The following is a 57,671-nucleotide window of genomic DNA, read 5'->3' as shown; positions in this document are numbered from 1 at the left end:
ATCACTGCAAACATGATCGTTCTATCCTTTTGTCCGATCCGTCCGATACCGCGGGATCATCCTGATCCTGTTGGCCGGCGGGTCCTTTTTCTTCACCCCGTATGCCCGGAGCGTTGTTCATGAATTATGGGCCCGCGACGGCAGGCCGCGCGAGCAGGAGCGGGCGTTATACGCATGCCCGCTTGAGAGTCAATCAAGTCTGCTTCACGGAATCCAGCGACGCTGGCCCCGTTACTCGCCCGGGCCGCCGAACTCGGCCGGGCGAGCGTCGCCGCGATCTCCGTTGCGGACAGCATCGACACCCTGGCGGACACGCTCCTGATAGGCCTCCCACTCGGCTTCGGTATAGCAGATGCGCTCCCGCTGCCGTGTTCCGGTAACCTGGATGCGTCGGCAGGTGAAGCGATCCCCGTCGCTTGTGAGGCCGTGATCGGGAAGGGCTTCGGCCACTTCATCGTCAGCGGTGGTGGCACAGCCCGCAACCGCCGTGAGCGTTGCGACGGCAAGCAGGCCTGCAAATGTCTTGATGTTGAACCTGGTCATTATGATCGTGAACCCCGTTAGTGTGTTGTTGGCGATGAGCTTAGTAGGAGACTGGGAGGTTGGCAAAAGCAGGTTTTGCTGTGCCCGCAAGCGCAGCGACCGCATCCGCCTCTTGATTTTGTCTCACCAGTCAGTCAAAACCCCGCTTCCCCGCGGAGAGGTGCCGGAGTGGTCGATCGGGGCGGTCTCGAAAACCGTTGAGCGCGCAAGCGTTCCGAGGGTTCGAATCCCTCTCTCTCCGCCACATATCTTCTTGAAATAATTAGATAAAATGGCGCCGCGCATTTCCCGCTGTGGTTCCGGGCCTTCGCGGAATTTTCCTTGCATGGAGACTTGGGTGTCTCGGCGATCCGGGCGCGATATGGCCCACCGGGGCAGTGTCAGAGGAGAATCGCTTGAGCGCCGAGTCCCTGTTTCGTAGCGTTCTCCGATGCGTAATCCGTTCCGGTACTTCAAGACTTCGCCCGAAATCATCCGCCTGGCGGTGATGATGTATATCCGTTCCCCGCTCTCGCTTCGGAACGTGGAAGATTTGCTCCACGAGCGCGGTATCGACATCACGCACGAGACGGTTCGCTGCTGGTGGAACCGCTTCGGACCGCTGTTTGCGAAATCGATCCGCAAGCGCCGCGTTCAGAATGGGCACTACTCAAATTGGACTTGGCATCTGGATGAGGTTTTCGTTCGGATCAACGGCGAGCTCCGCTACCTCTGGCGGGCCGTCGATCACGAAGGTGAGGTGCTGAAGACGTATGTCACCAAGCATCGTGATCGCAAGGCAGCGCTGAAATTTCTGCGCAAGGCGATGAAGCGATATGGCCGCCCGGAAGTGGTGGTCACCGACAAGTTGCGCAGCTACAAATCAGCGCTTCGGGAGCTGGGGGTTGTGGGCCGCCAGGAGACCGGGAGGTGGCGCAACAACCGGGCCGAAAACTCGCACCAGCCCCTACGGCGCCGAGAGAAAACCATGGGCAAGTTCAGGCGCCCGAAAAGCCTCCAGAAGTTCGCCACCGTCCAATCGTCCATCCACAATCACTTCAGCCTCGAGCGCCACCTCTACTCGCGACCCGACTTCAAGGAAAACCGCTCCGTCGCCTTGGCCGAATGGCGCCAACTCGTGGCCTGAGTCAGGGGCAAAGAATGTCTTTCGAGACCAGTCCGGTTTAGTCTGACAGCACCAATTTATGGGTACAGAACCTAGTCGAATGGCGCCAGCTCGCGGCCAAAAGTAGGGTCAGACCCGGTCATGCGAGATCGACCCGTTTTTGTCTGACATCTCCCGGGTAATAGTTCCCGCTCAGGCCCGATTTGGCTTTGTTCTTTCAGGCTTTAGTTGTACCGTGAATCAGCTTCGTTGGCGGGGGTGTTCCAATCCGTCTGGGGTAAGTGGGAGTTAGGCGCACTGTTGGCGCGTCTGCACGGGGGAAAATATGCGCGATATCTTGGGTTTTGTTTCGATCTTTGGCCGTTCTGAGTTTCCGTCGCGGGGAGCCGGTCAGGCAAAATCCAGTATAGCGATACCCAGAATTGCGCCCGTGCGCTTGGCGGCTCTTCTTGCGGCCGGCCTGGCGGGTGGCGCCCTGGCGGCCTCCGATGCGTCAGCGCAGTTTTTCGTGACTGCCTCGAGCGCTACTTACGAGACCGGCGATGAGCCGCGGATCGACCCGGGTGAAAATGCATTCATCAGCCACACTATTTGGGGGAACGGATCAGAGACCCTTACAGGCTTCACATTTACCGTGGATTACGGCGCGGTATTGGCGGGTGCGCGTCTCGATCTCGGGTCGATTTCCACCTTTAACTGCGGGACTCCAGAGGTCTCGTCCAACGGTTTGGGGCTGGTTTCTGTGTCCAGCGTCGACCCGGTTGGCCAATGCCTCATCCGCTATTCGGTTTCGATCCCCGCGTCGACGCCTGCGTCGAGCGCTTCGAACACCTATGTGGCGTCTCCAAGTAATATAACGGGCACCGGCTCCACTTCTGGCGCGATTGATCGCGACTGGGACGATTTCAATATCGAGGTCGGCCTCGATACTGCCGCGCCATCGCCAGTTATTACAGGGCCGGGCGGACCGGTGGATGCACCGTTCAACATTGATATCAGCTTCCTCGAGTTTGGATTGTATTCGGAGACGATTGACGGCTTCGCGGTGAGCGATCTTGTCGTCGCGAATGCAACTGTTGCCTTCGCCGACCTGGGAGGGGACGCCGCTCAAACGGGAGACGGTGTTTCCTCGGTCACAATCGAGGTGACGCCGACTGGTGCCGGTACGCCGATTACCGTTCAACTGCCTGCTGCGACCGTGGTCGACCAGTCCGGCAACGACAATACCGCTTCAAGTGTCTACAGCGTGGTCTACGATGTTGATGGTGATCCACGGGATGATGTCGACTTCACGGCAGTCTTCGTGGCGAATCCGGTCGACCCGCTTGATCAGGCGACGTTGCGTTTTACCATCACCAATAATTCTGCCGACGACCTGACGGCCGGCCAATTTGACCTCGACATTGATGCCTCGTCGAGCACCGACTTTGTCGGCGTCGCGCCCGCTGCCCTGCCTTGCGGTGCGAGTTCGACTGCGACTTTGTTTAGTGCCAACACGTTTGTTCGGTTCAGCTCGATGGAGCTTCTGTCTGGCGGCAGCTGTTCATTTGACCTGCCGATTGAGATTGATGACGCGCTTGCAGCCGGCAATTACGGTTTCAGTACGACCGCGCTGAACTACAATCTCGGCGTCGATAGCTACACGGACACGCAGGCTGCAGACGTCCTGACCGTTGATTTCGCCGAGGGAGCCGGTGGCACGATCCAGTTCACCAAAACCTTCGCGGACGACGAAGTGGCGCCGGGCGACACAATCGACGTTGAGTTTTTCATTGCAGCGACGGGTGCTTTCACAACAACGGGCATCGCGTTCACGGATGACCTCGACGCCATGTTGAGCAGTGCGACTGCCACGGGGACGCCGCTGTCGGATGTTTGCGGTGCCGGTTCGAGTCTGACCGGAACAAGTGTCCTGTCGCTGACGGGTGGAAACTTGGCATCCGAGGGCTCTTGTACCTTCACCGTCACGCTCAGCGTCCCTGCGGGCGCGGCTGATGGAACCTACACAAATACAACCGGCAATCTGACTGCGACCCGTTCCGACGATGGTGCTGTGACGATTGATCCCGCGTCTGACAGCTTTGACGTCAATGTCCCGGGCGGCACTCCGCCCAGCGTCACGATTTCAGGCGATACAGATGATCTCGGCGTAGCGTTCTCCCGTGATATCGCTGTCCGCTTCAGTGAGCCGATCACCGATCTTGTCGCCGGTGATTTCGCCCTCACCAATGCGACGTCGGACGGACTTTCCGGGTCTGGCTCTGACTGGACGCTCACCGTTTCGCCCGTAGGTACCGGCGCGGTCGCGGTTTTCCTTCCGGCGGCTGTCGTTCAGGATGCTGAGGGCGATGATAACGCCTTGTCGAACACGTTCACATTCGACGCGGTGGCCGGCGACCCGGAGATTGATATTGAAGGTAATTCGGTTTCGATTGTCGATGGGGACGTCTCGCCGAGCCTGGCGGACCATACCCAATTCGTGCCCACCGATGTGACAGCTGGTACCTCCTCGCGGACCTTCACAATTGAAAATCTGGGCACAGACACGCTGACGATCACAAACGTCGCGCTTTCGGGTGCGAATATGGCGGATTTTTCCATTACTTCAGCCCCGGCTGCCAGCGTTACGCCGGGTGCGACCACGACTTTTACAATTGGGTTTGATCCGTCTGTCGCTGCATCGCGCGCCGCGACTGTCACTGTCACCAGTGATGACGCAGATGAGGCGAGCTATGATTTTGCCATTGCTGGCGTGGGAACCGTTTTGCCGGAAATTCGCGTGGCGGGTGCTGGTAACACAATCAATATCGCCTACGCAGACGCATCGCCATCCGTTGCGGATGGAACGGATTTCGGCAGCTTGGCGGCGGACAGCGGAGCCGCGTCTGCCACCTTCACCATCAATAATGATGGCGGCGCCGCCCTCACGCTTGGCAGCGAGGCCGTCTCGATTTCAGGGTCAAATGATTTTTCGGTCACCGCTCAACCTGCCACGACCGTGGCGGCGGGCGATTCGACGACGTTCACAATTTTGTTTGATCCCGCTATAGCGGGTGCGTCAAATGCGACGGTTTCCATCGCCAATGATGATGGAGACGAGGCCCCGTTCCTGTTTGGCATCATGGGTGTCGGCACCGACAATATCGCGCCCTCCGGTCATACTGTCGCGTTCGACGCGGCGCTTTACGGGGCATCAAACTATGCGGCCGCGTCATTTACGATCGATGACCCGGAAACCCTGACCAATTACAGCTATACAATCTCGTCGGATGGCGGTGGCGCTAACGTCACCGGAACCGGCAATATCCCTATTCCCGCTGCGGGGGACCCGTCTGAATTCCAGGTCTCCGGGGTCGATGTTTCCGGTCTCAATGAAGGTACGCTGACCGTCAGTGTCGTCCTCACGGACGCCTCCGGCAATGCCGCGACAGCTGTCACCAATACAGTTGCGCTTGATCTGACCGGGCCAACACCGTCGATCTCAACCGGTTCCGCGGACCCGGTGTCCGGCGCCTTCTCGCTCACTGTCGACTTCGGTGAGGCGGTTACTGGCTTTCTGGTGGGCGATATCAGCGTCGGTAATGGGGCTCTTTCGGCCTTTTCCGATAATGGCGGCGGTGACTTCTCCGCTACTGTGACCCCTTCGGCTGACGGTTCCGTCACGGTGGATGTCGGGTCCGGCGTAGCTCAGGATGCCGCCGGCAATGACAATGTGGCTGCGACCCAATTTGTCATCGAAAATGACGAGACACCCCCAACAGTGGCCCTCTCGACCGGATCGGCTGATCCGGTCTCCGGTGCGTTTGCAATCACGGCGACGTTCTCCGAAGGCGTCAACGGTTTCGGACTGGGTGACTTCTCGGTTGGCAATGGAGCGGCGTCGAATTTCGCGGCCACGAGTGCCACAGTCTACACCGCCACGATTACGCCGGCCGCCGACGGCACGGTCACGGTCGATATATCTGGCGCTGTCGCTCAGGATGATGCGGGCAATAACAATGCTGCTGCAACGCAATTCTCGATCGAGAATGATGAAACCGTTCCGACAGTGGCGCTGACAAGTGGCGCCGCCGACCCCATTGCGGGTACATTCACAATCACGGCGACTTTCTCAGAAGATGTCACCAGCTTCGCGGCCGGGGATTTTGCGGTTGGCAATGGTGCGGTGTCGAACTTCTCGGCGACCAGTGCCACCGTCTACACGGCGACAATAACGCCGGCGGCAGATGGTACGGTGACAGTTGATGTCGCGGGCGGTGCCGCCCAGGATAGCGCTGGCAACGACAGTACGGCAGCAACGCAATTCTCGATCGAGAATGACGAGACCGTTCCGACCGTGGTGCTGACAACCGGCTCTGTGGACCCAGTGTCCGGTGCGTTCACGATCACCGCGACCTTCTCCGAAGGCGTCAACGGTTTCGGACTGGGTGACTTCTCGGTTGGCAATGGTGGGGCGTCGAATTTCGCGGCCATGAGTGTCACAGTCTACACTGCGACGATCACACCGGCCTCGGATGGTTCGGTGACGGTCGATGTGGGGGCGAATGCTGCCCAGGACGGCGCGGGCAATGGCAATGCTGCGGCGACACAGTTCTCAATAGAAAACGACGAGACGCTCCCGACTGTGGCCTTGTCCACCGGATCGGCTGATCCGGTCTCCGGTACGTTCACGATCACCGCGACCTTCTCGGAAAGTGTCACCGGCTTTGCCGTCGGCGATTTCTCGGTCGGCAACGGGTCGGCCTCGGATTTCGCGGCGACCAGCGCGACGGTATATACCGCAACGATCACACCGGCCGCTGACGGCACGGTAACGGTTGATGTGGCCGGCGCTGTCGCGCAGGACGCGGCGGGCAATGACAATTCCGCGGCAACGCAATTCTCGATCGAGAATGACGAGACGTTGTCGACTGTTACGCTGACCACCGGCTCTTCGGATCCGGTCTCCGGCGCCTTTACGATTACGGCGACTTTCTCAGAAGCCGTCACAGGCTTTGCTGTGGACGATTTCGCAGTCGGCAACGGGTCGGTGTCGAATTTCTTGGCGACCAGCACGACGGTATATACCGCCACGATCACACCGGCCACTGACGGCACGGTAACGGTCGATGTGGCGGCGGGTGCCGCTCACGATGGCGCGGGGAATGGCAATGCGGCAGCAAGCCAGTTCTCGATCGAAAACGATGAGACCGGGCCGGCAGTGGTGCTGACGACTGGCTCTGCAGATCCGGTGTCCGGTGCGTTCACGATCACAGCGACCTTCTCTGAAAGTGTGACCGGCTTCGGGCTGGGTGATCTTTCGGTTGGCAATGGTGCGGCGTCGAACTTCTCGGCGACCAGCGCCACCGCATATACGGCGACCATCACGCCGGCTGGCGACGGTTCGGTCACGATCGATGTGGCAGCAGGCGCGGCCCAGGATAGCGCCGGCAATGCCAGCCTGGCGGCGACCCAGTTCACGATCGAAAACGATGAGACAGCCCCGACCGTGGCCCTCTCAACCGGATCGGCTGATCCGGTCTCGGGAGCCTTCACGATCACGGCGACCTTCTCCGAAAACGTCACTGGCCTTGTGCTAGCTGACTTCGGGGTCGGAAACGGCACGGCGTCGGATTTCTCAGCGACCAGTGCGACCGTTTACACAGCGACCATCACGCCAGCGGCAGATGGTACGGTAACGGTCGATGTCGCCGGCGCTGTCGCGCAGGACGCGGCGGGCAATAACAATACCGCTGCACCGCAATTCTCGATCGATAATGACGAGACGGTTCCGACCGTGGCCCTGACAACAGGCTCGTCAGACCCAGTCTCTGGCGCCTTTGCAATCACAGCGACTTTCTCGGAAGCCGTCACAGGCTTTGCTGTCGATGATTTGTCTGTGGGCAATGGATCAGCCTCGAACTTCTCGGCAACCAGCACGACAGTTTACACGGCGACGATCACACCGACCATCGATGGCACGGTGACAGTTGATGTCGCGGGCGGTGCCGCTCAGGATAGCGCTGGCAACGACAGTACAGCAGCAACCCAGTTCTCGATCGAGAATGACGAAACCGGGCCGGCAGTGGTGCTGACAACTGGCTCTGCAGATCCGGTATCCGGTGCCTTCATAATCACCGCGACCTTCTCCGAAGCGGTCACTGGCTTAGCATTGGGCGACTTCTCGGTCGGAAATGGTGCTGCGTCGAGCTTCTCCGCAATCAGTGCGAACGTTTACACTGCCACGATTACGCCAGTGGCTGACGGGACGGTTACCGTCAATGTAGCCGGCAACGCCGCCCAGGATGGCGCTGGCAATGGCAATGTCGCGGCGGCGCAATTCTCGATCGAGAATGACGAAACAGCCCCGATGGTCTCCCTTGCCGGTCCGGCAATCGATCAAGTCGGGACATTCACGGTTTCTGTGGACTTCTCCGAGGACGTGACCGGCTTGGTGTTGGCCGATTTCACCGTCGGCAATGGCAGCGCCGCCAATCTGGCCGGCTCAGGCAACAGCTACACAGTCGATGTCACGCCGGCAACAAGTGGATCGGTGACGGTCAATCTGGCCGCCAATTCGGTTCAGGACGCGGCCGGAAACGCCAATGTGGCCGCTACGCAGTTCGCAGTGGATGCCGATCTGAGCTTGCCCGGGCTGGACAGCCTTGCCGTGTCGGATGCCGATCTTCGAGTCGAGGATGTGGGCCGAAGTTTCACCCTTACGGCCACGTTTAGCGAAGCCATGGATCCGGGCCAGGCGCCGGTTTTCACTTTCTCGACGGACCTTTCGGCAACATTGTCGCTTGATAGTGGCGCTTTCTCGGCGGGTGACACCGTCTACACCGCAACCTATAGCGTAACCGATGGCGGCCAGGTGGCTGCGGATGTGGATGTCACGGTTTCTGCAGCCGCGGATGCCGCGGGTAATGCCTTGCCGGACAGTCCGGTGGCCGACCTGCTCAGCGTTGAAATGCGCCGCGGCTCTTTGTTCGTTGCCGTTGCCATCACCGGGGCTACAGATGGAAGTTTCGACTTCAGTGGTGATCTTGGCGACTTCTCCGTCGCTACAGTTAGCCAGGCTGGCGTGACCAGCTTTAATGACCTGGTCGAGGGTAGCTATACCTTCACGGCGGCCGCAGTCGATGGGTTTAATCTTGATGCGATCGGCTGCACCGGCGGGACATCCGTCCTGGACTCTGCAACGGGCAGCGCGACAGTGACACTGGGGCCGACGGACTCTGTGACTTGTGAGTTCACCCAGATCGCAGAGCCGGATGTCGATGAGACCGTGATTCCTGACGTCACAATCGAGCTGCCGACGCTGACCGATGATCCGACCAGCGCCACCAGCAGTTTCGATCTGCAAAACGTCGGCGGTGAAGCCTTCTACTTCACCGCATCGACTGACCAGCCCTGGCTGGTGATCGACCCGACCTCAGGTTCAATTCCTGCGACCGGGAGCCTCGAGTTCACGGTCAGCTTTACCGCGGCCGTCCTGGACCTGGCCCCGGGCTCCTACACTGCAACGATCACGGTGGTCGAAGTCAGTCCGCCGTCTCAGCGCGGTGGGGGCAGAAAGGCCAATGCGCTGGAAACGCTCGAGATACCGGTGAACATTGCAATCGAACCGCGCTTGGGTGATCTGACGATCATAACGAGAACAACGGCCCCGGAAGAGGGGGAGGGAAGCTTCTCCTACACCTCGACACTCACGGCGCTGGACGGGCAAACCGTCCTGACGGCCGGTGGTAGTGCCAGCACTACCGTCAATGACGTTCTTCGCGGGAGCTATGTCCTGACCCAGTTGGCGTCGGAAGGCTGGGACCTCGCATCCCTGTCCTGCACCGGCGATCTGGACGGCGGCAATATCTATGATCTCGCGAGCGGTCAGGTCACGATCGACCTCGACGCCGAGGAGAACATGGTCTGTACCTTCGCCAATCGGCGGAATGAGGACTATATCCGCGGAGTGACCCTGTCTGCGATCCGTAACTTCATGGCTACGCGTGCCGATCTCATCCTGACCAATAGCCCGCGTTTAGCCGGGCGGATGCGTAGCGACCGGAGCTCGGCGACGCCGAACAGTTTTGCTGCTGATTTCCGCGACGGACGCCTGAATGCACAAATGTCGACGAGCCTGGGCGCGCTGCGTCAGGCAGCCGAGGCGAGCCAACCGCAACAGCCGGGCGCTGAGCGCTTCTCGCTGAATGGCCGGACCGGCTTGTCCAGCCTTGATGTCTGGATGCAGGCCAGTGTCGCAAGTGTCTCGGACAACCGGGCAGGCCTGGGTTCGGATGCGGATTTCTCAATCGTGCATGTCGGGACGGATATAATGGTCTCCGCGAATGTGCTCGCCGGTGTTTTGCTACAGTACGACCAGACCGACATGACGACGGGCGACTGGAATAGTGCGGTTGAAGGGAATGGCTGGATGGCCGGCCCGTATATGGTCGCGCGGATTTCGGACCGCACCTATCTCGATTTGCGTGCGGCCTGGGGGCGGTCGGACAATTCGGTCAATCCGATTGGAACCTATACCGACAGCTTCGAGACGGATCGCTGGTTGATCGAGGCCAATCTGGCCGGCGATATCCTGCACGGAGGATGGCGGGTCACGCCAGGTGTCGGCCTAGCTTACTTCCACGAAAGCCAGGACTCCTACACCGACACGCTTGGCATTTTCATTCCCGGTCAGACCATCACGATCGGGCGCCTTTCGGCCGGGCCTGAAGTGGCATATCGGTTCGAGAATGCCGCTGGCGGTTATGTCGAGCCCTACCTGAATGTGACGGCCCTCTACGATTATGATGATGCCGATGTGTTCAACGCTGCCGGTACACTGCAAACGCTCGGCCATTTGCGGGGTGACGCGCGTTTGGGTCTGACAGTGGAAATGGCAAATGGTGGCCGCATCTCGGGCGAGGTCTCGATGATCGGTCTGGGCGAAGGCGATTTTGAAGCCAATAACGCTATGATCCGGATCCGTTTGCCGCTTTCAATGCACTGACGGCCCAGGCCAGCTGCCGCGCTTCAATTTGCCAATACGCGTTCGCCTCCGCCGGGTACCTGAACTGGCGGAGGCCCTCGCCATGAACGGCTGCGCGACTTAAGCTGGAACGACATGACTCTATCGCGCGATGACATTGAACAGCTCCGGCTTGACCGACTCGTTGAGACGGGGGTCGTCAGTCCCGCCGAGGCTGCACACGCAGCGGCCTTGAAGGCCGGTGCCCGCGAGCCATTGGATATCGTCCTCACGCGAGCAGGATTGGCCAGCGAGCCGAAAATTGCAGCTTTCCTTGCTGCCGAGGCCGGACTCGATCATGCCGAAACGATCGACGATATCGGTGTTCTGGATGCCCCTCTCGATCTCTCTGAATTCAATTCAGACTTTCTGGTTTCGGAACGCGCGATTCCGCTTGGTATTCGCGGTGACGCTTGTATTGTCGGGCTCGTTGATCCCATGAACAGCGACGCGCTGGACGGAATCCGCTTTGCCAGCGGGAGGTCGCTGGTCCCGGTCGTGGTGACTCAATCCCTCTTCAGCGCCCTTTGCGCCGACCGTCTGTCAGCCAAGCCTGGTGATGAGACTGAAGAGGTCGACGGCGGTCTTGATATCAGCCTGGATGCCGAGCGGCTGCGTGACCTCGCATCCGCCGGTCCGGTTGTGCGCCGTCTCGACAATCTGGTCGCACGCGCCACGGACGCTCGCGCCTCGGATATTCACGTCGAGCTCCAGCATCGTGAAGCGCAGATACGACTGCGCGTTGATGGCGTGCTGAAGGATCATATTGCCTGGCCGACCGCTCAGGCGCTCGCCGTGATCTCGCGCGTAAAAGTCCTGGCGGAACTCGACATCGCCGAACGGCGACGGCCGCAGGATGGGCGTTTTTCCATGCCGGTTGCGGGACGCACGATCGATGTTCGCGTGTCAGTCGTTCCCGGTCAGTACGGCGAGAGCCTTGTTCTACGCCTGCTCGACCCGGAAGCGAGCCTGCGGGGCATCGAGAGTCTCGGCCTGTCCCAATCCGTCAGCGAGCCCGTCGAGGCCATGCTGAACATGCCGCACGGATTGATCCTCGTGACGGGGCCGACTGGCTCCGGAAAGACCACATCGCTTTACGCTTTCCTCCGTCGTCTCGCGAGCGGAGAGCGCAAGATCCTTACGATCGAGGACCCGATCGAGTATCGATTGGCCGGTGTGGCCCAGTCCCAGACAAATCCGGCGATCGACCTGACCTTCGCAAACGCCTTGCGGGCGTTTCTTCGTCATGATCCGGACGTGATCATGGTCGGCGAAATTCGTGACGCGGAGACGGCCAGAACCGCTATTCAGGCAGCCATGACGGGCCATCTCGTTTTGTCGACGCTTCACACGAATGACGCGCCGTCCGCGATCAGTCGCTTGCAGGATATGGGGATTGAGGATTTCCTGCTGGCCGCAACACTGGTTGGTGTCGTGGGGCAACGCCTGGTCCGCCGAACCTGCCCGACCTGTGAAGGCGCGGGATGCCAACGCTGCGAAGAATCCGGCTTTCGGGGGCGCCTGCCAGTGGCTGAGGCCTTCCGCGTCAATGAAGCTATTCGCGCGTCAATCAGGGAAGGCGCCCGTGAAACCGGTCTCGAGCCGGTGCTGAAACGCGCCGGCTATCAAACAATGTGGCAAGACGGCCTCGCCCTGTGCAAACGGGGTCTGACGACCCGCGCTGAATTGTTGCGAGCGCTGGAAGATACAGGCCAGGCTGATGCGGAGCGGCCCAGTGTCTGAACCGCGACTTTGGCGCTATCTTGCAGAAAACGCGTCCGGCGGTGTCGAGCGGGGCGAAATCCTAGCCAGCAATTCCACCAAGGCCAGCCAGTTACTAGCGGCGCAGGGCATCGTGGCTGTCGAGGTCAGGGAGGTCGGTTCGTCCGGAGGCTCGGAGACTTCCGGGCGGTTGCCGAGCGCTCACATTGCCGACTTTACGGAAGACCTCGCTGAGCTTCTTGGGGCGGCCCTGTCGATACATGATGCGCTCGCTAGCCTGGCTGAGGGCGAAACACGCCGGCGTCTCCGGGAATTCATTCTGCGCCTTGAGGCCCGTGTGCGTGGAGGGCATTCCCTCAGTGCGTCAATGAAGGCCGATCCTGCTACCCCGCCGCGCATCCTGGTTGCGATGACAGCGGCGGGCGAGGAATCCGGGCAATTGGCCGCCACGCTCTCCGACCTCGCAGTCCGCTTTCGGGCCGAGCAGGCCCTCAAACGGGACCTTGCGGGTCAGCTGGCCTATCCTGCGGTTCTGGTTTGCCTTATCTATCTGACCCTCGTCTTCTTGGCCTTCATCGTTCTCCCGCAATTCGAGATCGTGTTCGCGGATTCCGCTATCGAGCCGCCACCGGAGACACAGTTCGTGATCGGGGTCGGCGCCTTCTTGCGCACTTATGCTATCTGGATTCCCGTTGCCGTGGTCGGACTGGCTTGGCTGGCCCGAACAGCCATAGCGCGTTTCCCGATAGCCGCCACCCGTATCCGCCGAACCTTGCCGATAGTGGGGCCGGCTCTGTGGAAACTGGATGCTGCGGCGTTTGCGCGGACTTTGGGAGTGTTGGTGAAGGCGGGCCTTCCCGTGAACCGGGCCGAGCATGTGGCGCGCGACGCTGTAGCGGATCCGGGCATGAGGGACGGAATGTCGCGGGCTGCGGACCGGGTTCGTGGGGGAACAGCCTTGTCGCGGGCCCTTGATGAGCAGAACATCCTGCCTGGCGACCTGATCCGGCAAATTCGCCTGGGCGAGGAAACCGGTGAGCTTGATGTCTTTCTGCTGCGAACCGCCGATCGCTATGAACGCATGGCGCGATCGCGCCTGAGTCGGGCATTGGAGTTGCTCGGGCCGGTTTTGATTGTCATCCTTGGAGCGTGCGTTGCCGGTGTCATCGCCGCGGTTATGTCGGGAGTTCTCAGTCTCAATGACGCTGTGTTCTAAAATGAAGTTCGTTCGCAGCCTATCTCGCAAGGATGCTGGCATTACCCTTTTCGAGCTCCTGGTCGTGCTTGTCATCATCGCGCTGCTGGCGACGATCGTTGCGCCGCGGGTGATCGGGTATGCGGGCCGTTCCAAGGTCAATATTGCGACCGCGCAACTCGCTTCGATCCAGACCTCGCTGGAACTCTATTACCTTGATACGGGTCAGTATCCGAGCGAAGCGGAAGGACTCACAGCCCTGGTCGAGCCGCCGGAAGGGGCGCTCGCCTGGCAAGGTCCATACATGCGCAATACGTCCGGTCTGACCGACCCTTGGGGGCGGGCCTATAGCTACGGGCTTGATGAAACCGGTGAACGGTTCACAATTGGCAGCCTGGGTCGGGATGGAGAGCCGGGTGGCGAAGGAGAGGATAGTGACCTCTCTCGTAGCTGATCGATGACCGCCTCATGGCGTCATCGGGGGTTTTCTCTTTTCGAGATGCTGGCCGCGCTGGTCGTTCTGGCCCTTGCCACCGGGTTGGTCGCGAGCCGCATTCGCCCTCCCAGCGCGTCCGAAAGACTGGATCAGGCGGCCGAGCTTTTGGCGGATGATTTGCGGCGAGCCCAACTTCAAGCCAGGCGGTCCGCGGCCGCCGTGCTCGTTGCCGTCACCGAGACCGGCTATCACATTGACGCACTCTCTGTCGGTCGTGACTGGCCGGCCGGACTGAATGCTCGCTGGCTAAGCCGTACTCGCTTCGGCTGGCAGGAAACGGAGACGCTAAACATGTCCGGGCGTCCGCTATCCCGCGAAGGAGCTCGAATAGTCATCAGGCTGGAGGCGGTAGAGCGTATTGTTCGTCTGGATGCAATCTCGGGACAAATTCATGTCGACCGATCGATGCAATAGCGACGGATATGCCATCCTTGAGGCCCTGGTCGCGCTGGCGATCGCGGCGGGGGTGCTGACGGCCACGATGGCGGGCTTGGCGGGCCTGGCCCGAGGCTCGCGCCAGGCGGATCAGGTTCAGCAAGCCATGCTAGAAGCCCGAAACATTGAAGCGCGATTGCGCGCAGGCTTGCCTGTTGGCGCACTTTCCGAACGATACCCCGACTGGCGTTTCGAATTCACTGCGGTCGATCGCCCCGTCGACCCGCGGACCGGGGCCGTATTGACCGCCGTGGTTCTTGAGCGCGCTAACCTGCCAGGCTGGCAGCTTCGTTTTGTCTATGTCGAAACCAGCGGGGACGAAGGCCTCGAAGCGAGTGCCTATGAACCGAGATAGCGGCTTCACCCTCTTCGAGGCGCTGGTCGCGGTTGCCCTGCTTGCTTTGCTTGCCGGGCTTCTGGCCCCTGCGATACGCGCAGTCAGTCTCGCAGAGACCCGCGTGCGGGAGCACGTCGTATCACGAGAAACGACAGCCCGGCTTGAAGCCTTGCTGCGCGATAGTGTCGCCAGGGTCCAGCCCTTGCCAGACACGATCGGGCAGGGCGCGGTTTCGGGATCGCCACGGGGGCTGTCGCTGTGGGTCCGCATGCCGACGAGTGGAGAATTGGTGCAGCTGAATCTCACCATTGAGGGTGAGGATGTCATCATCGCGATGGCGGGATCCGGCTCAATAACCGGCGAGCCTCAAACTTCGATGCTGGCCGGGGTCGGGCGCGATGCCCGTTTCTACTATTACGGCGAGACCGAAACGCGAGACGCATTGGCCTGGACCTCCCAATGGGAGTATAACCATTTGCCGCGGCTCATAGTTTTGGACTTGGCGCCAATTAATGGCACAATCCGGCGGATTGAGCTTGATGTGCCGGCTCAAGCCCGTTTCGACTGCGACTTCGATTCAGGATTCGGCGTGTGTTTGGGGGGCGGCTAGTGGATTTGCAGGCGAGTGGAAGGGCGTTTAGCGACACTGTCGCTGGCCTTGCCGCCTGGGCGGTTGAGGAAGTGCGCCGTGATCTCCCGCGACCGGTTCTGGAAGCTGGCCGGCGTGTGATCGCCGACCGGTATGACGTGTCGTCGGGTGGACAACTCCTCCCGGTCGGGCAGGTTCTGCGTTCCTGGCTCGGCACAATCTCCCGCACCGACGACCGGGCGGCTGCCCGCAAGGCTGAGGCTGGTCACGTCGAGCTCGTCCTTCCCGGTTCCGAGATTTTCCGGACGCGGGTTGATGTGAATGCAGTGATTTCACGCCGCGGTGACGACGCCCTTCGCGCGCGGCTGCAGCAACACTCTCCCTTGCCGCAGCAGCGAGCCGTGCTGGCCTATTCCCTAGTCGGACCGGGCGATGCCGGGCGTGTCCTGGTGGATGTCGCTGTGGCCCACCGGGCCAGGGTCGAAGAGGCGGCGCGAATGGCCCGAGAAAAGTCAACTCGATGGCAGGTGGTCGCAGACCGGCCGGATGCTAAGCCGCTAATTTTTGCAGATTCACAAGCGGGTGCCGAAACCCGGCTTTGGCACAGCCCGGTTGTACGGGCTCTGGTTGTTGCAGCTGCAGTCATTGTTTGTCTTGCGGCCGTATCTGACCGCTACGAGCGGCAGGCGGATCGTATCGAGGCGCAGCGGGATATCCTGCTTGTGGAGGCACGCGATCTCCGCCTTCAACGGTCAGTGCAGGCGGAAGTCGAGCCGGCCTTGTTGTTCGCGCAATCCTATACCGGCCTTGGTGATCTCCTGGATGGCATGGCCGATGCGATGACCGATCCGGATATGCCCGACGCGATCGCGCGTCTGGACCTTCAATCGCCTGATGCCCTTCGGGTTTTGCCAACGGATCCTGGGCTAGGGTCACGATTGCTGTCCCTGGGCGGATCGGTGGATGCGGAGTCCGGATCATGAGGGCGATCTTGCTGACCGTTCCCCGTCCCTGGTCGAGTCTGTTGGCCTGGATTCTGGTGGTTCTTCCTGTGGTCTTGCTTGTGGTGTTCGTGTGGGTTTCGCTACAACAAGCGATAACCGGCTGGGCGCGACGCGAGACATTGCGAGCGGAGGTTGCCCAGTTGACCGAGGGTTTGGCCGAAGCGGATGCCGCTGGCACGCGTTGGATGCGGGCGCGTCAATTGTCGGCCGAGACTTTGGTCGAGTTGGCGGACGCGGCGCGCGCGCGTGAGGCGTTCAGCGAGCGCTTCGGCTCATTTCTGTCCGAGCTTGAAGCGGCCGGTGTAGCGACCGATCAGGCTAGTGGTGTGGGCGAAAGCGTTGTGACGGAGCGGGTCGGTGAGCTGCATGCTGTCTGGGTGGGAGTGGCGCCCATCGAGACCGTGCTCACAATTCTTGAAGCCCCTCAATTTCGGCCACTTCGTGTCGCCGAAATGAGCCTTGTCGCGACCGGAGTGCCCGGCGATGTCGAAATCATTCTCGAATTTCGTCAGCCCTATCTCATCAGAGCGACGCGATGAGTTTGGGCTCAAATATGATCTCGGGCGCTGCGACGCTCTTGCTGGTATCGGGCGCGCTTTGGGCCAGCGCCTGGCCTCTGCAGCCGGTGGTTCGACCTGATGCTTCGCGAGTAGAGGAGGTTGGGGAAGGCCCGCGCGCTGATGGTTGGCGTGCGATGGTATCACAGGCGCTGCAGCCCCGCATGGCACCAGCACAGCGGGCGGTCGCTCCGGAGCGACCGCTGGCGCGGTATGAACTGGTCGGGGTCGTAGAGGCGGATTCCGGCGGCTGGGGTCTGTTTCGCGGCAATGGCGGACTCGTCACAATCCCGCTGGGAAGAAGCCTCGAAAGCTATACACTGGTATCGCTGACGCCGCAGACGGCGATCTTCGAGCGCGACGACGACCGCGTGACGCTGTCGCGCGCTCAACGATAGTGCAGATTGTTTTGCTAGAGCTGCACTCTTTGTAGCGCTAGGGTCACCGCCAACTTGATCGGCGAGGGGATGGGTTCGTGTCACAGCGTTTTGTTTTAACCAGCTTGGTGTGCGGAGGGCTTTTGCTCACGCTGCAGGCGTGCGCGCAACTCATGCCGGATGCCGCTGGCGTGCACGCAGGACGATTCCCTGCCACGACCCTCCCGGCCGATGACTCTGTCGCGGCTGCGACGGGCACCGATGCGCCGGGTGCGCAGCCTCCGGCGTCCACGGTGGATGCGCAGGCTCCGATCGAACAGGAGCGCTTGGTTTATTTTGATGCGCGTGACGGGTCTCGGCTCAGCCAGTCACCCAACCGCGCGGATCTCGACAGCCGGACCTTGCGCCTGAACTTCGTTGATGTGCCGGTCGCTGACGTCGTTCGGACCATTGTCGGCGACGCGCTGGGCCAGACAGTGATGGTGGCCGACGGGGTCACCGGCCGTATTTCGCTGACATCTGCCGAGCCGGCGCCTGCCCGTGCCGCACTCGCGGCGCTTGAGACGGTGCTGGGTGAATCCAATCTCGTCCTTGCCGAGCGCGCAGAGGGCTACCTGCTGACCCGGCTGGATATGGCGCGTCCGGGGCTGACCGGACTGTCGTCGGAGCTGGGCTATGGCGGCCGCGTTGTGCCGGTCACTCACACGACACCGAGCGCGATTGTGTCCCTGATTGACCCCTTCCTGTCGGACCGGGTCGAGGTCGTGCCGCATGATGCGCTGGGAGTACTGGTGCTGGCTGGACCAGGGCCGGATGTCGATGGCGCCCGGAGAGCGGCCATTCTCTTTGATCGCCCCTTCCTGACCGATCGCGTCTTTGGCATGTTCGAGCTGCGCTATGTCTCGGCCGAAACGGCGAAGAGTGAAGTCGATACGGTGCTGTCCGGAACCGGCATGTCGATTGATGCCATCCAGACCATTGCCATGCCGCGCCTCAACATGCTGCTGGTGACCGCACGCGACCGCAGCCAGTTCGAGCAGGCGCAGGTCTGGATCGAGCGGCTGGACCGACCATCAGCAGGTTCCGAGCGGCGATTGCGCTATTATGTGGTTCGCAACACACCCGCCTCTACATTGGCCACGCAGATCACAGCCGCTTTTGCCGGTGGCCAGACCGGGGCCGGGCAATTGATCGAGCCGCGCTTTCAGGGTGATGACGCACACGGGGAGCCCAGTGCCCCGGGTGAGGAACAGAGTCGGCTCACTATCATCCCGGACGAGCTCAATAACGCCTTGATCATCCGGGCGACGGATCAGGAATATCGCGAGATCCTTGACCTCGTTCAGCGCATGGATGTCATGCCGCCGCAGGTTCTCATCGAAGCGACAATTGCCGAAGTTCGTCTTGAAGATGGCCTCGATTTCGGTGTTCGTTGGTATTTCGAGAACGCCGGATCGAACGAGACATCAAGCCTGCAATTCTCCGATTCCAACACGGGTTCCACAGCTCCCGTCTTCCCGGGCTTCAATTATGCCTTCTCCGGCACCGACCTGACGGCGACGCTCAGCGCGCTGCGGTCGATCACGGATGTGACGGTGCTTTCGGCGCCTTCCATCATGGTCCAGAACAATCAGACGGCTCACCTGCAGGTCGGTGATGAAGTGCCAATCGTGACCCAGACCGCGACCTCCGTAACCGAGAGCAATGCGCCAATCGTGTCGTCCGTCGAGTTGCGGGAAACCGGGGTGATCTTGCAAGTCACCCCGCGTATCAATGCCAGTGGCATGGTGGTGCTCGAGGTCAATCAGGAAGTCTCGAGTGTGCGTCCGACAACAACGTCGGGAATCGACTCGCCGACAATCCAGAAGCTCGAGTTCACCAGTACTGTCTCGGTGCGGAGCTCGAATACGATCGCCCTGGGCGGGCTGATCCGGGAAACAACCTCGGACAATGAATCGCGCACGCCCCTACTCGGAGACATCCCAGGCGTGGGCAATCTATTCCGGAACCGAGCTATGACCAGTCAGCGCAGCGAGCTGGTCATTTTCCTTACACCTCGCATCATCTGGACCGATGATGATGTCGGGAGCGCCCTCACGCATGTGCGCCGCCAGTTTGAAGCCCTGGAGGCCCGACAGCCCGGCCTCTTCGACAATTGATACTGGATTCAATCGCCGGTGAACCGCCCGTTCGCGAGCGCGGTTCGGCCCTGATTTTTGTACTGTGGCTCTCGCTTTTTCTGGCAGCGGTCTTGCTCTCGATCACGGCGATGACACACACACGCCTGCGTCTCGCAGCGGTCGAGCGCGACAGTCTTGAGCGAGAGGCTGCGTTGCGCTCTGCGCTGGATGTTGTTGCCTATGACGTTGCCCAGATCGGCCGTAGCTATGTCGCGGCATTGCCGGTTGAGGTCCTGATCGGAGAATACTTGGTGTCGGTTGAGGCCGGGCCCGGTCAACGACTGACCGATCTGAACATGGCCAATGACGAGCAGTTGACGGCTCTGTTCGTTCGGCTGGGCGAAAGCCAGGTCGCAGCGGAAACGATCGCCGACCGCATTCTGGACTGGCGTGACACAGATGATGATGAGCGCGCGCGAGGTGCTGAACGTGCAGCGTACGCGGCCCGCCCGGACGATGCGCCGCAAAATCGTGCCTTCGCCTCGGTCGAGGAACTGCGACATGTGCTCGGTCTGACACCGCGGCAATTCGCCTGTGCAGCAACCCATCTGACCGTATTGGGGGGCACCTCGGCACCAGCGCGGGACTCCGCTCGCTTCGGGCCGGACACGCGGATTGACGGCATGCGGATCTCGCTGCGGGCCTCAATTGAGGTCAGAGCCGGGCACCGACACGAATTGGTTGGCCTCGCCGAGTTTGAAACCTCCTCAGAGCGCCCTTTCCTTTGGGTTGCGTTTGGCGAGGATAGGCTCCAGAACCTCAATTGTCCGTCGGGGGAGGGAATCTGGTGATGGTGTCCGGACTGGTCCGGTTGGATCAATGGAAACGCCTCGTGTTTGCCGCGGTCGTCATGGTGGTACTTGCGACTTTCTTCTGGACGACCTCGCGCTACCCGTCGCTCGACGAAAAGGCTATGATGGGCGGAGCCATCCAGCTTGAAGACCCGCTGGCGTTCGAGGCCCTGATTGGGCTGGATCCGGCAGCGCCGGTGCTTGAACGCATTGGCGTTTCAACGGTCAACTGGATCAATACGAACAAGAAGGGCATGACGTTCGGCTGGCTGTTCGGCGCCGCCTTCCTCACTCTGTTGGGCTATTTCCAGCGACGAAATTTCAAGGGACGATTTGCCAACTCGTTTTACGGAATGGTCATCGGGGCTCCATTGGGCGTGTGCGTGAACTGCGCCGCGCCGATCGCCCGAGGTTTGTTCCAGGGAGGGTCGCGGGCCGAGACAACGCTCTCGGCGATGATCGCATCGCCGACGCTGAACGTGGTGGTTCTGACCATGGCGTTCTCGCTTCTGCCATTTTACATTGCGGTCACCAAACTCGTGTTGAGTCTCGCCGTCATTTTGGTGGCTGTGCCGCTGATCTGCCGTGTCCTGCCGGAAGAGCGCCTCCTGCATTCTGTGAAACCTGTAACGGCGCCACAAGCGCCGGACCTGCCCGCGCCCGAGCGCGAGAACCTGACAGCGTCTCTGACGGGGTTTATTGCCGATTTCGCACGGAATTTCTGGTTCATTCTTCGCATGACCGCGCCGCTCATGCTGCTCGCCGGCTTCCTCGGTGCAATTGCCGGCACTCTTCTGCCCGCCGACCTGATTAATGGCCGTGAATTTGGTCCACTCAGCGCCTTGGGCGCGGGTGTGGTGGGCACTTTCCTGCCAGTGCCGATCGGCTTTGACGTGGTCGTATCCGGTGCTCTGCTCAATGGCGGAGTCGGTCATGGTTTTATCATGACGCTCGTATTCACGCTCGGCAGTTTCAGCGTCTATTCCTTCATGATTGTCGCGACGTCAGTCGGCTGGCGGGCTGCGGGCCTCCTTGCAGCGACCATTTGTGTCCTGGGTGTCGGGAGTGGCGTGGCCATCGACGCCTATCATGACTACCAGACACGACGCGCCATCGAATTGCTGACCGGCGGGGATGAGGTCGTGGATTCGGCACCCGGTACCTTTCACTCGGCGGTGAGTCTCCCCGTCCATGATTCGACTGGAATGTCGGCGCTTCAGATGGCGACGGATCTTGATGTCGAGCTAGAGCGTTTGCCCTACGCCGAGAATGCCGCGTATGGCGATGAGCCGTTTACACGCATGGAAGCCTGGCAGCTGGGTATCGACCATCCCGTCGAGTTCTCGATGGCGGACATGTGGCCGCCCTTCTGGGAAGGGCGAAGCGTTGCGTCCGGTGATATCGATCGTGACGGCGATATCGACCTAGTTTTCGCGTCGAACCGCGTGGGGCTTTATATCTACCGCAATGATGGCGCCGGGGGCTTCTCCGGTGGTGCAGTGGATGACCCGGGCCTTCGGTCTCTTCCCATCTTCAATGCGGCTTTGATGGACGCCGACAATGACGGTTTCCTCGATCTGTTCCTGACGACATTTCGGGATGGCAATTTCCTTTTACCGAATGAAGGCGGGCAGTTCGCCGCCGACCGATTGAGTCCGGTTGCGAACCGGGATGACGCCATTTTGACCCTGGCGGTCAGTTTTGCCGATGTGGACCGGGATGGAGACCTTGATGTCGCGCTCGGAAACTGGGCGGCCGGCTGGTACCGTCGTATTCCGGGCGAGGAATCGCGAAATCGTGTCGTCCTGAATGATGAAGGGGTCCTGAGCGGGGAGGAGTTCCGCGATCTCCCAGGCATTCCCGGTGAGACACTGTCTATCCTGTTCTCCGACCTGGATTCGGACGGTTTGGTTGATCTCCTGGTCGGGAATGATTTTGAGGTGCCGGACTATGCCTATTTCGGAGGTGGTGACGGTCAATTCACCGCCGTGACCTATCAGGACGGGCTGATCCCGATGACAACAAATACGACCATGTCAGTCTCTTCCCTTGATCTGCGGAATACTGGCCAGATGGCGCTGTATTTCGCACAGATCGCGGGGCGGGCGGATGGTGTGTCGGACAGGCTTAGAATGCAGCCCATCGAGCAATATTGCGATGGCATAGAGCGGGATTTGGATCGCGAGATTTGCCAACGCAATATGGCGATCAAGGTCTGGTACAGGTCGGGCAACAGCCTGGATCCGAGCAACGCGCGGCGTTGTTCCGGTTTCGAGGAGCCGTACCGGTCCGAGTGTCGCGGCATGATGCTGAAGGATCTGGCCATCCAGAACAATGATGCCGAAATGTGTGCGCTTATCCCGGTTGGCGAGGCCACGATCCGGGCGCTTTGCGACGTCCATTTCCTGCCGTCTCGAGCCATGACCGCTCGTGAACAGGATGAGGCCTTGCCGCAGATCATGTCACGGAATGTCCTGCTGGAGCCGGGAGATCGGGGCGTTTACCTAGAGACTGCGCAGGCCATGCATGTCGAGGTCGGCGGCTGGAGTTGGGATGTCTCACACGGTGACTTCGACAATGATGGCTGGCAGGACATGTATATCGTCAACGGAACCTGGGTTCCAAACGAGGTGACGCCCTCGAACATCTTTCTGCGCAACCAGGCTGGTGAGCGGTTTGAAGAAGTCACGGAGGCGTATGGGCTCGGTGATTTCGCCATAACCGCGGCCGCGACTCTGGCCGATATCGACAATGATGGTGATCTCGATGTGATTGCAGTGCCTGTGAATTCACCTGTCACCGCTTTCCTGAATAATTCTGACCGCTCGGCTATCAGCTTCCGGCTGGTCGATGAGCGCGGGAATCGCGACGGGATCGGGGCGCGGGTGGAAGTCCGCCATGCGGGCTTCGGTACCGGTCTGCAAACCCGCGAGATTCAGTTGGGCGGTGGCTTCATGTCGTTTGACGCCCCGGTCGCACATTTTGGACTGGGTGATCTGGACCAGATCGACAGTGTTTCCATCCGTTGGGCAGATGGATCGGTAACACAAATCAATGAGCCGTTAGAGGCGGGGGCGACTTATCGCGTTCACCGTCGCAGGCATGGCAGGGGTGTAGAGTGATGCGAACGAGAATTCTGCTTGGCGCCGGCGCTGCGGTCCTAGCCGCCGTCATCGGCTTCGCGATGTATCAATGGTCGTCGCAATCCGGCCTTTCCGAGGCTCAAATGGCCGCGCGCATGGAGGAGGCCGAGGCCGCATTTGCCCGCACCGACTACGCGGAAGTTGCTGAAATTCTAACAGAATTGTCGGAGGCTGGTTTGCCTTTGGCGCAATATCGTCTGGGCCTGATGTACCGCGAAGGTCGCGGCGTGGAGATCAATCCGGATCGCGCGATCTCGCTGCTTGAAGGCGCCGTTGCGCAAGAATGGCCCGCGGCTGAGGAGGCGCTGGTCGCCCTGTATCTTGAGCGCGCCGAAGCTGCATCCGAACCGCCAGAGGAAATTGTCTGGCTCGAGCGGGCGGCGCGTCGCGGCGATATCGGTGCGTCCGCGGTGATGGGTTCATACTATTTTTCCGGTACCGGCGTTGAGCGCGATATTGCCAGGGGTGTTCGTTTGCTCACTGAAGCCGCCGAGGCGGGTGATGTCCGTGCCCAGTCCAATCTTGGCTATGCCTATTCGACGGGGACGGGTGTCGCGCAAGACGATGCGCGTGCACTGAATTGGTACCGGATGGCGGCAGAGGCCGGCATGGTTCGCGCGCAGGCTGCGGTCGGTCTGTTTTACGAGACGGGCCGCGGTACTGAGCCGAACATAGCCGAGGCTGTGCGTTGGTATTTGAACGTGGTCGGAGAAGGTGTGCCCGGCATAAGCGCCCGTCTCGGTGCGCTGGTCGCCTCCGGTGAAATCGGGGCCGAGCAGTATCCGAACGCGCAGACCTGGGTGCTGGAGGCGGCGCGTGCCGGTGACAGCGCGTCCCTGCTCTGGACCGAGGAACGTGCCGAAGCAGGTGATGCGGCGGCGCTGAACGCCTTGGCGGTCATGTACGAGGCGGGCGAAGGCGTTCCGCAGCATGATGTCCGCGCGCTTGATTACTTCCGTCGGGCGGCAGATGCTGGCTCACCGTCTGCCCAGCTGGCCATGGCGCGTCGGTTTGCGGCCGGTCAGGGTGTGACTCAGGATTATATGCGGGCTCATGTCTGGGCCAATCTGGCAGCCGCCAGGGGCGCCTCCGAGGCGGCTCGCGAGCGTGATGTGTTCGCCCGTTTCCTGACGCCGGAGCAATTGGCCGAGGCGCAAAACCGAGCGGCTGACTGGCAGCCGTCGCAATAGGTCGGGCCGATATGCTCTTTCGCACACACAGGAATTGGATCGTCGCGCTTGGTTTCGTCCTCGGCCTCCCGTCGTCGGCGGCAACTCAATCGGGCGATACGATCGAGATCTTGCTAGAGCGCGGCGAGTATGCCAGTGCCCTTCGCCAAGCCGAGGTGCAATCGGCGAACGGAGATGCCGAGGCGGGTTCATGGCTGGCCCACATGCATCGGCAGGGACTGGGCGTCCCCCAGGACCTCCTCCGGGCGGTCGAGCTTGATCAGGCCGCCGCGGCATCGGGCGTTGCGCGGTCACAGAATGCGCTCGGCCATTCTTTCGTCTTGGGCTTGGGTGTCGCACCTGATCCTGGTGTTGGCCTGGACTGGTTGCATCGGGCTGCGCAGGCTGGTGATGCGCAATATGAATTCGACTACGCCCAGGCCCTGTCGTCGGACCTGACAGGGTCGCCGGATTTCGTCGAGGCGGCCAATTGGTATCGGCGTGCGGCGGAGCAGGGCCTTATCGAGGCCCAGACCAATCTCGGTATTCTGTACATGACAGGTGACGGGGTGCCGCAGGATTTCGACAGGGCCCGCACCCTGTTCATCGCCAGCGCGGAAGCGGGCGATGCGCAGGCCCAAAATAATCTCGGCCTCCTCTATGTCCGCGGTGACGGCGTGACGCGGGACTATGATGCGGCCTTTCAATGGTTCCGTCTGGCAGCCGATCAGGATTTGCCACAAGCATTGCGCAATTTGTCCGTTCTCTATGAGAGTGGCCAGGGCGCGCCCGTGGATGAGACACAAGCGCGCCAACTTCTTGACAGGGCGAGAATTCTTGAAGGGGCCGGGCTGGATCAACTGCTCTCGCTCATTGGCTTTCCGCTTGATCGACGACTGCGCGAGCCCGAATGGGCGGCGCCGCCGGACCGGAATGACCTGACGGCAGCAGAAGGTGGCGACGCGGTTGCCCTGTATCTCCAGGGGCATCGCCTCATGCGAGGTGGTGGCGTGCGTCAGGACTTGCAGGCTGCGCGATCCCTGTTCGAGGCGGCGGCGGGGCAAGGCTTCGGTAGCGCGGACTTCAGTCTCTGTTTGCTTCATGCCAACGGGTGGGGCGTGCCCCAGAATTACCGGTCCGCCTATGTACGGTGTAGCCTTGCAGCCTATCGCGGGTATCCTGATGCGGACCTCGTTCGCGACAACCTTGCGCTTCAGATGACCGGTGATCAGGTCGACGACGCCCGGCAAGAGGTGACTCGCCGATTGTCGTCTGACTGAATCAAGCGCGTCACGACGCTGCGCCAGGGAAATCGCGTATAACGATTGTGTGTGCTCGCCGAGCAGTATATCATCTACACCATGAGATTGTTTATGCGCCTAGAACGCTTAGTCCAAACCGTGACGATCCTCAGCCTGCTCCTCGTGGTGCCGGCGAGTGGAGCGATTGGACAGGCGCGGTCTGCAGCCGCGGATGCCGGCTTGTCGGCGCGCTATGCTGGAAGTCGCATCTATTTTGATGCCGACCCGACTTATTTTAACATTACCGTCTCCGTGAGCGGTCCGAACGGTTATCATGGCCAGGTTTTTTCGGAGCGCCGCGCTCCGAGTTTCCGCCTTGCGGATTTTGGCGAAGTTGCCGATGGGCTCTATCATTTCGAAATGACGGCGGCCACGCAGACCTACGCAGCCGAACCATCCAGCCGCGAACAGGCTGGCTATAACGGGCGCGAGCCGACCGCCCAGCGTCCGCGAGAAGGCGTAAGTTTTACAGGTAGTTTCCGCGTCGAGAACGGCCAAGTTCTGGTCTTTGATGACGCTGATCAAGAGACGTAAACCAGGCACCGGGGGCCTTAAACAATGAAGCATCTTCTTTCCGCAACGAGTGCAGCGGCCGTGTCGATGGCGCTTATGGCGATTGTGCCAAGCCCGTCCGATGCCGATATCGTGCATCTTGATGATGTCATCATTGATTTTAGTCTCTGCGTTGGCACTGACTGCGTCAACGGTGAAAGCTTTGGCTTTGATACCGTCCGATTGAAGGAAAACAATCTTCGCCTTCATTTCGATGACACCAGTAGTTCTGCCAGCTTTCCAAGCAATGACTGGCGTATCACGATCAATGATAGTTCGAACGGCGGCGATGCCTACTTCAGTATCGATGACGCCACTGCTGGACGGCAGGTATTCCGGGTAAATGCGGGTGCGCCGGCAAACTCGCTTTTCGTCGATTCACAGGGCGATGTCGGAATCGGCGTGGCAAATGCTTCGACGGATATCCATGTCCGCAGTGGAAACACACCGACCCTGCGCCTCGAGCAGGACGGGTCCAGTGGGTTCACAGCGCAAACCTTCGATATCGCTGCGAACGAAGCGAACTTCTTTGTTCGGGATGTAACAAATGGGAGTTCGCTTCCGTTTCGCATTCAGCCTGGTGCGGATGAGAACGCCCTCTTTGTAGAGTCAACCGGGCACATTGGTTTGGGCACATCTAACCCACTTGGCCGCTTTCACATTAAGGGTTCAGGTAGTGAGCGCCAAATGATGATCTTAGAACAAACCGACGCCGGTACGATCTGGACGTTGTCCAATTTCGAAACCGGTGCGAGTGAAGGTGCGGGAAACTTCGGGATCAATCGAGTAGGCGGTGGTGTGTTGTTCAAGCTTGATCAGACCGGAAATGTTTTCTTTCCGACGCTCGCCAATTGCACCAATGGCATTCAAACAGATTCAAGCGGGCAATTGAGCTGCATGCCGTAGGGTCGTCCAAATTTGGTGCCCGAGGTGACTGATAGACATTGGGGCGTTTCTGAACGGTCTGCAATGGCGCGTGCCGCGGTTTTGTATTTCTTCTTGTCCGATGTGCGTCGTTATACTTCACGTGCTGACCGAACATATTCCCACGCCTTGCGCCAGCTCAAAAACTAAGACGTTGAAGATGGAATATCGACTGAGTGAAATCGTCCGTAGAGTTGAATTCTAGTTTGTCGGTTAGAGTGAAGCCTTGGGAATAAAACAGCGCTAAGAATTCAACCTCGGTGAAGTCTGTTGCCCAGCCGCGGCGCCGGCGTGTATGAATGGCATCACCGGCGCGAAGGCGGCAGCAGTATGATGCAATAATGTTGGAAGTACTGTTGCCGATTTTGGTCGACACGCTGAGCGGGTTGGCCAAGTATTCAAATACACCTAGGAAAACAACGTAATCGAAAACCCGATCCGGAAATTCATCTTTGTCGACATCAAGCGTTAGCGCATCAGGCGACAGAGGTGACAAGTCCGATCCCAAATAGTCGCATCGATCCGAAACGAGATCCGCAAACGCACCGGCCCCCATACCAATCTCAAATACACTTTTCCCCGATGGAAGGAACTTGCTGGCTTGATCGGCGCGCAAATTCCAATTGGCGTGGTATTGGCTCGCATGACCCCACTTCTCAGTGTCGGAGTAGAATTTGGACAAAGACTCAGTCGTCGCCTTTCGACGCTCCTGCCAAACGTTGGTGTGCGGCACGGGTAAGGAGGAGCTGGGAGCTATAGGACCTATGGAGTTGGCGGAGTTGTTCCACCTTTTTTTGAGGTTCAAAAAGGCATCAACCAACTCTAGTTTCTGTTTGCTCGTATCCACGACTTGACCGCGCCAGTCAATTTCATCGACCCGATCAAAGGTGTGCACCCGGATCATGCGAGAGAGGGAGCTAAATCGTTCTGCATCAGACTTGTGTGCCGCTTCGTTGTTGTTTGGATACAATACGATGACCGGTATGCCCATCGCGATAGCGGGTAAGGCGCAGTGAAGTAGGGTCGTGATAATCAGCTTGCCGCGCTGGCGATACATGTGAAGAAGTTCATATGTCTCCGCCATATTTTCTTCGTGGCTAGTTGTCTCGCTATAGTGATTTATGAACCTTGTGGGTCCGAGATGACGCGGAACGATGTCCAGGAGGCGTTCGTCCCGAGAAACGACAAAGATTTCTGTTTGTTGACCCGGCTCGGGGAGGCGCCTAGAAAAGCTTAGTGACAAGCAGTTTGATACAAAGCATTCGACTCCCCTATCTGAAAGTAATTTTTGGGTAAAACGGTCCCGGCACCCGATTGGCTCATGAGCCTTATAGTATTCAATGGCTTCATCCGATAGAAGGTTGGGGCATTGGTGTGGACGGATATGAAAACCGAGAAAAACTGGTTTGAGTTTTCTGTTTGGCGGCCACTCGGTCGCATTGTGCTTGTGCCAACCATTGATCAAAATCGGGACGTCTTGGGCATCGTCACTAAGGCCAGGAGCCGACCCAATTTCATCATCTCTGTCGATCAAGTCTTCAATTACAAAGCCCGCTCTCTTCATGAAGCTTTGTCCGGCAATTAGCTGGACGTGATCGCCTCTGTTCATTGTTGAAAGACTGTATGATGCACAATTGACCTTAACTGCTGAAATGTCAGTTTGTGGGGGCCATGTTGAAAAATCAGGTGCGCATCGATCGAGCACGTGCGTCAAAATGGTTCCGGCTTTCAAGTGGCGAGGTTCGATGCGGTGTGTGAGCTTAAACAGTGGAATGGACCAGTCGATCTGGTTCGCGACTGATTCAGCGTCTTGGTCCAGCCCACCGAAATTGAACTGGACGGAATGTGGGCCGGCAGCGCTAAGTCTTGGAACCTTCTGCCAAGCTTGAAGGGCGAGTGCATCTTGTTCCAGCAATTCGTAGAACTGGTGGTGGAACCAGAAATAGTCATCTGAGCTCTCCCGGTTCTGCCAGTAGGCGTGCACACGCCCGGCCCACTTGCCAACAAGGCTATTTCCCGCCTCCGCAGCCAGAAACCAGCTGGACAAGGGCCTGTCACCCTGGGGGAATGGGGAGAGGCTGAATGCAAAAAAGCCAGTTCCGGAGACTTCCGGCAGCCAGTCATCTAGGGGAGCGTTGCACAGCGTCGTCGCGTCAGCCCAGACACCACCATATTCGTGGAGAAGCATGATGCGTATGATGTCGGACAAAGATGCTGCTTGGAGCGTTTGCGTTTGAAGGTCAACGAATTCTGTTACGTCAATGTAATGCGAAACAGTGTCAGCTGTTAAGAGTTTGAGCGTCCAAGTTGGATTGTTCACTTCCCAACTATGGATGCATCGCTGAACAACCGCGGGAGCATTTTCTCGACCCTGAAGCCATAGCATCCAAATGGTCTTGTTCATTTGAGGTCTCCTAGTCCGTGACACGGCAAACATTCTTGCAACAAATTGGCGCTCATCCCTAATGCGGATTTCGGGTGCAACGGCCCTTGTGGTCTAATTATCGTTTCTTAAGACGTTGTTCAGATGGCTGAGCCTTTTGGCTGACGGTTGCCGCGAGAGAGCATAGTGCGGTCGGTTGGTGTTGTACCAGGCGAGTGACCTGAGACCCATTTGGTCCCGCATTTGAAATGAGAGTCTGTCGTATGGGAGACAGACGATGCGTAAGAGCAAATTTTCCGAGGAACAGATCATCGCGATCCTGGCAGAACAGGAGCGTGGCATGGCGACGTCGGGGGTGTGTCGGCGTCACGGGGTCAGCTCGGCGACGTTTTACAAGTGGAAGGCCAAGTTCGGCGGTCTGGATGTGTCTTATGCCCGTCGGCTGAAGGTGCTTGAGACCGATAACGGGCGACTCAAGAAGCTGCTGGCTGACAGCATGCTGGCAACTCGGTCCTGAAAGACCTGCTGGGAAAGTCCTGACGACGCCCCAATTGAAGCGGGATGCGGCGCTCAAGGTGATCGAGACTTACGACATTTCACAGCGCCGCGCCTGTAAGTTGGTCAGCGTCGACCCGAAGACAGTTCGGCGAGAAGCGGTCACGGACAGTCAGGATATCCGAGCCCGCATGCGTGTGATTGCGGCGGCACGTCGCCGCTTCGGCTATCGACGGATCGGTCTGATGCTTGAACGTGAGGGCATCACGATGAACCACAAGAAGCTTCGCCGGCTCTGTAAGGAAGAAGGGCTGACGGTGAGGCGCAGGCGTGGCCGCAAACGGGCCACGGGAACACGCGAGCCTATGCCGGTGCCGGATGGTCCAACAAAGCGCTGGAGCCTCGACTTCGTGTCGGATATCTTCGGTTCAGCGCAGCGGTTCCGGATGCTGAACGTGACCGACGACTATACGCGGGAATGACTGGCTCTGGTGGCCGACACGTCGCTGTCGGGTGCCCGTGTGGCTCGCGAACTCGACCGCTGCATCCGCCTCTACGGCGAGCCTGAGACCATCGTGTCGGAAAACGGCACAGAACTGACAAGTCGTTCCATCCGCGAATGGCAGAGCCAGACCGGTATCGCCTGGCACTACATCGCACCGGGCAAGCCCCAGCAGAATGGCCTCGTTGAGTCATTCAATGGAAAGCTTCGCGACGAGTGTCTGAACGAGGAAGTGTTCGACAGCCTCGCCCATGCACGAAAGGTGCTGGCGCGATGGCGGCACGACTATAACCACCACCGGCCTCACTCATCCTTGGGCGGGCTGTCGCCCGCAGCGCGCCGGTCGCTCGAGCTGTCCGAGGGCTCCGCTCCCGGCGCGCTCGCCAACCTCAAAACCATGAACTATGAAAGCGTCAGACTCTCACAATAAACAAGGGAGCCAAGGGGCTCAGGTCACCGGTCCCAACAGAACCGGTACGTCTCGTGCGTGATGTCGATGCTTCGCTTACAGAGGAGATCTTCCACGTTCCGCAACGACAGCGGAAAGCGGACGTACATTATCACCGCCAGACGAATGATCTCTGGCGAAGTCTTGCAATACATGAACGGGTTACGCGTCGGCCGACGCTTCGAAATCTAGCGATCGCGCTCAACCTGCGTTTAATCTGACACGACCGTCGCTTGCCATCTGGCTTGGTGAAAATTCCAGGCCGTGCGTACGATTGTTTCTAAGTCCGAGCTTACCGGCTGGAAGCCCAGAAGGTCCCGGGACAACGTCACATCCGCGACGAGCCGCGGCGGATCGCCGGGCCGGCGGTCATGGAGCTCGTACGGTACGGGTCTGCCGGTCACAGCCTCAACGGCTTCGAGCACGTCGCGCACCGAATGTCCTTGGCCCGTGCCAACATTGCAAGCAACTCCCCCCTTGTACCTGCCAAGGCGATCAAGCGCTGCTAGATGTGCCGCAGCCAGATCCATGACATGAATGTAGTCGCGGATGCATGTTCCGTCTGGCGTGTCATAGTCACCACCGAACACCTTCATGGTGCCGCCCAGGCCTGCGGCGGCCTTTAGGGCATTAGGGATCAGATGAGTTTCCGGCTTGTGCTCCTCACCGATCTCGCCGTCTGGGCTCGCGCCTGCGGCATTGAAATAGCGCAGCGCTGCGTAGCGCAAGCCCTCCGTCCGGCTGACATCAGCCAGCATGTGTTCAACTGCCAACTTGGTTCGCCCATAAACATTGACTGGTAACTGCAGCCTGTCTTCGGTGAGAGGAAACTGCTCAATCATGCCGTAGGTTGCGCAAGTAGAGGAAAAGACCAATCGGTCGCAGCCCGCGCGACGCATGGCCTGAAGCAGCGCGATCACACCGCCCACATTGTTGTCCCAAAAGGCCAGAGGCGCCTGCTCACCCTCTTCGACCTCAGTATTTGCAGCAAAGTGCATAACGGCGACAGGCGTATAGTCACCAAAAACTAAGTCGAGCGCCGCCGCATCACGGACATCGCCTTTGAAAAGCGGCCCCCACTGCACGGCATGAGCATTTCCGCGCGAGAGATTATCAAACACGATCGGCAAATCACCCCGAGCCGCGATTGCCTTGCAGACATGCGAGCCAATAAAGCCGGCCCCGCCGATTACCAGGATGTTCATGATCGCTACTTTCCTTGTTTGGCAAATGCTGCCAACCCCAAATGGGTAGAAACCTAGTTAGAAAATTCATAACCCGCATAACGCTACCCGCAAATTCTAGTGGAGCCTGTAAATAGGCTGCTGCCGGACCCAAAAAATTACACGACGCCCTCAATGCCGGCAGAGGTACACGGTTTTTTACTTGGAGGCTTCGCGTAATGGTAACTACTTGACCTGAGTCCCATATGGTCGCGCTATTGAATTGAGAGTCTGTCGGAACGGCGGCAGACGGTGCGCCAGAGCTGTTATTCGGAAGAACAGATTATCGGGATGCTCCGCGAGCACGAGGCGGGTGTCAAGACCAAGGAGCTATGCCGCAATTACGGCATCTCGGATGCGACGTTTTACAGGTACAAGGCCACGTTCGTTGGCATGATGGTGTCGGATCCGCAGCTGCTTCGGACGCCGGACGCCGAGAATGCCAAGCTGAAACGCCTGCTGGCCGAACAGATGCTGGACATTGCGGCGCTGAAGGATTTGGCTTCAAAAGACTTCTGACGCCCGATGCGAAGCGACGGGCCACGCGGCACCTTATGGAGGCGCACGGGCAGAGCGAGCGTAGGGAGTGCTGGTTAGTCCGGCTGGACCGGCCGACTTTCCTGTATCGCAAGCGCGACGTGGGCGATGAGGTGCCGCGCGAACGTCTACGTGACTTGACCGAGGAGCGGCGTCGCATCGGTTATCGCCGGCTGCGCATACTTCTGGCCCGGGAGGGGCTGAGTGCGAACCACAAGAAGCTCTACCCCATCTACCGCGAGGAGGGCCGAGGGTATGTTGCAGATGCGGCCGCGAGTGGCAGACTGGCCCAGGACGACCAATGGTGCTGCCGAGCGGTCCAAACCAGCGCTGGAGCCTGGATTTCGTCTGGGCTGTGCACACGGACGGACGCTGCCTACGCATGTTGTGCGTGGTCGATAACTTCACACGTGAAGCGCTGACGATTGTGGTGGACATCTCGCTCGCGGACGTGAGCGTCGTCCGCGACCTCGGCCGGATCATCGCCCGGCGCGGCAACCCTGCTTTGATCCTCTCGGATAAAGGTACCGGTCTGACGAGCCGCGCCATCCTGCGCTGACAGAAGGAACTCGGCGTCAAGGGGCAATAAAACGCTCCGGGCAAGCGCCAGCAGAACGGCTTCGTGGAAAAATTCACTGGCCGCCTCAGGGACGAGTGCTTGAGCGAGCGACTGTCCACATCCCTGAATAAGGCACGAAGTCTGACCCAGTGACCTAAGCCCTTTGGCTCCCTCGTTTATTTCGAGAGTCTGATGCTTTCTGCTCTGACACCCAAGTCTGGACCATTGCCGGTTAGAGTTTCGCGGCGTTTTCATGCTTGTGGACTGGCGACACCGGCGTGATTGATCAGCGTGACCGGGGGCTTGTTCCCGATGGCGCTGTGCGGTCTTACCGTATTGTAGTCTCCACGCCAACACTCCAGCTTTTCACGGGCATCGGGTAGGCTCATGAACCAGTTTGCCGACAGGCACTCGGCCCGCAGTCGGCCATTGAACGCCTCGATGAAGGCATTGTCGGTCGGCGCGCCGGGCCGTAAGAAGTCCAGCGTGACGCCGTTAGCATAGGCCCACAGGTGGAGATCCCGGGAGATGAACTCCGAGCCCTGATCCACACGGATCATCCTTGGATAACCCGTCTGGGCGCAGATGCATTCCAGGGTCACAACCACATCCTCACCGCGATAGCTGTAGCGGGCATCGATGGCCGGCACGTATCTCGACCAGGTATCGACCACCGTCTGGATGCGGAGCCTGCGCCCGGTCGCGAGCTGATCATGCACGAAGTCCATCGCCCAGATTTCCAGGGGTGAGACCGCCTACCGGCGATCGCGGATCAGCTTGGCCCTCACCTTGAGCTGCGGGTGTTTGTTGCGCACCTGAAGGCCCATCTCATTGTAAAGGCGACGATCCTTCTTTTGGTTCACGAACCAACCCTCCCGCCTGAGCATGACGTGAACGCGCCGATATCCGTACCGCACGCGGGTCCCGCAGATGTCCATGATGCGCTCTTTCAACGCGGCCTGGTCGGGTCGCCGAGGCCGGCAGTGGAAGGTCGACGTGTCGAGCAGCAGGTTTCTGCAGGCCCTGCGGGTCGACACGCCCGATTCACGAACCGCCTGTTTGACAAGCTCCCGCTTGCGACCAGGCCTTACAGCTTTCGTTTGAGAACGTCCTGCAGCATCTCTTTGTCCAAAGACAGATCGGCCACGATCCGTTTCAGCCGGGCGTTCTCGTCCTCCAGCTCCTTGAGGCGCCGCATTTCCGACGGCATCAGACCGCCATAACGCTTCTTCCAGTTGAAGAAAGTCGCTTGGCTGATCCCCGCCTTGCGGCAGATCTCCGCAACCGGAATCCCGGCTTCATCCTGCTTCAAATTGAATGCCTTCTGCGCGTCCGTGAACTTCGAGGCTCGCATCTTTCTGTCTCCGCTCAGCCCGCTTCCAGACCACCGGAAAACTCCAATCCAAAACGATCCAGTTTCCTGGGGGCAGAGCAGAACCCTCAAGACGGGTAGCGCGAACCTGGGTCACCAAGGCGAGATCTCCCCAAACTCCGCCGACCCCCTCATCAATCGAACGGCTCCACGAGAAGCTCGAAAGTGTGTCCGTTTTCGATAATCGCGTCCGGTTCGATCCCGTGGCGTTGGAGATAAACTCGCCAGTCGACATCGCTGCGAAAATACGCGCCCGGGCGACCCAGGAGGCTTTCTGCTGTCATGCGGGCATAGTTCGGCTTCGGGACGATGCGTGCACCCGTGACCCGGAAACCGGCTTGCGTGATGGCTGTCTCGGCGTATCGGTAGGAGTGCGTGTAGCGCAATAACTCGTCGATCGGGGTGTCGGGGTATGCGTTTCTCAGCCAATGCAGCTGGATCGCCGTCTGGCCATTGGTGATGTTGCTGAGGAACACACTTCGCAAGCGTGTGTCGCCGAATTCAACGCCCAATTGGGCAAAGGTGCGGGCATTCATGTAGAGCGAGACGGGAATCCCGGGGCGGGTTGCCGCTTCGCCGAGCAGGTTCCGGCGCGCCGTGCCGACCCAGGTCGGGGCGTCATCATACAACTCGGACATCTGCATGCCGATGCTCACCGTGGTGTCGTCTTCTCGGTAGAGGATCCGCTTGAAGCCCCCGACTTCCAGCTGACCGATATAGGCTTCCGAGACCGCTTCCCGGTTGCCGCCCGGATAGTCGAACACCCTGTCGACGAACCGGAACCCCAGCGGGTCGGGCGTACCCGGCGCCATATCATCGTAGAAGTCACTGCTGATCGGGGTCACGATGCGGCGTCGCTCGCGGTCGACCGCCTGTGCCAGGTCATCGAGCGTTGTCGCGTTGGGCGGTGCGCGCAGCAGGTCGCGAGCCACCGGATCATCCATCATCCGCGCGAAACGCTCCGGTGACTCAGCCGCCAGCCGGGCAATATCGGCGCGATGGCGCATGTCCGAGATGGCGGTGTAGGTCCGCGCGGGAATGGAGTCAGCCCAGCTGGGCCGCCCGAGGAAGCGCTCGCGCAGGCGCTCACCTAGCTCATAGGCAGTGCGTTCGGCACCGGTCAGGCCACGGCCACGCCCGAAGAATCCCGGGGTATTGAAGGACTGGTCAAGGCGCCGCGCCTCCTCAATCGCGGTGAGCACGTCCTGCTGAATGCTCCGCTCCAACCGGTCGAAGTCAGCGGGCGTCAGGTCGGCAGCAATCCTTTGATGACCGCGCTGAACCGATCGGGTCACACTGGTCAATCGCCAGGCGTCCACAAACGAGTCCGCTGCGCCGTAGGCTCCCAGAGCGGTTTTGGTCACGCCGGTGAACCACTGCATATTCGCTGCCTGGTTGGCGTAATCATACCGCCCGGCGCCCAGCACCGCCGTGGCGCCGCGCGCGAATGTGCGTTCTTCCTCAGCCTCCCAGATCGCAATCGACTCATTGGTTGCGGTCAGCCCGAGGTCTCCCACGTCAACGGCGAAGGCCAGCCAGGCCGCACTGACCGTGCCGAAGGCCGCTGCGCCCAGACCGCCACCGATCGCGGCGGCGAGGACCACTCTGTCGGTATCTGCGCGGGAAAAATCCTCCTGGGCCTGGATTGCGCGCGCGAGTGTGGTGTGTCCTCGCACATAGGACCGGGCGACCCGATCCGGCTCCCAGCCGAACCCATCCGGCGACGGTCGCATAAGGCGCGGCATGATCTGCCGCTCGACTGCGCCGAATCCAAAGGCAGTCATTTCGAGCAAGCCTTCGACGTCGCAGGCATCAGTCTCTTCGGCGGTGCGCCGTGATGCTGCAATCGCGGCACGATAAGCCTGCCCGGCTTCGCGCGTGGCAGACCGGCGCCAGTCCGCCAGTCCCGCATCGTCAAGGCCATAAGCCGCCTTCAGGGACGGGTCGTCACTGAAGGTCCGATAAAATTCCACCATCTCGCCGTCGGGCGCCCGGACATCAAAATCGCCAATAGGCTGGCCGGGCTCGAAGACGATCTGATCAATTTGACGACGCAATCCGTCCAGCGCGTCGCCCGTCAGGCGGGCATCGCTCCAGGCGCTTTCCTGCTCTGTCATCAGGTCAATAAAGACGTCGCGCAAGAGAAGCATCGCGGCGTGATCACCCGCCGAAACTCCCACCGAGAACCAGGTTGGCCGGTATACGTCTGCGATGGTGTATCCGGTCAAGCGGCGGCTGAGCGCGCCAAGTGTATCGGTGGGATTCAGAAGGATGAGGTTGGAGAATTCCTCGACCTCGACCTGGCTCAACCGGTTGAGACGGTCGGCCGTGCTGAGATCCGGATTATCGCTGACAGAGGCGAGGTCGATTTCGATTTCCGCGCACTGATAGGCGTCAAACAACGCCCGTCCCCAAGTCAGATTGGGTTCGCCATGGTCGCCATTCCGGGCATTCGCCACTTGCGCGATCGAGGTCGCGACGATCGCGCCGGCGATCTGTGGCCTCGGTTCATAGACGCCAGGATCGGCAACGATGGCGCGCAGTGTATCGCCTTCGCTGACCTCTATCGGCCATCCCTCAGCTCGGCTCGGCTCTCCGCGAGGGTGCAGCCGCAAGGGGACTGTCCGGTAGACGATAACCTCGCGCTCGTCGCCTGTTACCGGATCGTACCGGCGGGTTGTTTCGCGACGCGCAGGTATCCGGCGGACCTGGCGCGTGGCGTCATCGGCGGTCGTCGCTCCGACGGACCGGGAGTCGAACAAAACCGGTTCCGCGCCGCGAAACACCACAACATCCACACTCTCGACCTTCAGATCGCGATCCGGAGATAACTCGACCACCATGGTTTCCGGAGCGAGCAGGACGTCGGTTGCTTCGGTCTCCCGATCATTGAGGCGACGGGCAAAATCGATCCGCCCGGAAAAATCGCCGAAACGGAGCACCCAACTTCCCTCGGCACCGTTGAGTTCCAGCGTTTTCCGACCTGGCAGGGTCTCGTCCGTAATATCCGCCCGGACCAGAATGGCGTCCATGTCCTGAAGCCGGCGATAGGTCTCCGGGTCGACTTCGGAGCGCAGACGGTCGTAGCCGACCTCAGCCCGTCGCGCGAAATCGGAGGCAAACTGGTATTGCTTCATCTCCAGCGCGTAGCTCACATCGCCATCGCCGGACCCCAGATCAACCGGCTCACCTAACCCGATGGGGAGATCCGTGCCAATGACGAGCAAGGTGCGGTGGCTGATCGGATCCACTGCATCGCCGCTGAAATTGCCGTCTGGATGCGGCCGCCGCACGACGCCGTACTCCAGGCGCTGCATCTGACGCGAAAGGGGCACGACGACATGAATGCGCGGCTCAAGGCGGCTCCAGGTTTCCCGGCCGGAAAAGACAATCTGACCAGTGTCATCGTCCGCATAGGACAGGTCGCCCTGACGCCCCGAATACGTCTGACCGCCATAGCGCGGCGCGTTCCAGCGCTGGGTCCACTGTCCATTCAAAGACACCGGGTCGATGGCGAATTCCAACTCGATGACACGTTGTGTCATCCGCACCGGGCGTTGCACATTCAGCGCAAATGGCTCACCGCCAGCCGAGAAGCTCACGGTAGCTGCCTGGCTTTCTATCACCTCTCCGATGGCATTGCGTCGTTGTTCGCCTGCTCCTGGCCACTCCCCCTCGAGCCGCAGTTGCAGAACGCCGAGATTCCTCTCGAACCGGGTTGACCGCAATGTGTAGGTTTCGCCAGAGTGCGGATGGATTAGACGGACGACAGCGCTTTGTTCTGCCTCGTCAATAATTGCGCGGCCGGTCACCTCACCGAGCGCGAAATCCTGGGTCGAAACGCGCCAGACTCCATCAACCGAGACCGAGGCCGGGTCGAAGCTGGTCGCCCGGAACTCCGGCAAACGCTCGGGTGCGGCCGCTTCTTCGGAACCCAGGGCTCGATCGCGCAAACCCGCGATTTCGCGCGTCTCGGCCTGCTGGGCTGCCGCGTCGTCCTGCGACACCGGATATCCGGACAACAGGAATTGGCTGACCGCTACCGTGACTGCGATCAGGGCACCGCCCCCGCCAACCGCACCGGCGGTGCGGTTGGTCAGGCGCCGTGCCTTGAGGTCACCCAGAAGGCTTGACCAGAAACCACTCATGGCCCGTCCTCCGGCTGGATCGTCAGGATTTCGCTTCGATAAAGACCGGGGTCCTCAGTGCGCTCGACCAGAATTCGCGGGCCGTTGTCGACCTCGATCTCGTAGGTTTCCTGACCCGGAGGGTCCTCAAATCGTGCCTCGATGAGGAAGGGATACCCGGGAAAGACCCTGTCCACCGGCTCGTAGACGTCGTCATCGGGCGTCTCCGGGTCACCGCCTATCCAGACAACGGCCTGTAATTCTGGCGTGCGACCAGGCGGGTTTGGCCCGCAATCCGCCGCACTCGGCATCCATATGTAAGGCGCCAGGTGATCGGTTTGCGTTGACCTTCGTGATATGCCCGGTTCAGGTGGATAGAGTGCCGCGGGCCGTCCGAAATAGATTGACGGATCGTGCGTATCAACGAGTGCACCCTCCCATCGGACCAAGCCATAGCGGTCGATCAACTCAACATGACGCCAGCCGTATTGCGTCCCGGCTTCGGCCAGGAAAACGTCCGTATTGCCGGTGTTCTGAAACGGCTCACCCAATGGGACCTCAACATCAAAGCCGGCCGTCGTCGGATTGTCGCGGAACGTGTTGGCGCCCGTTCGTCGAGGCCGAATGGCACCGGTGCCTGGGTCGGCATCGAAGACGATAACTGCGTCCAGCTCCAACTGCCCCGGCGCATCACCCTCCCACATCAGGCGAGCGCGAACATCCTGCCCGTCCTGCTCGATCACAGACTGCACATCCAGGGGCGGGGCGGTGACCAGAAATTCGACCGTCGCGACAGTTTGTGCGTCGGCAAAATGCGTGTCTCGACCGGCCGGCGAGGCGCTCGCTGTACCCCGCATCAGGGCCAGCTGGTACCGGCCGGGCGGCATATTGAGGGCAATCTCGGCCGTTTCACCGTCCTCTGACCAACCAATCCAGGGGATGGTTTCATAGGCCGCGTCTTCCGGCGGCCCCGCGTAAACCTCGCGCGCAACACCGGCACGCGCGTCATCGGCTATCTCCTGCAGGACGGCCGCGTAATCTGCGCTTTCCAGGACGGACCGCGGCACCGAGGGAGCATTGAGGGGGTGATAGGGTTGGCCCGTCACCATGGCGTAACTGTCAGGCGTCGCATTCCCGATCAGGGGCGAAAACGCGCTGTAGGCGACCTGCTGCGGCGCCATCGGCGTGCAGCCATAGGCGAAAACCTGATTGCGCCTCAGAGAGATCCACAGGGTCTCTCCCTGCAGCTCAACACCTTCACGAGGCTGCAGGCGCAAACGCGCCATGTCGCTCACCGCATAGTCCTCCCGGTCGAGCATTAACTCGATATCGCCCTCGACCAGGATCTGACGATCAGCGGGCGGACTTCGCCATGGCTCGACTTCGCCCTCCAGCACGAATTCCTGCTGGGCCAAGATCAGCTGATCATCCGTGTCAGTCTCATCATAGGCATCATCGATCAGGACGAGCCGCGCCTCATACCGGCCTGGCATCATGTCCAAAAGGACGACTTCGTGGCGGTAAGATTCGTCGGGCTCAAACAGGTCCGCGGCACAATCGGGCCATCCCCGGCAGGCAGCGATCGGCTGGCGATACCCAACCATTTGCCGTGTTCCACCGTCGCCGATCCGCAGTACCTGTACCGCCAACCCGATAGGCAGCGGGCTGCGCGCGACCTCCGGCGGCAGGACGAGTGTGATATCGGGCCTGTCCGCGACCGGGTAAGCGTCGGTGCCATCAGGCGGATCGGACAATTCGAAGACGTCGCCGAGGGGCGCCAGTTCCACGCTGAGCGCGGCGCGGTCGATGATCCTGTCGTCCGCCCCGATCAGGCGAAATTCATACTGCCCGAGCGGCAGAAAGCGTGACGGGCCGGGTACGAAGGTGAACGTATCCGGCAGAGCCCCGCCGGGCTGCGAGGCTCGGCGAGCTCTCAGGTCCCGAACATTGGACAAGGCCGGACGGAAGTAGTCATTGGCGTAGTTCTCGTCTTGGATGAGCCGGGCGCTCGCCTCTATCCCGCCGCCTGGATACAGCCGGGCCACGCGGGCCAGCTCGACACGAAGCGCACCATAATCCGTCAGTAATCCGGGAACGTCGTCCACGCGAAAAATGAGTGCCTGCCAGGGGCGAAGCACCGTACCGTCGGGAAAGGCCAGGGCGCCAGGACGTTCCTCGATCAGGCGTTCCACCCAGAACTGCCCGCTCGCAACGGAATTGAGTCCCGGGTCGGGCATCACCGTCATGTCGACGCGCAGATAGCTCGAAACACGGTCGGGATTGTAAAACGTCGTTGTATCGAGCGTGCACCCGCCCCCCGAGGCGCGGGGAACGCCGCTGGCGCAAAGCGCCGGTTCGGGTGAGGGGGTCACCAGAAAAACGTCATAGGAATCCTGCAGGGGATCGTTCGGCGTTGCGTAGGTGATGCTGACCTGCTCGCCAAACCGGTAAATCGGCTTGTCGGACGTTATCGATCCACCCTGGCTGGACGTATCCTGGGCAGAAGCGGCTGGTGTGGCGAGCAGCAGCACGACTGTTGCGCCGAAGAGACGAACCCTCGTGGTGCACGCGGCGAACACAAAGGTCATTTCATCCCCCGGACCAGCCTGCAACGCATGGTTTCCTACGCCGCTGCGTTTGGCAAGGCAGAGTTCGATCGCAGCAATGATAGCAGCAATGATCGGGGCATCGGTCATCCTCGGCGATCCGATCTTCCAGGGACCGGCCATTTCGCTCCTGTTCGGACTGGCCTCCTCAATCCTGCTGACGATTCGGGCTATTCCGGCGATCTACGTGATCTACAAGGATGGGGGCGCGGCGCACGTGCCCGACACAGAGTCACTCACCCAAGAAGGAAATGCGTCATGACACGAGGACGCGCCGTCATGCTGTTTGGCGGATCCAACGTGACCCTGTCCGCCATTCTCGCCTGGCAGGTGGGCTCCTGGTAGCTCTGGCTCACCGGGTTTGTCGGTCTCAATCTGATTTAGACCAGTTTCACCGGTTTCTGCTCGGCTGCGTAGGTGTAGCGAGCGCTGGGTTTTAGGGAGGGCACCGGCGAGAACCGTTCAAGCATTCGGCCGTGTCAGTGGAAACTCCCTGAAATGGCGGGTAAATCTGACAACGGCTTGCAAGGTGTGGCGCAATTCCGCGCCACGATGCGGGGCGCCAAGTTATAATCCGCGATCAGATTGCGCCAAATACCGCCAACCCTCGGCCTGGGTTTCAGCCTAGGTCGGTGTTTCTGTCGTGTCGAAGGCGGAGCGTTTGATGTGGCCCCAATGTTTGCTTCCTTTCAGGAAGTCGATCGTTCCGGCGAGGCGCCAGATATTGCTGAGCTGCCGATAGCCGAAATTCTCGATCGCCGCCGCGAACAGCAACTGGCCGATCGCCTTGAGTGAGGCAGTGCGGCGTAGCTCAATCTCCTGCAGCAGGATGGCTGAGGCCGACAAAAGGAAGCCGAAGCTGCACACAAGGGCGAAAAGGGCGGCGAACCAGCTCCAGGAAATATGCCCTGTGGCGGCAAGCAGGAAGGCCAAGGCATAGCCGAGCACTTCCAGGCAGGGGCCGATCACGTCGATCACGATCATGCTGCCAAGCCCCAGCGTTCCCGGCAGGCCGTAGCCGGGGCGAAGCGCGGCGTCGCGGTGGCGCCACAGGGTCTCCAGAGCGCCGCGTTGCCAGCGTCGGCGCTGGCCGGCCAGATCGGACAGGCGCTCGGGAACCTGTGTCCAGCAGACCGGTTCGGGAATGAAGCGCACCACGGTGGGGCGGTCGCTGTCGCGACCGTCGCGGTGTAGGCGGACGATCAGCTCGGCGTCTTCGCCGACCGTGCGCGGATCATAGCCGCCGACCTCGACCACGCGGGCCCGGTCGAACATGCCGAAAGCCCCGGACACGATCATCAGGGCGCCCAGTTCGCTGAGGGCGAAACGGGCGACCAGGAAGGCGCGCAGATATTCCAGCGACTGCACGAGCGGCAGGAAGCGGCGCGGCAAGCCGGCTTCTTCGACCGCGCCTTCCCGCAACCGGCATCCATTGGCGACACGGACCGTGCCGGCCACCGCAACGGTGTCGGGATTGTCGAGAAAGGGCTGGCTGGTGCGGATCAGGGCGTCGGCTTCCAGCAGTGAATCGGCATCAATGGCGCAAAAGAGGCTGCCGGACGCATGGGCAATGCCGGCATTGAGGGCGTCGGCCTTGCCGCCATTGACCTTGTCGATCACCCAGAGCGGGACCGGTCCGGGCCGGTGGTAGACCGCGCGCACCGGCGTGAAGTCCAGGCGGTCCGAACATTCGCGTTCCGCCGGTTTCAGATCGAAAGCCCGCACCAACCGGTTCAAAGTGTCGTCACCCGACCCGTCATTGATCACGATGACTTCATAGTTCGAGTGGTTCTGACGCAGCAGGGCCCGGGTGCAATCGACCACGGTCTCGGCCTCATTATAGGCCGGCGCGAGGATACTGACCCGGGGCGCTTCCTGGCCGATCCGCCGCATCAATCTGTGCGCATTCGGTTCGAAGCGGCGTCGCATCAGGGTGACACCGGCGATCGCGATCAGCACAGCGTAGAGTGTGTCCTGAAACAGGGCGCTGGCCAGGATGAGAAAGGTGACCGGGAAGGTCACGTCCGGCCATACGAAGAAATTGATGATCATATCCATTGGATCACTCCTGACTGCTCGGCCTGACGGGCAGGCTCATGGATCATCCGCAAGGCGCGCCGCGCGGTCTCCCGCACCCGCCAGGACGGATCATTGTGCATCTCGGCAATGCGGTCGGCGGCGGCTGTCACGCGCAGGTCGGCCAGGCCCGCCAGGGCGAGGCTGCGGACTTCGGCGTCGTCATCGCGCAAGGCGCGGATAAAGGTTGTCGTGGCATCGGGATGACCGCGCCAAACCAGCGCGCGCAAGGCTTTCCGGCGCTCGCCCACCGGCGAGGAGGTCGCCATCCTGTCAAGATCGGCAATGGCCAGGCCCAGCGAGGCGTCGCCCCGGACGGTGGGCAGGCAGAGCGGTCGCTGGCGGGATGGTGACAGGGCGGCGAAGCGATCGGACAGGTGGCGCAGGGCGTCTCCTTCCATGCCGGCCAGCAACTCGGCCAGCTCGCGGGCGATCCGCGACCAGGCCCGGGCAGAACGACGGCTTTTGACCCGCGGCAGCGGCGCGCCGGTGGCGACATGATCCAGCAGGCAGGCCGTGCGGTAGGCATCCCGACTGGCGCGTACCGGCGCCTGCCAGCGCTCGAACAGAATGATGACCGCGGCGCTGGCCACAAGGCCGAGCCCAAGCGTGCAAAAGATTGAAGCTGCCGTCCATATCCATTCGAGCGAGTGCATGATTGTCCTCAGAAACGTTGGCGCAGGGACAGGGCAATACCTGTGCGCGCATAGCTGCCAGACCGGTCGACCTGCGACACGGTCCAGCCGATTTCCCGGTCCGGTCCAAAGGCGCGGCGGACGCCGAACTCGACACTTCGGGTACGGGCCACGCGGCCGGCCTCGATATCGGGCGCAAGGCTCAGCCCGCTGCGGATACGCCAATTGGCGCCAAGGGCCGTGTCGCCGCGCAGGGCGAGACCGCTTTCCCAATCGCCGCCGGAAGCACGCACGAAAATCGGCGAGACTGACAGCCAGGCATCGTGACCTGCCAGATAGTGGACAAGGCCAGGTGCCAGCACGGTCACCACGCCATCGCCGTAATCGGCGAACCGGGCGGTCAGGTCCAAATCGGTCCCGCCGGTCCCTTGAGCAGGCCGCCAGGCGGGTCGGGTCCAGGCGAGGCGCAAATCGACATCCTCGCGAAAATCGCCACCGAATGCGCTGCCCAGCGCCACCGAAGCGACACCGCCCGCAAACTGGTCCTGCAAACCGGCCTGCAGAAAGACGTCCTGCGTACCGAACCGGCGGGACCATTCGGCGCGGCCCCAGGTCAGGCGAGCGTCGGCATTGCGGTAGCCCACTTGCAGCCCGGCCCCGGACCAGTCGTCCAGCGCGGTCCGCGACAGGGCGGCGTGCTCGACCACCAGATCGGCGGTCCAGTCGCCTTCAGGCTGAGCCATGGCGGAACCGGCCACCAGGCCGGTCACCACCAGGCCGCCAAACAAGCAGGATCGGAGGCTCATGCCGCGACTTTCTGGCGAGACAACGCCCCAGCGATGCGCGCCACCAGCTCACGTGGCTGGATTGGCTTGACGAGGCAATCGTGCGCCCCGCTCTCGAGGGCGGCCACGGTGTCGCCTTCATGGGCATAGGGCAGCAGCATCATGACCGGGACATCGGCCGTGGCCGGCTGGTGCTTCAGGCGCGACAGGACGTCCAGGCCGCGCATGTCCGGCAACAGCATGTCGACCAGGACCAGCTTGGGTCGGGCCCAGCTGACCAGATCGAGGGCCGAGCGACCGTCGATCGCCGTGAGCACCGAATGACCATTCATGGTCAGGCGGTGGCACAACAGTGTTGTCATCATTGGCTCATTCTGGACAACCAGGATCGGTTTCATCGCAATGTTTCCCTGTATGGAAGTGAAGGTTGAAAGGCGCCGGACCCAAAAGGGGGGGAGGTCCGGCGCCTTTCGCTGGCTCAATTGACGTTGATGCTGACGGAGTTGCCGATGGCAGCCGCTGTGGCGGCTGCGTCGGTGCCGTAGCCGATCGTCGCGTTGAGCACAGACAGTTGGCCGGCCGTGTTCCACTGATTGACCGAGCTTGAGACATTGCCGGCAATGGCGCTGTTCAGGCTGGTCAGGCTGTAGGAATTGCCGATCGAAGCGGCGGTGACCGCAGCGTCGGAGAAACCGGCCAGCGAGCCGTTGAGTTCGGCAATCATGGTGCCGGAATTGCGCTGCGCCGCGGTGATCGAGCTGCCGCCCGGTACTTCGACCGACAGCGAGTTGCCGATTGAAGCGGCGGTCATGCTGACGTCCGTCACGTCGCCCGACACTGCGGACAGATCCGCCGTCAGATTGCCGAGATTATTCTGGTCAACGGTCATGTCGATCAACGAGGCCGGCGATGAGATGGATGCCGTGTTGCCGATCGCTGCCGCGGTGATGGCCGCAGTATCAATGGCCATGATGGCGGCGTCGGCATCGGCAACAGCATTGCCTTCATTGCCCTGGGTCAGGTCTGCGCTGACATTTGCGGCGGCTTCGAGCGAATAGGAGTTTCCGATCGAAGCGGAGGTCCCGGTGACGTCGTCGACGGTGGTCGCAATCAGGTTCAGATAGGAGTCCTGGTTGCCGGAATTGGACTGGCCCGTAGCATAGTCGACGGCGTTGGCGGCGGCTTCATTGCTGGCACCGAGGTCAACATTGGCGTCGACGAGGCTTTCGCCACCGAGGCCGATCGTGGCGTCGAGGATATCCGCGCCGCCGAGATCAACGCCGGCATCAACCAGGTTGTCACCGCCGAGATCAACAGTGGCGTCGGCGAGATCGCCCAGGCCCAGATCGACATCGACGAGGGAATCGGTCGCTTGAGCAAAAGCTGCAGGACCGGACAGGACCACCAGGGCGGTGGCGAGAAGAACAGACCGTTTCATGATTAATCTCCGGAATTGGGGGTCTGGAAGGAAACAGGGGTGCCGGTCGTGGCTGTCCCTGCGGTTGAACAGGTTTGCGCGGCGGGGCCGGCAAGGCCTGAGACGAGGTCGAAAACGGCGCTTTCGACAATCGTTCGGATGGCGGTGTGGACCGGCTCCTGGACGCGTTCGCCCATGCCAATGTCCAGCGTTGTGTCGCCAATGAATTCAAACACGCCGGCGCGGATCTCGTGTCCGCGGATCACCTTGCTCTGGCTGACGATGTCGATGACACGAAGGTCAGTCGCATCGACCAGGCGAAGGTCCAGGCCAACGGTCATCGCATAGTGGCGACGGCCGCCAATCAGCGGTCCGATACGCGCTTCCGCGACGCCGGAATGCAGATTGAAATTCAGTTCTGTGACGCCGCCGAGAATGATGTAGTCGCTCCCGGCGATGGAGCCCGCCATGACCCGGCGGTAGTTTTCTGTCGGTTGGCCATCCGGCCCGATCAGGCGACTGTTCGCGAATTCCAGCTCCTGCTGGGCGACCCGCGTGTCGAGGCGTTCGGCGAGCGGGAAGCCCGCCCGATCCAGCGCGGACATCACCATCAAGGCCGTACCCTGGGTGGCCACCGTCCCGTCGAGCGAGGAAAACCGCCCGGTCAGGTCGTTGACCTCACCCACGGCAATCCGCGGGCGACCGGCCATGGCGGTCCGGGACAGGCAGTCCAGATCCGACGAGTAGGCGGTCGAATTGTCGATCACCCTGGCGCCTGTATAGCCGGCCATGTGGTCATGGAAGTCGCCGGAGAGGCTGGCGCAGCCGGTCATGGCGCACAGGGTGAGCGCCGACACACCGGCTTTGAGGGCGGGTATCCAGCTCATCCTAATTCCCCGACACGTTCGGCAGCTCGCCGACGATGGCGGTCTGGTTGCCGAGATTGATCTGGGTGGTGTCGAGCTGAACCGTATTGTTGTTGCCGGTGATCGTGACGCTAACGAGATTGCCGATGGCCGTCGCCTGGCTAGTCGTGGCGGTCACGCCCCAACTGGGCATGAGCCGGCTCTGGGTGCCGCCGCCGGACGTGCCGGCTGACAGCTGGCTGGTGCCGGACAGTACAACCCGGTTGCCCTGCGCATCCTTCTGGAACCCAATTGCCTGGTTGACGGCAAATCCGGTGTCCAGGCTGACAGGCGTCGCCATCTGGGCGGCAGCAAGAGCGAAACTGGCGATGGGCATGGCTGCCTCCTCGGGGTCATCTGTTTGTTGATCCGAAGTTGGCAGCCGGCGCCGGGCAGCGATATTGACCAGGTGACCCATTCTAAGCGGCAGGTGGACAGGCTGACCTGATCGTTCGGACAGGGTACCTGTTCGCCTGGTCAGGCCGGGCCGACCGGTTGAACTGGGTCTGACCTACCTGTCCGAATGGTCAGGTTGTCTTCGCGCCCGCTCGCGCGACAATGGCGCCGGGATTGAAAAGAAGGGTAGACACATGAAGGGCGTTGTTTTCCGCCAGTTCATCGACCACGCAGAAAGCACTTTCGGCGAGGCTCTGGTTGACAAGGTACTGGATCAGGTGGAGCTGCCGTCCGGCGGTGCCTATACGAGTGTTGGTTATTACGACCACACCGAAATGCTCACACTGGTCGGGAAGACTTCAGAGCTGACCGGCCAGTCGGCCAGAGAGCTTCTGGTCGGTTTCGGCAATTCGCTTTTTGCGGCCCTGATCTCTACGCATGCGCAACCGGGCATCACCCACCCGTTCGATCTGATGGAGCGCATTCACGGCGTCATCCATCGCGATGTGCGCAAACTCTATCCGGATGCGGAAGTACCGGAGATCCTGGTCACGGCGCGCGACGGTAATACGCGTCTAGTCGTCGACTATCATTCGAACCGACCAATGGCCGACCTGTGTGAGGGCATGATCCTCGCCGCTCTGGACCATTATGGCAAAGCCGACGAATATGTTGTTCACAGGAATGACAATGCCGACAAGCCGTTGCGCGAAGCGCGCTTCGAGATCGTGTCTGGGACGAAACACTGACTGACAAGGACGAGCAGATTGGCAGGCTTGAAAGGCGGCTGGCCCGGGAAACCGCCGCCCGCCGTGAAGCTGAGCGTGTGCTCGAAGCCAAGTCGGCAAGCCTCTATGAAGCCAAGGAACGGCTGAGTGAAGAGACCGCCAAGGTGCAGCGGCTGAGCACGGCCATTGATGTCTCTGCCGATGGTGTCGCGATCGCCGATGCGACCGGCGTATATACCTACATGAACCCGATGCATGCGAGCATGTTCGGCTATGCCAGTGTGGATGATTGTCTCGGGCGGTCGTGGACGACCTTCTACAGCGACGACGTCCTTTCGGTCTTCGAACGCGAGGTCATGCCCGCTTTCACGCGCGACGGGTATTGGCGCGGCGAGGCGACGGGGCGTGCCCAGGATGGCTCGTCAGTCCATCAGAGCCTCTCCCTGACTGCGCTTTCGGATGGCGGCATACTCTGCGTGACCCGTGACATTGCGATCGACAAGCGTCGGGAAGGGCAGCGCGAACAGTTGCAGGCCATGCTGGCCGATGCAGAGCGCCGCGATGCGCTGGGGCGGATGGCCTCATCCGTCGCCCACGACTTCGCCAATATCCTGACCGCGATCAATGCGTCCGCACGCCTGTTGCGGAACAGCAATACATCGCCCAAGGACGAGCTGATGTTCGACCGGATCGTGACGTCGTGCCGCCAGGCCAATGATTTGGTCGATGATCTGGTCACCTTCGATGCAACGCCGGTTCGCGAAGCGCGGGCCATTGACGAGATTGTTCGCGACGTCGCGGAAATGATGTCCAACCAGTTCAGTGCGCCGTATCGTCTCGAGCTCGCCGCCAGTGACGAGCGACTGGTGTGTGAAACCGACCCCACCCTGTTCGCACGCCTCGTTGCCAATCTGTTGAAGAATGCCCGCGAGGCACTCGGGCCAGGCGGAACGGTCACGGTGCGCACCCTGCGCATCGACAAAGCCGAGCCGGTCGAGCTTCCCTTCCAGCCGTCAGCCACCAATCATCGCGGCGAACTGCGCCATTATCCGGCCGCCCGCCTGGTGGTCCAGGATGATGGCAATGGGATGCCCCAGGAGGCCCTCGACCAGGCCTTCACACCCTTTCAGTCCAGCAAGGGGCGCGGGCGCGGGCTGGGTCTTGCCACGATCGACGCACTGCTGACCGGCCAGGAGGCCTGCGTTGCCTCCTATAGCCGTCCGGCAGAAGGCACGGTCTTTGTGGTCGATCTGCCGCTCCAGATGGCCGGAATCGCTGTACCGGCTGCGGCTGACGACAGCGAGGGCGCGGTCAGTCATGCCACCGGTGCACTCGTCATTGATGATGACGAGACCTTGATGAATGTCGTCTGCGAGGCGGCCAAACGCGCTGGCTGGGACCCGGTCGGCTTTACGGACCCCGTCGAAGCGCTGAAAGTCTTCAGGGCCGCCCCCAAGGCTTTTGGAGTGGTGGTCACCGACCGGCGGATGCCGCAAATGTCAGGCGACGAGCTGGTGCGCGCCCTGCTGGCCATCCGCTCGGACACCCGTATCGTGATGTGCTCGGGCGCGCTGCAACCGCCATTGCCGGTCGGGCTCGCCGCCACGCTTGCCAAACCGGCTTCACTCGACGATCTGATTGAGACCATCGGTGCGCCGGTGGACGACCAGGTCGACCAGGACCGAACACAGGAAACAGAGCATGAAAATTCTCATTGCCGACGATCATGATCTCGTCCTCGACGCTGTTCGCGCCCTGTTGGAGAACGACATTCCGGACGCCGAGGTTGAGCTGGTCCGGTCCGGCAACGAGGTTGAGCGTTCCTTGTCGGATGGCAACCGATATGACCTCGTCCTGTTGGATCTGAGAATGCCGGGAATCGCGGGTGTCCAGGATGTCAGGGACCTGATGAAACGACATGCCGACCAGCCGGTCGCGATCCTGTCCGGCATGGCTTCGCCGATGGAGGTTCAGATGTTGCTGGAAAATGGTGCCAGGGGCTTCATCCCGAAAACAATGCCGGCCGATGGTCTGGTCGCGGCTGTCCGGCTCATCCTTGCCGGCCAGGTGTTTTCGCCCATCCATCACACGACCGATCCGGAAAATGAGCCCGCCTCGCTGACGCCGCGCGAACGTGAAGTCCTGTTCTGCCTGCAACGGGGCGAGGCCAACAAGGAAATTGCCCGCAGTCTCGAAATCCAGGAAACGACAGTGAAGCTCCACCTGCGCTCTCTCTCCCTGAAACTCGATGCCCGCAACCGGACCGAAGTTGTCGTTAAGGCCATCCAGGCTGGCTTTCTGGCATAAAAGGCTGACGCTATTGGGTGCAGCCTTCTGAGGCTGGCCGTGTAGAGGCACCGCCCAGTTCTGCTTTCCCGATGCCGACTGGAGCGAGCCCTCGATAGGGCTAGGTGTTTCACCCGACCCTCAGACCAGACCCTTCCTGGTGTCACGATCTGCGAGGTCTGCCGCGGCTATCCAATGTGACCCGGCAGGCTATAATAATGATGTTATTTTAGGAGGTTGTGGTGATGTCATTGCAAGAGGCACCGGCGATCTGGGGCGCCATGCGAGCGCGGCATGGGCAGGATACGGCGACGGCGCCGGGCTTTGCCCGCATGATCTCGACCTGCCTGGACAACGGGGTCGACTGGGTCGATCACGCTGACATCTATGATGACGGTGCGGTGGAGGCGCTTCACGGTCAGGCCCTGCAGCACCTCACCGCGTCTGAGCGGGGTCGACTGCGGGTAATATCAAAGTGCGGCGTGCGGTTCGCTTCGCCCGGGCAGCCCGGGGTCCGGCTTCACCATTATCGCTCCGATGCGGCCTGGCTGCACCAGCAGGTCGACGCGTCTCTGGCGAGGCTGGGCGTCGAACAAATTGATCTCTACCTCCTGCATCGCCCCGATTATCTGATGCAGGTCGAAGAGACGGCCGGCGCGCTGGCAGACTTGATCGAGAGTGGAAAGATTGCCGCTTGTGGCGTGTCCAATTTTTCGGTGCATCAAGTCGATGCGGTGACGGAATCCGGCCGGGTCCACCCAATTGCCAACCAGGTTGAAGTCTCGCCCTTCCACGCGGACGCGTTGGACAATGGACAATTGGATCAGGCGCGGCGCAGGGCGATGGTCTTGCTCGCCTGGTCACCGCTCGGGGGCAGCCGGTTGTTCGTGGGCGATGACGCCGCGTCCCGCCGGCTCCGCACTTGTCTTGAAGCGATGCGGACCCGGTATTCCGGAGCGCCCGGCATCGATTCGCTTGTCCTGGCCTGGTTGCGGCGTATGGGCGTGACGCCAATTCTCGGCACCGCCAGTATCGAGCGTCTCCAGCGCCAGGTGAGCGAACTGGCAGCGATCGAAATGGACGTTCAGGACTGGTATGAAATCCTGGAAGCGGCGCGTGGTATACGGGTTCCCTGACGGTCGTCAGCGTCCCAGGGAGCGCCCCAAGATGGCCCGGATGCGGGCGAGGTTCTCTGGTGTCGGATCGCCGAACAAGCCGCGTGCGGTCGCCGGCAGGTGATCCATCGGGTCTTCGTCGTCCTGGAAGAGATAGCGATCGAAGATGAGTTTCCAGGCCTGGCGTTCGCGCGCCGGCATGCCGCGAAGGGTCAGAAGGCCGTGCAGCAGGGTCATGAATGGCGTGGCCAGATGTTCCGGGCCGTCGCGCCACCAGAAGTTCATCATCACGCCGAACGGATCCAGCGTTTCGACATAGTGCACCTGCATTGACGGCATGTAGAGCGCATCGCCAGGTTCCAGCTCGGCGACCCGGGCGTGTCGCATGGCCTCGGGGAAGCGTGGAAAGCGTTCCAGGTCGGGTTCGCGTGGATCCACCAGACTGACAGGTTGGCCAGCCAGGGTCAGATCCAGCGGACCGATATAAAGATTGGCCAATTGCTCAATCGGAAACAGAAGGAAACGCCGTCGACCCGAGATCGCGCAGGCAAGATTCTGCGGTAGATCCCAATGCGGCGCAGTACGGGTTCGATTGCCGATCCACAAGGATGTCAGCCGTTCGACTGCGGGATCGAGCAGGGGCATCGGATTGTCACGGGCAATCGGTGCCAGAGCATCCCGCACCGGTACGCCGCCGGCAAAAACCGCATCGTCCAGCGCTGAATCTTGGAGTGCGCCAGCCAGCAGCCCGTCCAGCAATTCGCTCAATGGTGGCGTTTCAACATCGAAGGTAAAGCCGCTGAAATCAGGCTTGTAGAAAAAGCGGGTGCCGGCGGCGTTTGGCTGACGAAAGGTCCGGACAGGGCAGTCAGGCGCCACGGCTTTGAGATGGTCCGCGAGGTCGGTCGATCCCTGCCTGCCGGCCTGAACCAGGGGCCAGTCAGAGACCAGTCCCCGTAGTATGACCGGTTCGCCGACAGGCTGTATTTCGGTGTCGAAGCGCACGCGGTCGACGCCTGCGAATTCGGCCACGGCTTCAACACCGGGAAATCCGTCTTCCACCATCTCGCGTCGTAGGGCCTCTTTACTGTGGCATGCGGGAAGCGGGGTTCGCGGCCGCCTCGACACCCAACAGGAAGGTCAGCGGATCGGCAAGGCGAGCATGCCAGGCCGCCTCGTTGTGGTCGGCCCCTTCATACAGTGTTGAGCGATAGTTTGCAGAGCCGATAAAGCCTTGCTCCGCCATTATAGCGTCGATGGCAGACTGGTAGGGCGGGTAGAGCGAGTCGAGATTGATACTGCCATGATCGAACCAGATCCGGTGTGTTTGAGGATCCAGGTGTGTCGTGTCCAGATATTCCGCCCAGGCCAGCAGGGCTTGCTCGCGCCAGGCATCAGCGACCGCTGGGTCCTGGTGGCAGGCATCGGCGTAAATCGGCCAATGGGTCGACAGGCCTGCGGCCGAGCCGAAGGTCTCCGGGTATCGGGTCAGGCCGTAAAACGAGATTAACCCACCCATGCTCGAGCCCATCAAGGCGGTCGCGTCAGGGCCCGGTCGCGTCCGATAGTTGCGATCAATATATGGTTTCAGGTCTTCGGCGAGAAAGGTCAGGAAGATGTCGGAAACCGGAAGGCCGCCCCAGGCTTCCAGGGCGCGAGACCGGCTCGCCTCGGAAAAAGTGTCAAAAACCTGCCGGGGCGCGTACTCGCGAGCGCGCGCCGGGGTGTTCCAAATTCCGACAATGATGGCCGGGCGAATGCGCCCTTCCGCGATCAGGCGGTCCATCTCTTCATCCAAACCCCACTCGACCCCGGCATAGGAGTATCCGGGTTCGAACAGGTTTTGTCCGTCCATCGCGTAAATGACCGGATAGGTCTCCATGCCCGTGTCATAACCTGGGGGCAGATAGATCGAGATTGGTCGCGCCTCCAACTGCTCGCTGCCGATCGGGTCAAGCCGGATGACCTCCCCGGCCTCGGCTGGCTGGGCGAGAGCCGGAGTTGCAAGGGACAAAAGGGCCAGGAGCGCCAATGCACGCATGGCCCTACTCCGATGAGACGAGGCGGACGGCCGCACCGCCGCCTGCCGCCAACCACAGTTCGAGCGTCGTGCCGGCATCGACCTCGCGGCTTTCAATGGCGACATCGTACGGGTTGTCGTGCCAGTGGGCATCCGGGCCATCCCGATAGATCTGCGCGGTATAATTGCGGCCGGGTTCGAGGAAGTCGAGCGGGACCGTTACGGTGCGTTCGGCTTCGTCTGTCGCTGCGCCGAGATACCAATCGGCGCCGCCGCGCTCCTGGCGTGCGGTGACGATGAAATCACCGACGTCGCCCTGCAGCGCAATCGACTCTTCCCAATCAGTCGGGACATCGCGGATGAACTGGAAAGGTTCGGGGTTGGCGACATAGTTCTCGGGCAGGTCAGCCGCCATCTGGATGGGGCTGTAGAGGACCACATAGAGCGCCAACTGGCGGGCCAGGGTCGTCTGCACCCGGTTGGGACTGTCAGGGCCGTTGAAGGTCAGGTCGAAAATGCCAGGCGTGAAATCCGCAGGCCCGGCCAGCATGCGGGTGAAGGCCAGCATGGCAGTGTGTTCCGGCGGATTCGGCGGAACGCCCCAGGCATTGAATTCCTGTCCCCGGACGCCTTCGCGGGAAATCCAGTTCGGATAGGTGCGACGAAGGCCGGTATCCTTCACCGGCTCGTGCGGGTTGATCGAGATGTGGCGCGCGGCCGCGGCTTCGAGCACGCGGATATGATGGTTCACGGCATATTGTCCGTAATGCCATTCATGGCGTTCTTCGCCTGTTTCATCGATGCGGATGAGATTGCCGGCATCGGCAACATAGCCGGTCTTCACCTGGGTGACGCCAACGCGCTCGTAAAGGTCGAACGCGTCTTCCATCTGGTTTTCGTAATTGGTCAGATGGCCCGAGGTTTCGTGATGACCGATCAAACGGACGCCGCGTGTCCGGGCGTAGTCGGTAACCGCCTCGATGTCGAAGTCGGGGTAGGACTCGGTAAACGAGAACAGGGCGCCATTGTTGAACCAGTCGCCGTCCCAGCCGATATTCCAGCCCTCGATCAGAACGCCGGCGAAACCGTTATCGGCGGCAAAGTCCAGATACTCGATGGCGTTATCCGTCGTGGCGCCGTGCATGGGTCCGGAGCCCCATGTCATCGTGTTGATGTGCATGCCCCACCAGATGCCGATATATTTGCCCGGTTCGACCCAGCTGACATCGCCCAGCACATTGGGTTCGTTCAGATTGAGGATAAGGTCGGAATTGATGAGGCCGACGGCCTCCTCCGCCACCTGGATCGTGCGCCAAGGCGTGGTGAAGGCGCCATCCTTGTGGACGGCAATCCCGTCAGGCCCCGGTGCCAGTTCCGCCGTCAGGACACCCTCGCGCTGCTGGTCCAGGCGCATGCCGGAGTAATCGACCAGGGCCGCCTCGTGGATCGCGACGTGGACACCGTCATCGGGCAGGCGGGCGGTAAAGGGCGTATGGGCTGTATCGACCTCGATCAGGGGCGTGGTGCGATAGACATATTCATAGCGGTTATAATCGGCCGCCGGGGTCCACCAGGTCTCGCTGTCCTGCGGCATGGCGAAGCTGGTCACCTCGTCGACGATTGCACGGTGCTCGCCGTCCGGGACAGGGACCTCATAGCGAAAGCCCAGCCCGTCATCGAAGATACGTACCCGGACGTCAAAGCCGCGGTCGGCATCGTCTTCATGCCGGAAGCTGACCCGCAGTTCATTGTGATGATCTTCGACAACCCGACGCTCGCCCCAGGGCAATTCCCAGCTCGATTGGGAGCCCGACATCTCACTGTCAACCAGCCACAACTGGCGCTCGAGATTGCCAGCCACGGCAAAGCGCAGTCCCAGCATGGACGGTGAGATGACATCCTCACCATCGCGCCGGACGCGATAGCGTGGCAGGCCGGCTTCGCTCCAGAATTCGATGCTCAGGCGACCGTCCGGCGAGGCAATGGCGACGGGTTCCGCTATGATGTCTGCCAAGATCGGACTGTCAGGTCCGGGCAGGGATTGGTCCTGCCCCCGGGCCGGCGGGGCATTGCAGGCAGCCAGCGTCAACAGGGCTACGGCCAAGCCGGCCGCGAATCGCGGTTGGCGTAAGATCATGATGTCCTCCCACAGGTTTTCGACAGTGTGCCCATATCTTGCAAATTTATGCAATTATGTTCGGGCATCTGCCTCTTGCGAGAGGCGGTGTAGTGGCGATAGCATGGGTATATAATAAAATAGAGCGCGGGGAGGCGCATTGTCATGAGTTCGCAAATTTCGAAACTGACGACCGGCTTGCTGGCCGCGACTTGCCTTACGGCCTGCGCGGCAGGCCAGCCCGAAAATGCGCCGACACCAATTGAAATCAGTGACCGATCTGCGGCCGACGAGATCATCTATTTCGTCATGCCGGACCGGTTCGAGAATGGCGACACCTCGAACGATCAGGGCGGGCTCGACGGTGACCGGCTGCAGCATGGCTATGATCCGACAGCGCGGGGCTTTTACCATGGTGGCGATCTGGCCGGCCTGACGCAGCAGCTCGACTATATTCAGGGGCTTGGCGCGACGGCGATCTGGCTGACGCCCATATTCCAGAACCAGGCGGTCCAGGGCGGGCCGGGCCAGGAGTCCTCGGCCTATCACGGTTACTGGATCACCGACTTCACGCGGCCGGACGCTCATCTCGGTTCGCGGGATGAGTTCCGGACCTTTGTCCAAGCGGCCCATGCGCGCGGCATGCGCGTCTATATGGACATCATCACAAACCATACGGCCGATGTATTTGCCTACCGCGAGTGCCACGACCCGGACTCGCCGCTCTATATCGATCCACAGGGCCAGTGCCCCTATCGCCGGATCGGTGACTACCCCTGGACCACGCAGGGCGGTCCGGACGGGGCGCCAATCAATGAGGGGTTTGTCGGAGACGATCCGGTCAACCAAACGGCGGCGAATTATGCTCGTCTGACCGATCCGAACTGGGCCTACACTCCCTACCTGCCCGACGGCGCCCCTGTCCGCACGCCGGACTGGCTGAATGATGCGACCCTCTATCACAATCGCGGCGAGAGTTTCTGGTTCGGCGAGAGCGAGCTTTATGGCGATTTTTCCGGACTCGATGATCTCAACACCGAGCATCCGCGCGTTCTCGACGGGATGATCGACATCTACAAGGACTGGATCACCGAGTTCCGTGTCGACGGATTCCGGATCGACACTGCCAAACATGTCCAACCGGAATTCTGGGTCCGCTTTTCTGATGAAATCATGGACCACGCGCGATCGGAGGGAATCGAGCACTTCCACATGTTCGGCGAGGTCTATGAGTTCGATGCCGGGCAATTGGCGCGCTATATCAGCGAGGCTGGCCTGCCGGCCTATCTGGACTTTGCCTTCCAGGGCACAGCTCGCGGCTTCGTTGTCGACGGCGAGCCGGGCGATACATTCCAGGACTTGTTCCGGATCGACGCTGTCCTTGAGGGCGGGTTTGCGACGGCCTCCACCCTGCCAACCTTCCTTGGCAATCACGATATGGGGCGGATGGCCGGCTTCCTGCGCGAGACGCACCCGGACATGTCCGATGCGGAGATGTTCGCGCGGCTGCGCCTGG

Annotated in this window: 41 protein-coding genes, 1 tRNA gene and 5 pseudogenes (2 of these 47 only partly in view); 29 read left to right on the top strand and 18 right to left on the bottom strand. The window is 60.9% G+C overall.

The window, feature by feature from the left end:
- Both MMAR10_RS14360 and MMAR10_RS14355 read right to left on the bottom strand, forming a co-directional pair.
- Positions 1-14, bottom strand: the 5' end (the start) of a protein-coding gene (locus MMAR10_RS14360) for a 50S ribosomal protein L21 (protein WP_011644710.1). It extends 658 nt beyond the left edge of the window; 14 of the gene's 672 nt are visible here — the first part of the coding sequence; it begins with the start codon at positions 12-14; its stop codon lies beyond the left edge, outside the window.
- A gap of 217 nt (positions 15-231) precedes the next feature.
- Positions 232-543, bottom strand: coding sequence for a hypothetical protein (locus MMAR10_RS14355; RefSeq protein ID WP_011644709.1), 312 nt, complete (start codon positions 541-543; stop codon positions 232-234).
- 154 nt (positions 544-697) lie between these two features.
- Here MMAR10_RS14355 and MMAR10_RS14350 point away from each other — a divergent pair.
- From MMAR10_RS14350 to MMAR10_RS14260, 19 genes are all read left to right on the top strand, one after another.
- Positions 698-787: transfer RNA gene (locus MMAR10_RS14350), tRNA-Ser, on the top strand.
- Between the two features lie 186 nt (positions 788-973).
- A complete protein-coding gene (locus tag MMAR10_RS14345) occupies positions 974-1,669 on the top strand; it encodes an IS6 family transposase (protein ID WP_011644708.1) in 696 nt (231 codons plus the stop codon).
- 409 nt (positions 1,670-2,078) lie between these two features.
- Positions 2,079-10,634 carry an Ig-like domain-containing protein gene (locus MMAR10_RS14340; protein ID WP_041637044.1) on the top strand — a complete coding sequence of 2,852 codons (8,556 nt, stop codon included), beginning with the start codon at positions 2,079-2,081 and terminating at the stop codon, positions 10,632-10,634.
- Positions 10,635-10,748: 114 nt separating this feature from the next.
- A complete protein-coding gene (locus MMAR10_RS14335) occupies positions 10,749-12,395 on the top strand; it encodes a GspE/PulE family protein (protein WP_011644706.1) in 1,647 nt (548 codons plus the stop codon).
- Complete coding sequence (locus tag MMAR10_RS14330; RefSeq protein ID WP_011644705.1) at positions 12,388-13,590, top strand: type II secretion system F family protein; 1,203 nt, start codon at positions 12,388-12,390, stop codon at positions 13,588-13,590. The genes MMAR10_RS14335 and MMAR10_RS14330 overlap by 8 nt, the downstream gene beginning before the upstream one ends.
- A 1-nt stretch (position 13,591) precedes the next feature.
- A complete protein-coding gene (gene gspG / locus MMAR10_RS14325) occupies positions 13,592-14,023 on the top strand; it encodes a type II secretion system major pseudopilin GspG (protein WP_041637042.1) in 432 nt (143 codons plus the stop codon).
- 3 nt (positions 14,024-14,026) lie between these two features.
- Positions 14,027-14,479, top strand: coding sequence for a prepilin-type N-terminal cleavage/methylation domain-containing protein (locus MMAR10_RS14320; protein ID WP_011644703.1), 453 nt, complete (start codon positions 14,027-14,029; stop codon positions 14,477-14,479).
- A complete protein-coding gene (locus MMAR10_RS14315; RefSeq protein ID WP_011644702.1) occupies positions 14,457-14,855 on the top strand; it encodes a type IV pilus modification PilV family protein in 399 nt (132 codons plus the stop codon). The genes MMAR10_RS14320 and MMAR10_RS14315 overlap by 23 nt, the downstream gene beginning before the upstream one ends.
- Positions 14,842-15,447 (top strand): prepilin-type N-terminal cleavage/methylation domain-containing protein, encoded by a 606-nt coding sequence (locus tag MMAR10_RS14310; RefSeq protein WP_011644701.1) that lies wholly within the window; start codon positions 14,842-14,844, stop codon positions 15,445-15,447. The genes MMAR10_RS14315 and MMAR10_RS14310 overlap by 14 nt, the downstream gene beginning before the upstream one ends.
- Before the next feature lie 71 nt (positions 15,448-15,518).
- Positions 15,519-16,409, top strand: coding sequence for a hypothetical protein (locus MMAR10_RS14305; RefSeq protein ID WP_041637040.1), 891 nt, complete (start codon positions 15,519-15,521; stop codon positions 16,407-16,409).
- An 8-nt stretch (positions 16,410-16,417) separates the two neighbouring features.
- Positions 16,418-16,969, top strand: coding sequence for a hypothetical protein (locus tag MMAR10_RS14300; RefSeq protein WP_150099800.1), 552 nt, complete (start codon positions 16,418-16,420; stop codon positions 16,967-16,969).
- Positions 16,970-17,151: 182 nt separating this feature from the next.
- Entirely contained in the window at positions 17,152-17,385 is a 234-nt protein-coding gene (locus tag MMAR10_RS16970; protein ID WP_150099799.1) for a hypothetical protein, read from the top strand.
- 152 nt (positions 17,386-17,537) lie between these two features.
- Positions 17,538-19,523 carry a type II secretion system secretin GspD gene (gene gspD, locus MMAR10_RS14290; protein ID WP_041637037.1) on the top strand — a complete coding sequence of 662 codons (1,986 nt, stop codon included), beginning with the start codon at positions 17,538-17,540 and terminating at the stop codon, positions 19,521-19,523.
- Positions 19,524-19,633: 110 nt separating this feature from the next.
- Entirely contained in the window at positions 19,634-20,335 is a 702-nt protein-coding gene (locus MMAR10_RS14285) for a type II secretion system protein GspK (RefSeq protein ID WP_150099798.1), read from the top strand.
- Complete coding sequence (locus MMAR10_RS14280) at positions 20,335-23,457, top strand: FG-GAP-like repeat-containing protein (protein ID WP_011644695.1); 3,123 nt, start codon at positions 20,335-20,337, stop codon at positions 23,455-23,457. Before MMAR10_RS14285 ends, MMAR10_RS14280 begins: the two co-directional genes overlap by 1 nt.
- Complete coding sequence (locus MMAR10_RS14275; RefSeq protein ID WP_011644694.1) at positions 23,457-24,668, top strand: tetratricopeptide repeat protein; 1,212 nt, start codon at positions 23,457-23,459, stop codon at positions 24,666-24,668. The genes MMAR10_RS14280 and MMAR10_RS14275 overlap by 1 nt, the downstream gene beginning before the upstream one ends.
- 11 nt (positions 24,669-24,679) lie before the next feature.
- The gene (locus tag MMAR10_RS14270; protein WP_011644693.1) at positions 24,680-25,927 is read left to right on the top strand and encodes a tetratricopeptide repeat protein; all 1,248 of its coding nucleotides are present in this window, start codon (positions 24,680-24,682) and stop codon (positions 25,925-25,927) included.
- A 93-nt stretch (positions 25,928-26,020) separates the two neighbouring features.
- Positions 26,021-26,482, top strand: coding sequence for a hypothetical protein (locus MMAR10_RS14265; RefSeq protein ID WP_150099796.1), 462 nt, complete (start codon positions 26,021-26,023; stop codon positions 26,480-26,482).
- A gap of 24 nt (positions 26,483-26,506) precedes the next feature.
- Positions 26,507-27,406, top strand: coding sequence for a hypothetical protein (locus MMAR10_RS14260; protein ID WP_011644691.1), 900 nt, complete (start codon positions 26,507-26,509; stop codon positions 27,404-27,406).
- Positions 27,407-27,563: 157 nt separating this feature from the next.
- On the opposite strand, the gene MMAR10_RS16795 is transcribed toward MMAR10_RS14260, so the two are convergent.
- Entirely contained in the window at positions 27,564-29,861 is a 2,298-nt protein-coding gene (locus MMAR10_RS16795) for a capsular polysaccharide synthesis protein (protein WP_011644690.1), read from the bottom strand.
- A 223-nt stretch (positions 29,862-30,084) separates the two neighbouring features.
- Here MMAR10_RS16795 and MMAR10_RS14240 point away from each other — a divergent pair.
- Positions 30,085-31,234, top strand: a pseudogene (locus tag MMAR10_RS14240) (IS3 family transposase).
- Between the two features lie 26 nt (positions 31,235-31,260).
- Here MMAR10_RS14240 and MMAR10_RS17350 read toward each other — a convergent pair.
- A pseudogene (locus MMAR10_RS17350) lies at positions 31,261-31,407 on the bottom strand (IS6 family transposase); the annotation flags it as partial.
- A 57-nt stretch (positions 31,408-31,464) separates the two neighbouring features.
- The gene (gene galE / locus MMAR10_RS14230; protein WP_011644688.1) at positions 31,465-32,457 is read right to left on the bottom strand and encodes a UDP-glucose 4-epimerase GalE; all 993 of its coding nucleotides are present in this window, start codon (positions 32,455-32,457) and stop codon (positions 31,465-31,467) included.
- Positions 32,458-32,727: 270 nt separating this feature from the next.
- On the opposite strand from galE, the gene MMAR10_RS14225 reads away from it, so the two are divergent.
- The 3 genes and pseudogenes from MMAR10_RS14225 to MMAR10_RS17345 form a co-directional block, all read left to right on the top strand.
- Positions 32,728-32,994 (top strand): transposase, encoded by a 267-nt coding sequence (locus tag MMAR10_RS14225; protein ID WP_011644687.1) that lies wholly within the window; start codon positions 32,728-32,730, stop codon positions 32,992-32,994.
- A gap of 319 nt (positions 32,995-33,313) precedes the next feature.
- Positions 33,314-33,571 carry an IS3 family transposase gene (locus tag MMAR10_RS16495; RefSeq protein ID WP_049755763.1) on the top strand — a complete coding sequence of 86 codons (258 nt, stop codon included), beginning with the start codon at positions 33,314-33,316 and terminating at the stop codon, positions 33,569-33,571.
- A gap of 45 nt (positions 33,572-33,616) precedes the next feature.
- A pseudogene (locus MMAR10_RS17345) lies at positions 33,617-33,724 on the top strand (integrase core domain-containing protein); the annotation flags it as partial.
- A 98-nt stretch (positions 33,725-33,822) separates the two neighbouring features.
- Here the strand turns inward: MMAR10_RS17345 and MMAR10_RS14215 are convergent.
- The 3 genes and pseudogenes from MMAR10_RS14215 to MMAR10_RS14200 form a co-directional block, all read right to left on the bottom strand.
- Positions 33,823-34,925: pseudogene (locus MMAR10_RS14215) on the bottom strand (IS3 family transposase).
- A 152-nt stretch (positions 34,926-35,077) separates the two neighbouring features.
- Positions 35,078-39,091 (bottom strand): hypothetical protein, encoded by a 4,014-nt coding sequence (locus MMAR10_RS14205; RefSeq protein WP_011644685.1) that lies wholly within the window; start codon positions 39,089-39,091, stop codon positions 35,078-35,080.
- On the bottom strand, positions 39,088-41,766 hold the full coding sequence (locus tag MMAR10_RS14200; protein WP_041637033.1) for a hypothetical protein: 2,679 nt from the start codon (positions 41,764-41,766) through the stop codon (positions 39,088-39,090). The genes MMAR10_RS14205 and MMAR10_RS14200 overlap by 4 nt, the downstream gene beginning before the upstream one ends.
- Between MMAR10_RS14200 and MMAR10_RS14195 the strand changes: the two are divergent.
- Positions 41,738-41,938, top strand: a pseudogene (locus tag MMAR10_RS14195) (hypothetical protein); the annotation flags it as partial. The gene MMAR10_RS14200 and the pseudogene MMAR10_RS14195 sit on opposite strands and share 29 nt — an antisense overlap.
- A 362-nt stretch (positions 41,939-42,300) precedes the next feature.
- Here the strand turns inward: MMAR10_RS14195 and MMAR10_RS14190 are convergent.
- The 7 genes from MMAR10_RS14190 to MMAR10_RS14160 form a co-directional block, all read right to left on the bottom strand.
- Positions 42,301-43,734, bottom strand: a complete 1,434-nt coding sequence (locus tag MMAR10_RS14190; protein ID WP_049755762.1) for a glycosyltransferase family 2 protein — start codon at positions 43,732-43,734, stop codon at positions 42,301-42,303.
- Positions 43,725-44,408, bottom strand: coding sequence for a HEAT repeat domain-containing protein (locus MMAR10_RS14185; protein WP_011644682.1), 684 nt, complete (start codon positions 44,406-44,408; stop codon positions 43,725-43,727). The genes MMAR10_RS14190 and MMAR10_RS14185 overlap by 10 nt, the downstream gene beginning before the upstream one ends.
- An 8-nt stretch (positions 44,409-44,416) precedes the next feature.
- A complete protein-coding gene (locus tag MMAR10_RS14180) occupies positions 44,417-45,193 on the bottom strand; it encodes a YaiO family outer membrane beta-barrel protein (protein ID WP_011644681.1) in 777 nt (258 codons plus the stop codon).
- A complete protein-coding gene (locus tag MMAR10_RS14175; RefSeq protein ID WP_011644680.1) occupies positions 45,190-45,570 on the bottom strand; it encodes a response regulator transcription factor in 381 nt (126 codons plus the stop codon). The genes MMAR10_RS14180 and MMAR10_RS14175 overlap by 4 nt, the downstream gene beginning before the upstream one ends.
- Before the next feature lie 80 nt (positions 45,571-45,650).
- Positions 45,651-46,610, bottom strand: coding sequence for a hypothetical protein (locus MMAR10_RS14170; RefSeq protein WP_011644679.1), 960 nt, complete (start codon positions 46,608-46,610; stop codon positions 45,651-45,653).
- A gap of 2 nt (positions 46,611-46,612) precedes the next feature.
- Positions 46,613-47,476: a CsgG/HfaB family protein gene (locus MMAR10_RS14165; protein ID WP_011644678.1), complete on the bottom strand. Its 864-nt coding sequence runs from the start codon at positions 47,474-47,476 to the stop codon at positions 46,613-46,615.
- A gap of 1 nt (position 47,477) precedes the next feature.
- On the bottom strand, positions 47,478-47,831 hold the full coding sequence (locus tag MMAR10_RS14160) for a hypothetical protein (RefSeq protein WP_150099795.1): 354 nt from the start codon (positions 47,829-47,831) through the stop codon (positions 47,478-47,480).
- 253 nt (positions 47,832-48,084) lie between these two features.
- Here MMAR10_RS14160 and MMAR10_RS14155 point away from each other — a divergent pair, with 253 nt between their 5' ends.
- The 4 genes from MMAR10_RS14155 (at position 48,085) to MMAR10_RS14140 (ending at position 52,040) form a co-directional block, all read left to right on the top strand.
- Positions 48,085-48,639: a heme NO-binding domain-containing protein gene (locus MMAR10_RS14155; protein ID WP_011644676.1), complete on the top strand. Its 555-nt coding sequence runs from the start codon at positions 48,085-48,087 to the stop codon at positions 48,637-48,639.
- A 77-nt stretch (positions 48,640-48,716) separates the two neighbouring features.
- Positions 48,717-50,348 (top strand): ATP-binding protein, encoded by a 1,632-nt coding sequence (locus MMAR10_RS14150; protein WP_011644675.1) that lies wholly within the window; start codon positions 48,717-48,719, stop codon positions 50,346-50,348.
- Positions 50,320-50,925, top strand: a complete 606-nt coding sequence (locus MMAR10_RS14145) for a response regulator transcription factor (protein WP_011644674.1) — start codon at positions 50,320-50,322, stop codon at positions 50,923-50,925. The genes MMAR10_RS14150 and MMAR10_RS14145 overlap by 29 nt, the downstream gene beginning before the upstream one ends.
- A 224-nt stretch (positions 50,926-51,149) precedes the next feature.
- The gene (locus tag MMAR10_RS14140; protein WP_011644673.1) at positions 51,150-52,040 is read left to right on the top strand and encodes an aldo/keto reductase; all 891 of its coding nucleotides are present in this window, start codon (positions 51,150-51,152) and stop codon (positions 52,038-52,040) included.
- Positions 52,041-52,046: 6 nt separating this feature from the next.
- On the opposite strand, the gene MMAR10_RS14135 is transcribed toward MMAR10_RS14140, so the two are convergent.
- From MMAR10_RS14135 to MMAR10_RS14125, 3 genes are read right to left on the bottom strand one after another with little or no spacing between them, the layout of a single operon-like run.
- Entirely contained in the window at positions 52,047-53,084 is a 1,038-nt protein-coding gene (locus MMAR10_RS14135; RefSeq protein WP_011644672.1) for a cupin-like domain-containing protein, read from the bottom strand.
- Positions 53,085-53,103: 19 nt separating this feature from the next.
- Positions 53,104-54,060: an alpha/beta hydrolase gene (locus tag MMAR10_RS14130; RefSeq protein WP_011644671.1), complete on the bottom strand. Its 957-nt coding sequence runs from the start codon at positions 54,058-54,060 to the stop codon at positions 53,104-53,106.
- Positions 54,061-54,064: 4 nt separating this feature from the next.
- The gene (locus tag MMAR10_RS14125; protein WP_011644670.1) at positions 54,065-56,176 is read right to left on the bottom strand and encodes a glycoside hydrolase family 97 protein; all 2,112 of its coding nucleotides are present in this window, start codon (positions 56,174-56,176) and stop codon (positions 54,065-54,067) included.
- A gap of 144 nt (positions 56,177-56,320) precedes the next feature.
- Between MMAR10_RS14125 and MMAR10_RS14120 the strand changes: the two genes are divergently transcribed.
- On the top strand, positions 56,321-57,671 hold the 5' portion of the coding sequence (locus MMAR10_RS14120; RefSeq protein WP_011644669.1) for an alpha-amylase family glycosyl hydrolase. It continues 518 nt past the right edge of the window; the window shows 1,351 of its 1,869 coding nt (coding positions 1-1,351); it begins with the start codon at positions 56,321-56,323; its stop codon lies beyond the right edge, outside the window.

The sequence above is a fragment of the Maricaulis maris MCS10 genome (assembly GCF_000014745.1).
In the GTDB taxonomy this organism is placed as follows: Bacteria; Pseudomonadota; Alphaproteobacteria; order Caulobacterales; family Maricaulaceae; genus Maricaulis; species Maricaulis maris_A.
Note: the sequence above shows the minus strand (reverse complement) of the source record. Positions and strands in the feature narration are given on the sequence as shown.

Bases quoted from the DNA above. Each gene is read 5' to 3' on its own strand.
- MMAR10_RS14355 (WP_011644709.1), bottom strand. From the start codon at position 543: ATGACCAGGTTCAACATCAAGACATTTGCAGGCCTGCTTGCCGTCGCA.
- MMAR10_RS14345 (WP_011644708.1), top strand. From the start codon at position 974: ATGCGTAATCCGTTCCGGTACTTCAAGACTTCGCCCGAAATCATCCGC.
- MMAR10_RS14335 (WP_011644706.1), top strand. From the start codon at position 10,749: ATGACTCTATCGCGCGATGACATTGAACAGCTCCGGCTTGACCGACTC.
- gspG (WP_041637042.1), top strand. From the start codon at position 13,592: ATGAAGTTCGTTCGCAGCCTATCTCGCAAGGATGCTGGCATTACCCTT.
- MMAR10_RS14320 (WP_011644703.1), top strand. From the start codon at position 14,027: ATGACCGCCTCATGGCGTCATCGGGGGTTTTCTCTTTTCGAGATGCTG.
- MMAR10_RS14315 (WP_011644702.1), top strand. From the start codon at position 14,457: ATGTCGACCGATCGATGCAATAGCGACGGATATGCCATCCTTGAGGCC.
- MMAR10_RS14310 (WP_011644701.1), top strand. From the start codon at position 14,842: ATGAACCGAGATAGCGGCTTCACCCTCTTCGAGGCGCTGGTCGCGGTT.
- MMAR10_RS16970 (WP_150099799.1), top strand. From the start codon at position 17,152: ATGGCACCAGCACAGCGGGCGGTCGCTCCGGAGCGACCGCTGGCGCGG.
- gspD (WP_041637037.1), top strand. From the start codon at position 17,538: ATGCCGGATGCCGCTGGCGTGCACGCAGGACGATTCCCTGCCACGACC.
- MMAR10_RS14285 (WP_150099798.1), top strand. From the start codon at position 19,634: ATGACACACACACGCCTGCGTCTCGCAGCGGTCGAGCGCGACAGTCTT.
- MMAR10_RS14280 (WP_011644695.1), top strand. From the start codon at position 20,335: ATGGTGTCCGGACTGGTCCGGTTGGATCAATGGAAACGCCTCGTGTTT.
- MMAR10_RS14275 (WP_011644694.1), top strand. From the start codon at position 23,457: ATGCGAACGAGAATTCTGCTTGGCGCCGGCGCTGCGGTCCTAGCCGCC.
- MMAR10_RS14270 (WP_011644693.1), top strand. From the start codon at position 24,680: ATGCTCTTTCGCACACACAGGAATTGGATCGTCGCGCTTGGTTTCGTC.
- MMAR10_RS14265 (WP_150099796.1), top strand. From the start codon at position 26,021: ATGCGCCTAGAACGCTTAGTCCAAACCGTGACGATCCTCAGCCTGCTC.
- MMAR10_RS14260 (WP_011644691.1), top strand. From the start codon at position 26,507: ATGAAGCATCTTCTTTCCGCAACGAGTGCAGCGGCCGTGTCGATGGCG.
- MMAR10_RS16795 (WP_011644690.1), bottom strand. From the start codon at position 29,861: ATGTTTGCCGTGTCACGGACTAGGAGACCTCAAATGAACAAGACCATT.
- galE (WP_011644688.1), bottom strand. From the start codon at position 32,457: ATGAACATCCTGGTAATCGGCGGGGCCGGCTTTATTGGCTCGCATGTC.
- MMAR10_RS16495 (WP_049755763.1), top strand. From the start codon at position 33,314: ATGGTGCTGCCGAGCGGTCCAAACCAGCGCTGGAGCCTGGATTTCGTC.
- MMAR10_RS14205 (WP_011644685.1), bottom strand. From the start codon at position 39,091: ATGAGTGGTTTCTGGTCAAGCCTTCTGGGTGACCTCAAGGCACGGCGC.
- MMAR10_RS14200 (WP_041637033.1), bottom strand. From the start codon at position 41,766: ATGACCGATGCCCCGATCATTGCTGCTATCATTGCTGCGATCGAACTC.
- MMAR10_RS14190 (WP_049755762.1), bottom strand. From the start codon at position 43,734: ATGGATATGATCATCAATTTCTTCGTATGGCCGGACGTGACCTTCCCG.
- MMAR10_RS14185 (WP_011644682.1), bottom strand. From the start codon at position 44,408: ATGCACTCGCTCGAATGGATATGGACGGCAGCTTCAATCTTTTGCACG.
- MMAR10_RS14180 (WP_011644681.1), bottom strand. From the start codon at position 45,193: ATGAGCCTCCGATCCTGCTTGTTTGGCGGCCTGGTGGTGACCGGCCTG.
- MMAR10_RS14175 (WP_011644680.1), bottom strand. From the start codon at position 45,570: ATGAAACCGATCCTGGTTGTCCAGAATGAGCCAATGATGACAACACTG.
- MMAR10_RS14170 (WP_011644679.1), bottom strand. From the start codon at position 46,610: ATGAAACGGTCTGTTCTTCTCGCCACCGCCCTGGTGGTCCTGTCCGGT.
- MMAR10_RS14165 (WP_011644678.1), bottom strand. From the start codon at position 47,476: ATGAGCTGGATACCCGCCCTCAAAGCCGGTGTGTCGGCGCTCACCCTG.
- MMAR10_RS14160 (WP_150099795.1), bottom strand. From the start codon at position 47,831: ATGCCCATCGCCAGTTTCGCTCTTGCTGCCGCCCAGATGGCGACGCCT.
- MMAR10_RS14155 (WP_011644676.1), top strand. From the start codon at position 48,085: ATGAAGGGCGTTGTTTTCCGCCAGTTCATCGACCACGCAGAAAGCACT.
- MMAR10_RS14145 (WP_011644674.1), top strand. From the start codon at position 50,320: ATGAAAATTCTCATTGCCGACGATCATGATCTCGTCCTCGACGCTGTT.
- MMAR10_RS14140 (WP_011644673.1), top strand. From the start codon at position 51,150: ATGTCATTGCAAGAGGCACCGGCGATCTGGGGCGCCATGCGAGCGCGG.
- MMAR10_RS14135 (WP_011644672.1), bottom strand. From the start codon at position 53,084: ATGGTGGAAGACGGATTTCCCGGTGTTGAAGCCGTGGCCGAATTCGCA.
- MMAR10_RS14130 (WP_011644671.1), bottom strand. From the start codon at position 54,060: ATGCGTGCATTGGCGCTCCTGGCCCTTTTGTCCCTTGCAACTCCGGCT.
- MMAR10_RS14125 (WP_011644670.1), bottom strand. From the start codon at position 56,176: ATGATCTTACGCCAACCGCGATTCGCGGCCGGCTTGGCCGTAGCCCTG.